Source organism: Streptomyces sp. JLSY215 (assembly GCF_059682825.1).
Genome location: NZ_CM185022.1, coordinates 6069877 through 6127196, shown reverse-complemented (window position 1 = coordinate 6127196; position 57320 = coordinate 6069877). Strand labels below are relative to the sequence as shown.

At 72.2% G+C, this 57320-nt stretch carries 49 protein-coding genes and 2 riboswitches (1 of these 51 running past the window's edge); of the genes, 14 read left to right on the top strand and 35 right to left on the bottom strand.

The genetic code is table 11. From position 1 onward, the window contains the following. Positions 1–326: 326 nt before the first annotated feature. The 13 genes from AC5677_RS27405 to gdhA form a co-directional block, all read right to left on the bottom strand. Positions 327–1226, bottom strand: a complete 900-nt coding sequence (locus AC5677_RS27405; protein ID WP_497190589.1) for an LLM class F420-dependent oxidoreductase — start codon at positions 1224–1226, stop codon at positions 327–329. A 201-nt stretch (positions 1227–1427) separates the two neighbouring features. Further along, complete coding sequence (gatB, locus tag AC5677_RS27400; RefSeq protein WP_497190588.1) at positions 1428–2936, bottom strand: Asp-tRNA(Asn)/Glu-tRNA(Gln) amidotransferase subunit GatB; 1509 nt, start codon at positions 2934–2936, stop codon at positions 1428–1430. Between the two features lie 31 nt (positions 2937–2967). Beyond that, positions 2968–3210, bottom strand: coding sequence for a hypothetical protein (locus AC5677_RS27395; protein WP_497190587.1), 243 nt, complete (start codon positions 3208–3210; stop codon positions 2968–2970). An 88-nt stretch (positions 3211–3298) separates the two neighbouring features. After that, positions 3299–4792 (bottom strand): Asp-tRNA(Asn)/Glu-tRNA(Gln) amidotransferase subunit GatA, encoded by a 1494-nt coding sequence (gene gatA, locus AC5677_RS27390; RefSeq protein ID WP_497190586.1) that lies wholly within the window; start codon positions 4790–4792, stop codon positions 3299–3301. A gap of 5 nt (positions 4793–4797) precedes the next feature. Next, on the bottom strand, positions 4798–5094 hold the full coding sequence (gene gatC / locus AC5677_RS27385; protein WP_403501950.1) for an Asp-tRNA(Asn)/Glu-tRNA(Gln) amidotransferase subunit GatC: 297 nt from the start codon (positions 5092–5094) through the stop codon (positions 4798–4800). Positions 5095–5620: 526 nt separating this feature from the next. After that, entirely contained in the window at positions 5621–7729 is a 2109-nt protein-coding gene (locus AC5677_RS27380) for a putative bifunctional diguanylate cyclase/phosphodiesterase (RefSeq protein ID WP_497190585.1), read from the bottom strand. A 156-nt stretch (positions 7730–7885) separates the two neighbouring features. After that, a complete protein-coding gene (gene ligA, locus AC5677_RS27375) occupies positions 7886–10102 on the bottom strand; it encodes an NAD-dependent DNA ligase LigA (RefSeq protein ID WP_497190584.1) in 2217 nt (738 codons plus the stop codon). Positions 10103–10133: 31 nt separating this feature from the next. Continuing rightward, on the bottom strand, positions 10134–11147 hold the full coding sequence (locus AC5677_RS27370; RefSeq protein ID WP_497190583.1) for a methionine synthase: 1014 nt from the start codon (positions 11145–11147) through the stop codon (positions 10134–10136). Positions 11148–11218: 71 nt separating this feature from the next. Then, positions 11219–12631, bottom strand: a complete 1413-nt coding sequence (locus AC5677_RS27365; protein ID WP_497190582.1) for an MFS transporter — start codon at positions 12629–12631, stop codon at positions 11219–11221. 118 nt (positions 12632–12749) lie between these two features. Further along, positions 12750–13217 carry a MarR family winged helix-turn-helix transcriptional regulator gene (locus AC5677_RS27360; RefSeq protein ID WP_497190581.1) on the bottom strand — a complete coding sequence of 156 codons (468 nt, stop codon included), beginning with the start codon at positions 13215–13217 and terminating at the stop codon, positions 12750–12752. A 61-nt stretch (positions 13218–13278) separates the two neighbouring features. Then, the gene (locus tag AC5677_RS27355; protein ID WP_497190580.1) at positions 13279–13968 is read right to left on the bottom strand and encodes an SDR family oxidoreductase; all 690 of its coding nucleotides are present in this window, start codon (positions 13966–13968) and stop codon (positions 13279–13281) included. Between the two features lie 45 nt (positions 13969–14013). Beyond that, positions 14014–14556: an LOG family protein gene (locus AC5677_RS27350; RefSeq protein WP_497190579.1), complete on the bottom strand. Its 543-nt coding sequence runs from the start codon at positions 14554–14556 to the stop codon at positions 14014–14016. Between the two features lie 196 nt (positions 14557–14752). Then, complete coding sequence (gene gdhA / locus AC5677_RS27345) at positions 14753–16129, bottom strand: NADP-specific glutamate dehydrogenase (RefSeq protein ID WP_497190578.1); 1377 nt, start codon at positions 16127–16129, stop codon at positions 14753–14755. An 834-nt stretch (positions 16130–16963) separates the two neighbouring features. On the opposite strand from gdhA, the gene AC5677_RS27340 reads away from it, so the two are divergent. Beyond that, positions 16964–18136, top strand: coding sequence for a Cmx/CmrA family chloramphenicol efflux MFS transporter (locus AC5677_RS27340; protein ID WP_497196776.1), 1173 nt, complete (start codon positions 16964–16966; stop codon positions 18134–18136). 140 nt (positions 18137–18276) lie between these two features. Here AC5677_RS27340 and AC5677_RS27335 read toward each other — a convergent pair whose 3' ends face one another. Then, positions 18277–19050: a VC0807 family protein gene (locus tag AC5677_RS27335; protein ID WP_497190577.1), complete on the bottom strand. Its 774-nt coding sequence runs from the start codon at positions 19048–19050 to the stop codon at positions 18277–18279. 280 nt (positions 19051–19330) lie between these two features. Next, positions 19331–20461 (bottom strand): tRNA 2-thiouridine(34) synthase MnmA, encoded by a 1131-nt coding sequence (mnmA, locus tag AC5677_RS27330; RefSeq protein ID WP_497190576.1) that lies wholly within the window; start codon positions 20459–20461, stop codon positions 19331–19333. A gap of 45 nt (positions 20462–20506) precedes the next feature. Here mnmA and AC5677_RS27325 point away from each other — a divergent pair, with 45 nt between their 5' ends. After that, complete coding sequence (locus AC5677_RS27325; RefSeq protein WP_497190575.1) at positions 20507–21208, top strand: N-acetylmuramoyl-L-alanine amidase; 702 nt, start codon at positions 20507–20509, stop codon at positions 21206–21208. A gap of 43 nt (positions 21209–21251) precedes the next feature. On the opposite strand, the gene AC5677_RS27320 is transcribed toward AC5677_RS27325, so the two are convergent. Beyond that, the gene (locus tag AC5677_RS27320; protein ID WP_497190574.1) at positions 21252–22421 is read right to left on the bottom strand and encodes a cysteine desulfurase family protein; all 1170 of its coding nucleotides are present in this window, start codon (positions 22419–22421) and stop codon (positions 21252–21254) included. 164 nt (positions 22422–22585) lie between these two features. Between AC5677_RS27320 and AC5677_RS27315 the strand changes: the two genes are divergently transcribed. Beyond that, positions 22586–23428 carry an alpha/beta fold hydrolase gene (locus tag AC5677_RS27315; protein WP_497190573.1) on the top strand — a complete coding sequence of 281 codons (843 nt, stop codon included), beginning with the start codon at positions 22586–22588 and terminating at the stop codon, positions 23426–23428. 19 nt (positions 23429–23447) lie between these two features. Here the strand turns inward: AC5677_RS27315 and AC5677_RS27310 are convergent, their stop codons facing one another. The 5 genes from AC5677_RS27310 to AC5677_RS27290 form a co-directional block, all read right to left on the bottom strand. Next, entirely contained in the window at positions 23448–27428 is a 3981-nt protein-coding gene (locus tag AC5677_RS27310) for an SAV_2336 N-terminal domain-related protein (protein ID WP_497190572.1), read from the bottom strand. After that, a complete protein-coding gene (locus AC5677_RS27305) occupies positions 27425–28447 on the bottom strand; it encodes an AAA family ATPase (RefSeq protein ID WP_497190571.1) in 1023 nt (340 codons plus the stop codon). The genes AC5677_RS27310 and AC5677_RS27305 overlap by 4 nt, the downstream gene beginning before the upstream one ends. Positions 28448–28514: 67 nt before the next feature. Then, entirely contained in the window at positions 28515–30710 is a 2196-nt protein-coding gene (locus AC5677_RS27300) for a VMAP-C domain-containing protein (RefSeq protein ID WP_497190570.1), read from the bottom strand. Beyond that, positions 30707–31135: a CU044_2847 family protein gene (locus tag AC5677_RS27295; RefSeq protein WP_497190569.1), complete on the bottom strand. Its 429-nt coding sequence runs from the start codon at positions 31133–31135 to the stop codon at positions 30707–30709. The genes AC5677_RS27300 and AC5677_RS27295 overlap by 4 nt, the downstream gene beginning before the upstream one ends. A gap of 109 nt (positions 31136–31244) precedes the next feature. Further along, positions 31245–32093, bottom strand: coding sequence for a thioesterase family protein (locus AC5677_RS27290; RefSeq protein WP_497190568.1), 849 nt, complete (start codon positions 32091–32093; stop codon positions 31245–31247). Positions 32094–32221: 128 nt separating this feature from the next. On the opposite strand from AC5677_RS27290, the gene AC5677_RS27285 reads away from it, so the two are divergent. Then, the gene (locus tag AC5677_RS27285; protein ID WP_497190567.1) at positions 32222–32863 is read left to right on the top strand and encodes a trimeric intracellular cation channel family protein; all 642 of its coding nucleotides are present in this window, start codon (positions 32222–32224) and stop codon (positions 32861–32863) included. An 80-nt stretch (positions 32864–32943) separates the two neighbouring features. On the opposite strand, the gene AC5677_RS27280 is transcribed toward AC5677_RS27285, so the two are convergent. The 10 genes from AC5677_RS27280 to AC5677_RS27235 all read right to left on the bottom strand — a co-directional run bounded on the left by AC5677_RS27280 (position 32944) and on the right by AC5677_RS27235 (position 45112). Beyond that, positions 32944–33927 carry an IS481 family transposase gene (locus AC5677_RS27280; protein ID WP_497190566.1) on the bottom strand — a complete coding sequence of 328 codons (984 nt, stop codon included), beginning with the start codon at positions 33925–33927 and terminating at the stop codon, positions 32944–32946. Between the two features lie 166 nt (positions 33928–34093). Then, positions 34094–35548: a M1 family metallopeptidase gene (locus AC5677_RS27275; protein ID WP_497190565.1), complete on the bottom strand. Its 1455-nt coding sequence runs from the start codon at positions 35546–35548 to the stop codon at positions 34094–34096. Between the two features lie 138 nt (positions 35549–35686). Further along, positions 35687–36805, bottom strand: a complete 1119-nt coding sequence (locus AC5677_RS27270) for an ABC transporter ATP-binding protein (protein ID WP_497190564.1) — start codon at positions 36803–36805, stop codon at positions 35687–35689. After that, complete coding sequence (locus AC5677_RS27265) at positions 36802–37878, bottom strand: ABC transporter ATP-binding protein (protein ID WP_497196775.1); 1077 nt, start codon at positions 37876–37878, stop codon at positions 36802–36804. The genes AC5677_RS27270 and AC5677_RS27265 overlap by 4 nt, the downstream gene beginning before the upstream one ends. 299 nt (positions 37879–38177) lie before the next feature. Continuing rightward, entirely contained in the window at positions 38178–39188 is a 1011-nt protein-coding gene (locus AC5677_RS27260) for an ABC transporter permease (protein ID WP_497190563.1), read from the bottom strand. A 78-nt stretch (positions 39189–39266) separates the two neighbouring features. After that, entirely contained in the window at positions 39267–41018 is a 1752-nt protein-coding gene (locus AC5677_RS27255) for an ABC transporter substrate-binding protein (protein WP_497190562.1), read from the bottom strand. A gap of 81 nt (positions 41019–41099) precedes the next feature. After that, positions 41100–42098 (bottom strand): ABC transporter permease, encoded by a 999-nt coding sequence (locus AC5677_RS27250; RefSeq protein ID WP_497190561.1) that lies wholly within the window; start codon positions 42096–42098, stop codon positions 41100–41102. Between the two features lie 418 nt (positions 42099–42516). Next, positions 42517–43320: an enhanced serine sensitivity protein SseB C-terminal domain-containing protein gene (locus AC5677_RS27245; protein WP_497190560.1), complete on the bottom strand. Its 804-nt coding sequence runs from the start codon at positions 43318–43320 to the stop codon at positions 42517–42519. Between the two features lie 62 nt (positions 43321–43382). Further along, positions 43383–44273 (bottom strand): enhanced serine sensitivity protein SseB, encoded by an 891-nt coding sequence (locus tag AC5677_RS27240; RefSeq protein WP_497196774.1) that lies wholly within the window; start codon positions 44271–44273, stop codon positions 43383–43385. A 113-nt stretch (positions 44274–44386) separates the two neighbouring features. Then, the gene (locus AC5677_RS27235) at positions 44387–45112 is read right to left on the bottom strand and encodes an AAA family ATPase (protein WP_497190559.1); all 726 of its coding nucleotides are present in this window, start codon (positions 45110–45112) and stop codon (positions 44387–44389) included. Between the two features lie 233 nt (positions 45113–45345). Continuing rightward, a riboswitch (glycine riboswitch) is annotated at positions 45346–45441 on the top strand. Continuing rightward, positions 45442–45559, top strand: a riboswitch (glycine riboswitch). It begins immediately after the preceding riboswitch. Positions 45560–45592: 33 nt separating this feature from the next. Between AC5677_RS27235 and gcvT the strand changes: the two genes are divergently transcribed. The 6 genes from gcvT to AC5677_RS27205 all read left to right on the top strand — a co-directional run bounded on the left by gcvT (position 45593) and on the right by AC5677_RS27205 (position 52992). Continuing rightward, a complete protein-coding gene (gene gcvT, locus AC5677_RS27230) occupies positions 45593–46720 on the top strand; it encodes a glycine cleavage system aminomethyltransferase GcvT (protein WP_497190558.1) in 1128 nt (375 codons plus the stop codon). A 111-nt stretch (positions 46721–46831) separates the two neighbouring features. Beyond that, complete coding sequence (gene gcvH / locus AC5677_RS27225) at positions 46832–47209, top strand: glycine cleavage system protein GcvH (RefSeq protein WP_497190557.1); 378 nt, start codon at positions 46832–46834, stop codon at positions 47207–47209. Between the two features lie 104 nt (positions 47210–47313). Next, positions 47314–48573, top strand: a complete 1260-nt coding sequence (glyA, locus tag AC5677_RS27220; RefSeq protein ID WP_497190556.1) for a serine hydroxymethyltransferase — start codon at positions 47314–47316, stop codon at positions 48571–48573. Between the two features lie 323 nt (positions 48574–48896). Then, complete coding sequence (locus AC5677_RS27215) at positions 48897–50279, top strand: L-serine ammonia-lyase (RefSeq protein WP_497190555.1); 1383 nt, start codon at positions 48897–48899, stop codon at positions 50277–50279. Positions 50280–50599: 320 nt separating this feature from the next. Next, positions 50600–51310 (top strand): response regulator transcription factor, encoded by a 711-nt coding sequence (locus tag AC5677_RS27210; RefSeq protein WP_497190554.1) that lies wholly within the window; start codon positions 50600–50602, stop codon positions 51308–51310. After that, a complete protein-coding gene (locus AC5677_RS27205) occupies positions 51307–52992 on the top strand; it encodes a sensor histidine kinase (protein ID WP_497190553.1) in 1686 nt (561 codons plus the stop codon). The genes AC5677_RS27210 and AC5677_RS27205 overlap by 4 nt, the downstream gene beginning before the upstream one ends. Before the next feature lie 5 nt (positions 52993–52997). Here AC5677_RS27205 and AC5677_RS27200 read toward each other — a convergent pair whose 3' ends face one another. After that, entirely contained in the window at positions 52998–53441 is a 444-nt protein-coding gene (locus AC5677_RS27200) for a hypothetical protein (RefSeq protein ID WP_497190552.1), read from the bottom strand. Positions 53442–53755: 314 nt separating this feature from the next. Here AC5677_RS27200 and AC5677_RS27195 point away from each other — a divergent pair, with 314 nt between their 5' ends. Together AC5677_RS27195 and AC5677_RS27190 are read left to right on the top strand one after the other, a co-directional pair. After that, entirely contained in the window at positions 53756–54196 is a 441-nt protein-coding gene (locus tag AC5677_RS27195; RefSeq protein WP_497190551.1) for a hypothetical protein, read from the top strand. Continuing rightward, positions 54193–54489, top strand: coding sequence for a hypothetical protein (locus AC5677_RS27190; RefSeq protein WP_497190550.1), 297 nt, complete (start codon positions 54193–54195; stop codon positions 54487–54489). Before AC5677_RS27195 ends, AC5677_RS27190 begins: the two co-directional genes overlap by 4 nt. 235 nt (positions 54490–54724) lie before the next feature. Here AC5677_RS27190 and AC5677_RS27185 read toward each other — a convergent pair whose 3' ends face one another. The 3 genes from AC5677_RS27185 to AC5677_RS27175 form a co-directional block, all read right to left on the bottom strand. Further along, complete coding sequence (locus AC5677_RS27185) at positions 54725–55024, bottom strand: hypothetical protein (RefSeq protein ID WP_497190549.1); 300 nt, start codon at positions 55022–55024, stop codon at positions 54725–54727. 118 nt (positions 55025–55142) lie between these two features. Next, entirely contained in the window at positions 55143–55838 is a 696-nt protein-coding gene (locus AC5677_RS27180; RefSeq protein WP_497190548.1) for a phosphatase PAP2 family protein, read from the bottom strand. Further along, positions 55835–56440, bottom strand: coding sequence for a phosphatase PAP2 family protein (locus AC5677_RS27175; protein WP_497190547.1), 606 nt, complete (start codon positions 56438–56440; stop codon positions 55835–55837). The genes AC5677_RS27180 and AC5677_RS27175 overlap by 4 nt, the downstream gene beginning before the upstream one ends. A gap of 174 nt (positions 56441–56614) precedes the next feature. On the opposite strand from AC5677_RS27175, the gene AC5677_RS27170 reads away from it, so the two are divergent. Continuing rightward, the gene (locus AC5677_RS27170; protein ID WP_497190546.1) at positions 56615–57043 is read left to right on the top strand and encodes a BlaI/MecI/CopY family transcriptional regulator; all 429 of its coding nucleotides are present in this window, start codon (positions 56615–56617) and stop codon (positions 57041–57043) included. Next, positions 57040–57320 carry the start of a M56 family metallopeptidase gene (locus AC5677_RS27165; RefSeq protein WP_497190545.1) on the top strand. 676 nt of this gene lie beyond the right edge of the window, so the window shows 281 of its 957 coding nt (coding positions 1–281); its start codon is at positions 57040–57042; its stop codon lies off the right edge, out of view. The genes AC5677_RS27170 and AC5677_RS27165 overlap by 4 nt, the downstream gene beginning before the upstream one ends.

Sequence of the window (57320 nt, the reverse complement as noted above, 5' to 3'; positions counted from 1 at the left end):
CGATAACTCCCGGGTGACGGGTGGTGCCGAGCGCGGATGTACGGGGACGGGCGCCCACCACGTTCCGGTCGGCGCTCCTCTGCGAGCAGGGTGACAGCCCGAAAAGATCCATAGGCCCGTTTGTGGACTTCCCCACACACGGTCCCAGACAAGCGGCCGGGGGAAATGTGATCAAGGACCGGCGGGCGGGTGTGTCCTTGGGGGACATCCGGATGACACCGCCGGAAGCGGATGAACTTCCGGCCGGCATCACGCCCGACGGAGGCCCCACCGTCCCACCGCCGCCCGCCCGGACGGGACGGACCGGCCGCCCCGCCCTGCCGGGCTCAGGCGTCCGTCAGCGCCGGTGACAGTTCCCGGAGCTGATCGAGCCCCAGACCCCGGTCCGCCGCCAGCGGCTGGATGGCCACATGGTCGGCGCCCGCCTCGTGGTGCTCGCGCACCCGCCGCCGGATGGCGTCCGCGTCGCCCCAGGCGACGATCGCGTCGACCAGCCGGTCGCTGCCGCCACCCGCGAAGTCCTCGTCACCGAAGCCGAGCCGGCGCAGACTGCCGATGTAGTTCGGCAGCTCCAGATAGAAGCGCGTGTGGTGTTCGCGGGCCAGGGAGCGGGCCTTCGCCGGGTCGGTCTCCAGCAGTACGGCCTGCTCGGGGGCGAGCAGCAGGCCGGTGCCCAGGACCGCACGGGCGCGGGCGGTGTGCTCGGGCGTCACGAAGTACGGGTGGGCGCCCGCCGCCCGGTCCTTCGCCAGCTCCAGCATCTTCGGACCGAGGGCCGCGAGCACCCGTGCGGGCGCGGGACCGTCCGGACCGTCGTAGGGGGCCGCGTCCATCGCGTCGAGGTACGCGCGCACCGCCGCGAGCGGCCTGGCGTAGGTGTGCCCCCGCCGGTCGACGAGCGGGGCGTGGCTCGCGCCCAGGCCGAGCAGGAAGCGGCCGTCGTACGCCTCGGCGAGGGTGTGCGCGGCGGCCTTGGCGGCGGCTGCGTCCCGGACCCAGATGTTGGCGATGCCGGTGGCGATGGTGATCCGCTCGGTGGCGGCCAGCAGCAGTGCGGCCCGGCTGACCGCCTCCGTGCCCGGCCCCTCCCCGAACCACAGGGCGCCGTAGCCCAGTTGCTCGATCTCGGCGGCCGCCCGCCGGGCGGTCGCGGCCGGCACCCGGCCGAGGCCGCCGTGCCAGACACCGATCGGGCCGATCACCGAAGCGAGAGCGTGCTGTTGCACCGTTCCTCCACTGGCTGAGGGGTGGCCCGGTCCGCGTCCGTACACAGGGCCTCTCCCGATCACAGCACCGCGGCGCCCCCGGGCATTCCGGTCCGGGCCGATCGGGTGACGCCACGCGCAGCGGCCGCCCTCCCGGAGGAGAGCGGCCGCTGTGCGGTACCTGGCCGAGGGGGCGTCAGCCCGCCCCCGGCCGAGGGGACGTCAGCCTTCGACGCCCAGCTTTTCCAGGATCAGCTCGCGCACCCGGGCCGCGTCCGCCTGCCCGCGCGTCGCCTTCATGACCGCGCCGACCAGGGCACCGGCCGCGGCCACCTTGCCGCCGCGGATCTTGTCGGCGATGGCGGCGTTGGCGGCGATGGCCTCGTCGACGGCGGTGCCGAGGGCACCCTCGTCCGAGACGACCTTCAGGCCGCGCTTCTCGACGACGGCGTCCGGGTCGCCCTCGCCGGCCAGTACGCCCTCGATGACCTGACGGGCCAGCTTGTCGTTCAGCGCCCCCTCGGCCACCAGGGCGGTGACCCGGGCGACCTGCGCGGGGGTGATGGGCAGCGCGGCCAGTTCCACGCCGTCCTCGTTGGCGCGGCGGGCCAGTTCGCCCATCCACCACTTGCGCGCCGAGGCGGAGTCCGCGCCGGCGTCGACGGTGGCGGTGATCAGGTCGACCGCGCCCGCGTTGAGGATCGACTGCATGTCGTGCTCGGAGATGCCCCACTCCTCGCGCAGCCGGTTGCGGCGCACCCGCGGCAGCTCCGGGAGAGCGGCGCGCAGTTCCTCGACCCACTCGCGGGAGGGGGCCACCGGCACCAGGTCCGGCTCGGGGAAGTAGCGGTAGTCCTCGGCGTTGTCCTTGATGCGGCCGGCCGTCGTGGAGCCGTCCTCCTCGTGGAAGTGCCGGGTCTCCTGGATGATCGTGCCGCCGGAGGAGAGCACCGCGGCGTGCCGCTGGATCTCGAAGCGGGCGGCACGCTCCACGGAGCGCAGGGAGTTGACGTTCTTGGTCTCCGAGCGCGTGCCGAACTTCTCGGTGCCGTTGGGGCGCAGCGAGAGGTTGACGTCGCAGCGCATCTGGCCCTGCTCCATCCGGGCCTCGGAGACGCCCAGCGCCTTGATGAGCTCGCGCAGCTCGGCGACGTACGCCTTGGCGACCTCGGGGGCCCGCTCGCCCGCACCCTGGATGGGCTTGGTGACGATCTCGATGAGCGGGATGCCGGCGCGGTTGTAGTCCAGGAGGGAGTGCAGGGCGCCGTGGATACGGCCGGTGGCACCGCCGACGTGCGTCGACTTGCCGGTGTCCTCCTCCATGTGGGCGCGCTCGATCTCCACGCGGAAGACCTCGCCGTCCTCCAGCTGTACGTCGAGGTAGCCGTCGAAGGCGATCGGCTCGTCGTACTGGGAGGTCTGGAAGTTCTTCGGCATGTCCGGATAGAAGTAGTTCTTCCGGGCGAAGCGGCACCACTCGGCGATGGAGCAGTTCAGGGCCAGGCCGATCTTGACGGCGGACTCGACGCCGGTCGCGTTGACGACCGGCAGCGAGCCGGGCAGGCCCAGGCAGGTGGGGCAGGTCTGCGAGTTGGGCTCGGCGCCCAGGGTGGTGGAACACCCGCAGAACATCTTGGTCTTGGTGCCGAGCTCGACGTGCACCTCGAGCCCCATGACGGGGTCGTAGGCGGCCAGCGCGTCCTCGTACGACACCAGGTCGGTGACAGTCACGGTGAAACTAACCTCTCAGGTCCGGCGCCGGTCAGCCCGCGAGGACGTCGTCGTCGCTCAGACGGCGCAGTTCGCGGATGAGCAGCGCGACGCCGGTGACGATGGCGGCGGCGGAGACGACGGCGTCGACCAGCTGGAGCGTGTCCTGCTCCGTCCGGGCCTTCTTCGCCTGCTTGACGACGCTCACCGCGCCGAACAGCGTGGTGCCGATGGACAGATACGTACCGGGCTTGGACTTCTTGAAGCCCTTGGCCTTGGCAAGCTTTCCACTCACTGTGCCTCCTCGTTCGCTTCTCCGCCCCCGCGGCGCAGAGGTACGGCTGTCGTAGCTGTCTGCGGCCCGGCGGCCGCGAGTGCGACGCTCACAGTGCGGGTGCCTCCTCGAGCAGCGGATGACCCCACTTGGCGGTGAACGCGGCCTCGACCGCGGCACCGACCTTGTAGAGCCGGTCGTCGGCCATGGCAGGAGCGATGATCTGCAGACCCACCGGCAGCCCGTCCTCGGGGGCCAGTCCGCAGGGCAGCGACATGGCCGCGTTGCCTGCCAGGTTGGCGGGGATCGTGCACACGTCGGCGAGGTACATCGCCATCGGGTCGTCGGAGCGCTCGCCGATCGGGAAGGCGGTGGTCGGCGTGGTCGGCGAGATGATCACGTCCGCCTGCTCGAAGGCCTTCTCGAAGTCGCGGGTGATCAGCGTGCGGACCTTCTGGGCGCTGCCGTAGTACGCGTCGTAGTAGCCGGAGCTGAGCGCGTACGTGCCGAGCATGATGCGGCGCTTGACCTCGGGGCCGAAGCCGGCCTCGCGGGTGAGGGCGGTGACCTCCTCGGCGGACTTCGTGCCGTCGTCGCCGACCCGCAGGCCGTAGCGCATGGCGTCGAAGCGGGCGAGGTTCGAGGAGCACTCGGACGGCGCGATCAGGTAGTACGCGGCCAGCGCCAGGTCGAAGGACGGGCAGTCCAGCTCGACGATCTCGGCGCCCAGCTCCTTGAGCAGCGCGACGGACTCGTCGAACCGCTGCACCACGCCGGCCTGGTAGCCCTCGCCGCGGAACTGCTTGACGACGCCGACGCGCATGCCCGCGACGCTGCCGTTGCGGGCCGCCTCGACGACGGGCGGCACGGGGGCGTCGATGGAGGTGGAGTCGAGCGGGTCGTGCCCGGCGATCACCTCGTGGAGCAGCGCCGCGTCCAGGACCGTACGGGCGCAGGGCCCGCCCTGGTCCAGGGAGGACGAGAAGGCGACCATGCCGTAGCGGGAGACGCCGCCGTAGGTGGGCTTGACGCCGACCGTGCCGGTGACGGCGGCCGGCTGGCGGATGGAGCCGCCGGTGTCCGTGCCGATGGCGAGCGGGGCCTGGAAGGAGGCCAGGGCGGCGCTGGAACCGCCACCCGAACCGCCGGGGATCTTGGTCAGGTCCCAGGGGTTGCCGGTGGGCCCGTAGGCGCTGTTCTCGGTGGAGGACCCCATGGCGAACTCGTCCATGTTGGTCTTGCCGAGGATGACGACGTCGGCGGCCTTGAGCTTCTTGGTCAGGGTCGCGTCGTACGGCGGCAGCCAGCCCTCGAGGATCTTGGAGCCGACGGTGGTGGGGACGCCTTCGGTGGTGAAGATGTCCTTCAGGGCGAGCGGGACGCCGGCCAGCGGGCCGAGCTTCTCCCCGCGGGCCTTCTTCTCGTCCACGGCGCGGGCCTGGGCGAGCGCGCCCTCGCGGTCGATGTGCAGGAAGGCGTGCACCTTCTCGTCGACGGCCTCGATGCGGGCCAGGTGGGCCTCGGTCACCTCGACGGCGGTGAGCTCGCCGGAGGCGATCTTCGCCGCGATCTCGGCGGCGGTGAGCTTGATCAGGTCTGCCATGTCGGTCACTCCTCCCCCAGGATCTGCGGCACCTTGAAACGCTGCTGCTCCTGAGCCGGGGCGCCGGAGAGCGCCTGCTCGGGATTGAGCGACGGTCGGACCTCGTCCGGCCGCATGACGTTGGTCAGGGGCAGCGGGTGGGAGGTCGGCGGTACGTCTTGGTCGGCGACCTCGGAGACGCGGGCGACCGCGCCGATGATGTCGTCGAGCTGTCCGGCGAAGTGGTCGAGCTCTTCGTCCTTCAGCTCCAGACGTGCCAGCCGGGCGAGGTGAGCGACCTCCTCGCGCGTGATGCCAGGCATGCAGCGATCCTCTGGTGTTCTGGGCGGAGTCTTCTGGGCGGAGTGTTCCAGGTGGAGCGGCCGGGCGATTGCTCCCGTGCTCCCGTACTCCTGTGAACGTTTATCCGGCCCAATCCTATGGCGTACGGGAGAGCGGTCCGAAATGCATTCCGCGGAACGGTGCGGAAAGTGCGGGCCACGGCCGGGACCGGGTCCGCGCGGGCGCCCTAGGGACCGTCGGGCGCCGGGGGGCCGGGGTGGGCCCCGGGCCGCGGCTCCTCGGGCCGCGGGGGCGTGGCGGCGGGCCCGGCGGGTCCGGCAGCCGCTTCGCCCTCGTCGGACTGTTCCGGCTCGTCGGGCTCGGCGGGCTCGTCGGATCCGCCGGGCGGGTCCTGCGGTGGCGCGACCTGCGCAGGCCGGTCGTGCGGATGCTGGTCCCGTGGATGCTGTTCCTGTGGAGGCTGGTCCTGGGAGGTTTCTTCGGATGGAGGCTGGTCCTGCGAGGTTTCTTCGGAGCGGGGACATGGGACGGCCGGTGGCCGGGTCGTTAGTTCAGGACCTGTCCCGAAGGGCTCTTGGCTGCCTTCTCCGCCGCCAGGGCGGCCGTCTCCGATTCGCGGTGCCAGCCGTGCTCGCCGCGGGCCCTCAGCCAGGCCGTGGTCTCGTCCGGCGGCATCGCGGCGGCCACCAGCCAGCCCTGTACGGCGTCGCAGCCCAGATCCCGCAGCCGCTCCCAGGTCTCGTCGTCCTCGACGCCCTCGGCGACGACCAGCAGGCCGAGGGAGTGGGCGAGGTCGAGGGTGCAGCGGACGATCTCGGCGTCTTCGTTGTCGACGGCCAGCCGGGCCACGAAGGACCGGTCGATCTTCAGCTCGCTGACCGGGAGGCGCCGCAGATGGACCAGGGAGGAATAGCCGGTGCCGAAGTCGTCGAGGGACATCTTCACGCCGTGGGCGGTGAGCCCGGCGAGGGTGTCCGCGGCGCGCTGCGGGTCCTCCAGGAGGACATGTTCGGTTATCTCCAGCTGGAGGGCGCCCGGTGGGACCCGATGTCGGGCCAGCCGGGCGGCGACGGCTCCCGCGAAGCCCGGGGAGTGCACATCGCGCGGCGAGACATTGACCGCCACCGGCACCTCGAGGCCCATCGCCCGCCAGCGCGCCACCTGGGCGAGTGCGGTCTCCAGGACGTACTCCGTCAGCCGGGGCATCAGTCCGGAGGACTCGGCGATGGCGATGAATTCGTCCGGTGGCACTCTGCCGCGGTCCGGATGCACCCAGCGGACCAGTGCCTCCAGCCCGGCGACATGCCCGTCGAAGCCGACCTTGGGCTGGTAGTGCAGCTCGACATCGCCGGCGTCCAGGGCACGGCGCAGATCGCCCAGCAGGCCGAGCCGGTCGGGGGTGTTGCCGTCCCGCTTGGCCTCGTAGAGCTCCACGCCGCTGCGGTCCCGTTTGGCCTGGTACATCGCCACATCGGCGCGGCGCAGCAGCCCTTCGGCGTCGAGGGCGTGGTCGGGGAAGACGGCGACCCCCGCACTGGCTTCCAGTACGAGGGTCAGGCCGTCGAGGTCCAAAGGGGATCCCAGTGCGGCGACGAGGTTGCGCGCCACCCGCTGGGAGCTGGTGAGGGAGTCGGTGGTGGGCAGCAGGACGGCGAACTCGTCGCCGCCGAGCCGGGCCGCCTCGGCGCCGCGGGGCAGGGCGTGCCGCAGCCGGTCGGCGATCTGGAGGAGCAGGCGGTCGCCGGCGAGGTGGCCGAGGGTGTCGTTGACGGAGCGGAAGCGGTCGAGGTCGATCAGGACGAGGGCGGAGCGGGCACCGACCCGCTCCGCGTCGTCCAGCGCGGTCCAGGTGCGCTCCAGCAGCCACTGGCGGTTGGGCAGTCCGGTGAGCGGGTCGCGCAGCTGCTCCTCGGCGCGGGCGCGGGCGATCCACAGGGTGGAGTCCAGGGCGATGAGCGGTACCGCGAACATCGGCAGCAGCAGCGGCGCGTGGACGGCGCAGACGGCGATCAGCGGGGAGATGCCGAGCAGCGCGATGCCGACGAGGATCTGCCGTACCACGGCCGTTCGGGCGATGGTGGGCAGTCCGCCGGTGCGCGGCGCCAGCGTGAACCAGAGCAGGGCGCGGCTGACGAGGAGATAGCCGCCGGCCGCGGTGAGGACTTCGGGGAGGACGGTCAGGTTCCAGGCCTCGGGGCTCCAGGGGCGGCGGACGGTGGCATCGACGCCGAACGCGGTCAGGCCGAGCGCGGCGGCGCCGATGCCGAGGATGTCCACCGCGCCGTGCAGCGCGGCCTGTCGCCAGCGGTGTCTGCGGGCGGCGCCGACCAGGACGACGACCGCGAGGCTGACGAGGGTGGCGGGCACCCAGCCGTACAGGAGCAGTACGGCGAGGGCGAGGGCGGCGCCGGAACCCGTGCCGCCCCACCAGCGGTCCCGGCCGAGGGCGACCAGGTGGCCGACGATGATGCCGGTGAGGATCGCCAGCGACCAGCCGACGGGTCCTCCCGGGAACAGTGCATCGCCGTTGCCGAGGGTGTAGATGACGCCCGTGCCGAGCGAGAGGCCCGCCACGATGAGGATGGTCGCGGGCAGCGCGGGCACGACGAGGCGCTGGAGCCGCGACGCCGGAGCGACGCTGTCGGTCGGTTTCATTCCGATCCCTCTCACAGCCGGCTGTGCCCGCGCCACGGCAGGCGCACACCTCAACAGTAGGACGCCCAGGGCCACTACGGGCAGCGATCCGCAACGGTTGCCCGAATGCGACCTGGCATCCCTGGCCGATCTGGTATGCGCCAGTGGGGTGATTTCTCACTCCTCCTCAGGCGGAGTGACCGCTACCGCTCGTGCCGCCTCGGCACCCTGTTCGAGCAGCACGGCAAAGCCTTCCTCGTCCAGCACAGGCACCTTCAGCTGCATGGCCTTGTCGTACTTCGAACCTGGGTTATCGCCCACCACCACGAAACCGGTCTTCTTCGAAACGGAACCGGTCACCTTCGCTCCGAGCGCCTGGAGGGCCTCTTTCGCGCCATCTCTGGTGTGTGTCTGGAGTGTGCCCGTCACCACAACGGTGACGGTTTCCAGCGGACGCGGGCCCTCCTCGCCCGTGTGCTCGTCCTCCATTCGGACGCCGGCCGCCCGCCATCTCTCGATGATCTGCTGGTGCCAGTCCTCCGCGAACCACTGCTTGACCGAGGCGGCGATCGTCCCGCCGACGCCGTCGACGGCGGCCAGCTCCTCCTCGCCGGCGTCCCGGATGCGGTCGATCGAGCGGAACTCCCGCGCCAGCGCCTCGGCCGCCACCGGGCCGACGTGCCGGATCGACAGTCCGGTCAGGATCCGGGCCAGCGGACGCTGCTTGGCGGCCTGGATGTTCTCCAGCATGGCCAGGGCGTTCTTCTTCGGCTCGCCCTTCTGGTTGGCGAAGAAGGTGACGATCTTCTCCTCGCCGGTCTTCGGGTCGCGCTTGGGCAGACCGGAGTCCGGGTCGAGGACATAGGACCGGATGGGCAGCAGCTGCTCGATGGAGAGGTCGAAGAGGCCGCCCTCGTCCCTCAGCGGCGGCTCGGCGGGCTCCAGCGGCTGGCTGAGCGCGGTGGACGCGACATAGCCGAAGTTCTCGATGTCCAGGCATTTGCGGCCGGCCAGGTAGAACAGCCGCTCGCGGATCTGGCCGGGGCAGGCGCGGGCGTTGGGACACCGCAGGTCGATATCGCCTTCCTTGGCGGGCTGCAGCGCCGTCCCGCACTCGGGGCATTCGGCCGGCATCACGAACTCCCGCTCGCTGCCGTCCCGCAGGTCGACGACCGGTCCCAGGATCTCGGGGATGACATCGCCCGCCTTGCGCAGCACGACGGTGTCCCCGATCAGGACGCCCTTGGCCTTGACCACGTCCTGGTTGTGCAGGGTGGCGAACTCCACCTCGGAGCCGGCGACCGTGACCGGCTCGACGACGGCGAACGGCGTGACCCGTCCCGTACGGCCGACGCTGACGCGGATGTCCACCAGCTTGCTGTTGACCTCCTCCGGCGGGTACTTCCAGGCGATCGCCCAGCGCGGCGCCCGCGAGGTGGAGCCCAGCCGCCCCTGGAGCGGGATCTCGTCCAGCTTGACGACCACGCCGTCGATCTCGTGCTCGACGGCCGTACGGCGGGTGACGGGGTTGCCGTAGTGGGCGATGAACGCGCGCACCGCCTCCAGGGAGTCGACGACGGTGTTGTGCGCGGCCGTCGGCAGGCCCCATTCGCGCAGCAGGTCGTAGGCCTGCGACTGGCGGTCGATGGCGAAGCCCGCACGGGCGCCGACGCCGTGGACGACCATGTGCAGCGGGCGGCTCGCGGTGACCTTGGGGTCCTTCTGGCGCAGCGAACCGGCCGCGGCGTTACGGGGGTTGGCGAACGGCGGCTTGCCGTCGGCGACCAGGCGCTCGTTGAGCTCCAGGAACTTCTCCATCGGGAAGTAGACCTCCCCGCGGACCTCGACCAGCTCCGGGATCCGCTCGCCCTTGAGACGGTGCGGGATCTCGGCGATCGTGCGGACGTTGGGGGTGATGTCCTCGCCGGTACGGCCGTCGCCGCGGGTCGCGGCGCGGGTGAGCCGGCCGTGCTCGTAGGTGAGGTTGACGGCGAGGCCGTCCACCTTCAGCTCGCACAGGAAGTGGTACCCGGCGCTCTTGGGGTCGCCGCCCAGCTCGCCCGCGATCCGCTCGGCCCAGGCGGCCAACTCCTCGTCGTCGAAAGCGTTGTCGAGGGAGAGCATCCGCTCGCGGTGCGCGACCTCGGTGAAGTCCGTGGCGTACGCCCCGGCCACCTTCTGCGTCGGCGAATCCGGGGTGCGCAGTGACGGGTGCTCGTCCTCCAGCGCCTCCAGGGAGCGCAGCAGCTTGTCGAACTCCGCGTCGCTGACGACCGGGGCGTCCTTCACGTAGTACCGGAAGCGGTGCTCCTCGATCTGCTCAGCGAGCTGCGCGTGCTTCTCCCGCGCCGCTGCGGGCACATCGGATACCGCTGCGTGCTGTTCGCCAGCCACCGTCTTGTCCTCCCGTGGTCCTTGAGTGCCGTCACTCAGGGTTGTCTGCGAGCGATCTCGCCGCCCGGACGCAGTGGGCGAGCGCCGAGCGGGCATATGCGGGCGAAGCGCCCGCCAGCCCGCACGAGGGAGTGACGACCACGGACTCGGCGAGAATCCCTGGTGTCAGCCCCAGCCTGCGCCACAGCGTCCTGACACCCATGACGCTACCGGCAGGGTCTGACAATCGGCCGTCCACGCCCGGCACCACGCCCGCGAACAGGGCCGTACCGCCCTCGACGGCCTCCCCGATCGCCTCGTCCTCACGCTCGGTGAGCAGCGAGAAATCGAACGAGATGCCCGCCACCCCGGCCCGCCGCAGCAGTCCGAACGGCACCGCGGGCGCACACGAGTGGACGACGACGGGCCCGCCCTCCGCCACCGCGACAAGATCACGCAGCGCGCCCTCGACCACCGCCCGGTCCACGGCCCGGTGGGTGCGATAGCCGCTGGCGGACTTCACCCGCCCCTGGAGCACCGCCGTCAGCGACGGCTCGTCCAGCTGCAGCACGACCTCGGCGCCGGGCACCCGCCGCCGTACGTCCGCGAGATGCCCGCGCAGCCCCTCCGCCAGCGACGCCGTGAGATCCCGGCAGGCCCCGGCATCGCTCAGGGCGGCCTCGCCACCCCGCAGCTCCAGGGCGGTGGCGAGCGTCCACGGGCCGACCGCCGAGACCTTCAGCGGCCCCTCGTACCCCTGCGTGAACTCCTCCAGCGCGTCGAGGTCCTCGCCGAGCCAGGCGCGGGCGCGGCGGGTGTCGCGCCCCGGCCGGTCGCTGATCCGCCAGCCGCTGGGCTCCACATGGGCCCAGACCTCGACGAGCATCCCGATGGTCCGGCCGATCATGTCGGCGCCGGGGCCCCGGGCCGGCAGCTCCGGCAGATACGGGAAGGCCTCCAGGGACCCGGTGACGGTCTTCGCCGCTTCCCGCGCATCACCGCCCGGCATCGACCCGATGCCGGTCGCCGCGCCCGCGGCCCACTTGTGCGTGCTGTTCGTGCTCACCCAGAGAGGGTATGCGGCGGGCCGAGGTGGGCGAGGCGGGGTGTTGCCGCCCGGCCTCGGCCGCCGGTTGCTCAGACCCGCGCCCGCACGCCCCGCCACCCCATGACCGCCGCGGCCGCCAGCGCGCCCGCCGCCAGGGCGAAGGCGAGGGCCGCGCCCGGGTGGCCGCCGTCCGCCCCGGTGAACACCGCGCCCATGCCCGCGATACCGACCAGCGAGCCGATCTGGCGGTTGGCGTTCAGGGTCGCGCCGGCGATGTCGGCGTGCTCGCTGCCCGCGACCGCCATCAGGACGCCGGTCATCGCCGGGGAGGCGATCCCGCTGCCGACGTTGGTGACGGCGAGCACCACCGCGATCACCCAGTACGGCAGGCCGGGCGCGAGGACCAGGAAGAGGACGGCATAGCCCGCCGCGGAGACCGCCAGGGAGGCGGTCAGGGCCGCCCGGTTGCCGATGCGCAGCCCGAACCGCGCGTAGAGCATGTTGCCCAGCGGGATGATCAGGACGGCGGGCAGCATCTGCAGCCCGGCCGTGACGGGGCCGGCGCCGCGCGCGGTCTGGAGGAACAGGCCGAGGACGAACAGCGCCCCGTAGAAGGCGAAGTTGAAGAGGAAGCCGATGGCGTTGGCCGCGGCGAAGCGGCCGTCAGCGAAGAGCGCGACCGGCAGGATCGGGGTGCGCGCGGCGCGTTCGCGTACGGCGAATCCGGCCGCGGCGAGCAGCGTCACCGCGAACGCCCCCAGCACCCAGGGCGACGACCAGCCCTTGTCGGGCCCCTCGATGAGCCCGTAGCTGAGCGAGCCGAGCGCGAGCAGCCCCAGGACGTGCCCGCCGCCGCCCAGCGCGGAGCCGCGCGCCGGTACGGCCGCGATGACCCGAGGGGTGAGCAGCAGCGCGACGATGCCGATGGGGAGATTGACGAGAAAGATGCTGCGCCAGCCCAGGGTGCCGACCAGGAGGCCGCCGATGGACGGGGCGAGCCCGATGGACGTCGAGACGATCGCCGACCAGATACCGAGGATCTTCGCCCGGCGGGCCGGCTCGGGGAAGGCGTTCATCAGCAGGGAGAGCGAGCTGGGCATGAAGAGCGCCGCGCCCACTCCTTGGGCGAAGCGGGCCGCCACCAGGGCGGCGCCGTTGGGGGCCGCGGCGCCCACCAGGGACGCGGCGGTGAACGCGGCGAGGCCGATGAGATAGATCCGGCGGGCCCCGAACCGCTTGGCCAGCGACCCGGCGAGCAGCAGCAGCGACGCAAAGGCCAGGACATAGCCGTCGACGACCCAGGTCAGGCCGGACATGGTCAGACCGAGGTGGTCCCGCAGGACGTCGGCGGCCACATTCATGATGCCGGTGTCCAGGCTCGCCATCACGAACCCGAGGGCCAGTACGAGGAGTTGGAGTCCGCCACGGGGTGCGTTACGGGGCGAAGCGGCGGGGCCGGCCTCGCCCGCCGCCCGGCGCGGCGCCGCTGTCTGAGTGATCATGGATTTAGTTAAAGTTATATCCATTCAGCGGGGCAATGATTACAGCTATAACTTTACTGAACGCATACGAAAGAGGCCCTGGGGCACACCCCAGGGCCTCGGCCGGCTCGACGAACGGCTAGGACTTGTCCGCGGGGCCGGCGCCCCGGCCACCGCGCCCCAGCGCCTTCAGCAGGTCATCGCGCAACGCGGCCCGCTCCTCGTGCGAGAGGTGGTCGAGCGGCGACTCCGTGCCCATCCGCCGCAGCAGATCCAGCCGCAACTCCCGCCCCGCATCGGTCAGTACGAGCTGCTTGGCCCGCCCGTCCAGAGGGTGCGGCCGCCGCTCCACCATGCCCTGTTTCTCCAGCTTGGAGATGACATAGGTGACATTCGGCGGCTCGCAGCACAACACCCCGGCCAACTCCCGCGCGGTCTTCGGCTCGCCGAGCTCCTCCAGCGCCTTCGCCTGGGTCGGCGTCAGTTCGAGTTCGGCGACCCGGCTGCGCTGATGGGCGTCCAGAGCGCGGCTCAATTCGGCGACGAGCCCCCGGATCTCCCGGAACCCGCACCCCGCAGCCGCGGTCGCCTTCGCTTCTTTGGTCACCCATGCAGCGTACGTCGCCCGCGGCGGAAGCGGCGGGGCCGCGGGCGCTCACCTCCGGCGCTCAGCGCCCCGGCCGCACCGTCACATCGTTGATCTCCGCGTCCCGCGGCAGATCGATGGCCGCGAGGACGGTCGTCGCCACCGACTCCGGGTCGATCCACCGGGAAGGGTCGTACTCCTTGCCCTCCTGCTGGTGGACGCTCCCCTGCATCGGTGTCGCCGTACGCCCCGGATAGACCGAGGTCACGCGTACGCCGTTGCCGTGCTCCTCCGCCCGCAGAGCATCGGCCAGCGCCTTGAGGCCGTGCTTGCTCGCGGCGTACCCGCCCCACTGGGCGTGCGCGTTGAGCCCCGCACCGGAGTTGACGAAGACGACATGGCCCTCGGCGACCCGCACCAGCGGCAGCAGCAGCCGGGTGATCTCGGCGGGCGCGACGAGGTTGACGGCGAGCTGGCGCTGCCAGGCCTTGGCCGGCAGATCGCCGACCGCTCCCAGTTCCACGACGCCCGCGATGTGCTGGAGGGAGTCGATACGGGTCGGCAGCGGCTGCTGGCCGAAGGCCCAGGAGAGCTTCTCGGGGCGGGCGAGGTCACCCACGAGCGTGCGGGCGCCGGGGAACTGCGCGGCCAGCTCCTTGGCCCGTACGGCGTCCCGCGCCAGCAGCCACAGGTCCTCCCCGCGCTCCGCGAGGCGCCGTGCGACCGCCGCTCCGATGCCCGACCCTGCGCCCGTGATCAAGTGCGTACCCATGGTGCGATCGTAACGGGGGCCGGGCGACGGGTCCGCCCGGCGGGCTCAGCCCTCGATGCCCGCCTTCTCCTCCAGGTAGGCCAGCGCACCCACGCCGTCCTCCGCGAAGAACACCAGGTCGGTGAGCGGCAGCGGCAGGAAGCCCTCCGACTCCATCCGCAGGAACTGCTCCTTCAACCCGTCGTAGAAACCGGCGGTGTTCAGCAGCACGACCGGCTTGGTGTGCAGACCGTGCTTACGCAGCTCCAGGATCTCGGTGGCCTCGTCCAGCGTGCCCGTGCCGCCGACCATGACGACGATCGCGTCGGCGCGCTCCAGCAGCAGCGCCTTGCGCTCGGCGAGGTCCTTGGTGACGATCATCTCGTCCGCGCCCTCGTACGCCTTGTGCGCCAGGAACTCCACCGAGATCCCGACGAGCTTCCCGCCCGCGCCGCGCACGCCGTCGGCCATCACCTTCATCAGCCCGGTGTCCGAGCCGCCCCAGACCAGCGCATGGCCACCCTTGCCGATCAGCTCGGCGAACTGGCGGGCGGGGGTGACATAACGGTCATCGAGGTCGGCGGCGGAGCAGAAGACGCAGATGTTCATACGGTCACGATACGGACCGGGCGGCGGCTCCGGGCCCTGGGCCCCGGGCAGGGGTACGTCATCGGCCACCGGGCGGGGCGGGCAGCCGGGGCGGGGTGTGCGCACCCCGCCCCGGCCCTGGCGCCGGTCCTGACACCGGCCCGGTGGCCCGCCCGTCTCTCGCCTCGGCCGGGCCCGGGACCAGGCCCTTCGGGCCTTAGATCAGGCCCTGGTCCAGCATCGCGTCCGCGACCCGCTCGAACCCGGCGATGTTCGCGCCGGCGACGTAGTCGCCCGGCAGCCCGAACCGCTCGGCCGTCTCGTAGCACGTGTCGTGGATCCCGCGCATGATGGCCGCGAGCTCCCCCTCCGCGCGCTCGAACGTCCACGCCTCACGTGCGGAGTTCTGCTGCATCTCCAGCGCGCTGGTCGCCACGCCGCCCGCATTGGCGGCCTTCCCCGGGCCGAAGGCCACACCGGCCTCCTTCAGGAGCGCCACCGCCTCCGGGGTGGTCGGCATGTTCGCGCCCTCGGAGACCGCCTTGACGCCGTTGCGGATCAGGATCCGGGCGGCGTCCGCGTCCAGTTCGTTCTGGGTGGCCGACGGCAGCGCCACATCGCAGGCGACATCCCACACCCGTCCGCCGGGAACGTATGTGGCCGACACCCCGCGCCGCTCGGCGTACTCGCTGATCCGCCCGCGCTCGACCTCCTTGATCTGCTGGAGCAGCGCCAGGTCGATGCCCTTCTCGTCGACGACGTAGCCGCCCGAGTCCGAGCAGGTCAGTACGTTCGCGCCGAGCGCCTGCGCCTTCTCGATCGTGTAGATCGCGACATTGCCGGACCCGGAGACCACGACCTGCTGCCCGTCGAGCTCCTCGCCGCGCCGCTTGAGCATCTCCTCGGTGAACAGCACATTGCCGTAACCGGTGGCCTCCGTACGGGCCTTGGAACCGCCCCACTCCAGGCCCTTGCCGGTCAGCACACCGGCCTCCCAGCGGTTGGTGATCCGCCGGTACTGGCCGAAGAGGTAGCCGATCTCGCGGCCGCCGACGCCGATGTCACCCGCCGGTACGTCCGTGTGCTCACCGAGATGGCGGTGCAGCTCGGTCATGAACGACTGACAGAACCGCATCACTTCGGCATCCGACTTGCCGTGCGGGTCGAAGTCGCTGCCGCCCTTGCCACCGCCGATGTTCAGGCCGGTGAGGGAGTTCTTGAAGATCTGCTCGAAGCCGAGGAACTTCACGATCCCCAGATTCACGGACGAATGGAACCGCAGACCGCCCTTGTACGGGCCGAGCGCGCTGTTGAATTCCACCCGGAAGCCGCGGTTGACGTGGATCGCCCCGGAATCGTCCTGCCAGGGCACCCGGAACATGATCTGCCGCTCCGGCTCGCAGAGCCGCTCCAGCACCCTGGCCTCGACGAACTCCGGACGGGCCGCCAGCACGGGGGCCAGCGTCTCCAGCACCTCCAGAGCGGCCTGGTGGAATTCCGGCTCCCCGGGATTCCGCCGCACCAGCCCCGCGTGCAGAGAGGCCGGCCCGGCCGTATGTGCGCCGGTCTTGACCTCATTTTGAACACTCGACATGACTTGCGTTCCCTTCGTGGCCGAACGAAAAGCCGCTTGCGGTCCGGATCACGGCAGATCCTCGACGCAGCGACCACAGACGTCCCGTCGCTCCGCCGACCTTACTTGCCGACCTCTTGCCGTTCGACAACACCACCCGAGGTGGCGCCGTCCCTCTGCGTCCGGCGGATGCCTGCCACCGTCACCACGTCCCGTGCCGATTCGCTGATGTCCGTCCTTGCCGTCTCGCCAGCAACTCTGTGTTACGTGGAACCCCGCACGAGGACGTTCGGTTGCATGGCGAACAGGGACGCCCACCCGGCCGCACCGCCGTTCCCCGTCCTGACTATGTCTCCCCGACGCTCTCCTCGACATGTCTCTCTTTTTGTCAACGGCACCGGCAAGTTGTTGCCCGGCCGCGCCCCCCGCGCGCAGCACGTCGGCGGCGCACTCCGTCGCGCATAAATGCCTGGACGCTGCGCCCCGGGTCCCGTTACCGTGCGCCCATGTCCAGCCCCGAGGCATCAAGACGCTAGCCACCGGCCGTCCGGTGGCCTGCTCTTCACGCGGCGTCATGCCGAAGCCCACGCTCCGGGCCCTTTCCCCATAAGGCCCTGAGCGCTGCCGGCCGCGCCCGCTGCCACCGGATCACCGATCGCGTCATCGACCGCGTCACCGATCACCCGGCCGTCCGGCCGCGGGGTCCGCCGGTCGCTCGATCTCTCCCGTGGTTGCCTTGCGGAGTCCTGGAGTCTCGCTGTGCCGTTCGCTCGTCATGTTCCGTCTGCCCGTAGCGTTCCCCTGACCGTCCATCTGCTCGCCCTGGCGGTATTCGCCCAGGGCACCTCCGAATTCATGCTGTCCGGCCTCGTCTCGGACATCGCCCACGATCTCCACATCTCCCTCCCGGCTGCGGGCGCGCTGACCTCGGCGTTCGCGGTCGGAATGATCGTGGGCGCGCCGCTGATGGCCGTCCTGAGCCTGCGCTGGTCACGCCGTCGCGCGCTGCTGACGTTCCTGATCGCGTTTCTGCTCGTCCATGTACTCGGCGCGGTCACCACCGGCTTCGCCGTGCTGCTGGTCACGCGTGTCGTCGCGGCGCTGGCCAACGCGGGTTTCCTGGCGGTGGCCGTCGCGACCGCGAGCGGCCTGGCCGCGCCGGACGCCAAGGGGCGGGCCACCTCCGTGCTGCTCGGCGGCATCACCCTCGCCTGTGTCGCGGGCGTCCCGGCGGGCGCCTGGCTCGGCCAACTGTGGGGCTGGCGCTCGGCGTTCTGGGCGGTGGCCCTCCTGTCCGTACCGGCCGTCGTCGCCATCCTCCGGTCCGTACCGGCGGACAAAGGCTCCCGCGGCTCCTCCGCCGCCACCGGCGCCCGCGCCGAACTGCGCGCCCTGCGCAACCCGCGCCTGATCGTCACCCTGCTCCTCGGCGCCCTGGTCAACGGCGCCACCTTCTGCGCCTACACCTACCTCGCCCCTCTCCTCACCCATGTGACCGGACTCTCCGCGGCCTGGGTGCCCGGCGTGCTGGCGCTTTTCGGCCTGGGGTCGTTCCTCGGTGTCACCGTCGGCGGCCGGCTCGCCGACGCGCGGCCCCTCCGCCTCCTCGTCACAGGCGGGCCCGCCCTGCTCATCGGCTGGGCCGCCTTCGCGCTGACGGCCTCGATCCCGGCGGCGACCGCCGTGCTCGTTCTCGCCCAGGGCACCCTCTCCTTCGCCGTCGGCTCCACGCTGATCTCCCAGGTCCTGTACGTGGCCGCCGAGGCGCCGACCCTGGCCGGCGGATTCGCCACCGCCGCCTTCAACGTGGGCGGTGCGCTCGGCCCCTGGCTGGGTGGCCTCCCCCTCACCGCCGGGCACGGCTACCGCTCCCCCCTCTGGGTCAGCGCACTCCTGGTGGCGGCCGCGCTCACCACCGCAGGCGTGGCCCAGGCACTACGGCGACGCTCCACGCCCCCCACCGCGCCCGACTCCCAAGCCGCCGAACGCCCCGTCGTCCACCCCACCGACCGACCCGCTGACCGCTGACCCGTGACCGGCGACCGGCGACCGGCGACCGGCGACCGGCGACCGGCGACCGGCGACCGGCGACCGGCGACCAACAGTCCGGTCTCCTCGCCGCCGATGAGGACCTGGTCCTCGTCGGCGGCGCGGGGGCCCGCCCCGATTCAGACTTCGGACCCGACCGCCTCGGCAGCAGGCACCGCCGCCCCCTCATCGGTGTGACGCGTCTCAGCGCTGCGCTCGATCTCGGCCTGGACCATCTTCTCCATCGGATCGGCGGAGCTTCCGCCCGCGGCGACCATCGCCACCAAGATGGCCACCACCGTCAGCACCGTCCCCAGCCAGACCATCGTGTGCACCGGCAGCGTGTACGCACCGATGACCTTGAGCACGCACTCGGTCAGCAGGACGCTCCCCCATATCGCGGAGAACCTGCGCTCGGCACGCCGGAACCGTTCGGAGCCCGTCATCAGCCGCTCCCACGCGGCGTCCCCGGCGGCGCTCCCCTTCGTCACCCAGGGCTTGAGGCCCGCGGTCATCAGCGGCCGCTTCAGCCGGACGGAGAGCAGGATCGTTATCCCGATGACGCTGCTCACCGCACTGTCCTTGGCCAGCATCAACCGCGGATCCCCGGCCACCGCACTCATCGCCAGGCCCACGACGTTCACGATCAGTATCAGCAGTGCCAGGCCGTTGACGCTCCGGCTGCTGACCAGGCCCCACACCGTACGCAGCGCCGGCACCACGCTGCTCCAGCCCAGTGCGGCCACCGTGCTGAGGCCGAAGCCGTCGCTGAGGAGGTAGTACGAGGCCACCGGAATTCCGGCGTCCACGATCAGCGGCACAAAGGCCTTCAGGGCCGAATTGCCCTCTCCCTGCCCCTCGCCCCGGGTCTGACTACCGCTCTGACCGCTGCTCTGACCTCTGCTCTGACTCATGGCGGACTCCCCCGAGTTGGGCGGCGAACTGCCGCTGGTGGTGCGTCTTCTCTCTGGCACCTTCAGCTTCGTCCACGGCCTCGCCCGGCAACAGTCGCTCCCGTCCCGACTTATCCATGACATTTGTCAGATCCGGCGTCGCGCCTCCGCGCCCCCGCAGGTCACACGGGATGCCGCCGGAACGGATGCAGGTGGTGGGAACTGAGCGACGAGGGCTGCGCGGTGAGAGCTGAGCGGTCAGGGCTGCGCGGTAAGGACCCGAGCAGTGACCGCCCCCGCCCTACGCCTCCGCCCGAGCCCGCCGCTCCGTGGTCGCGATCGTCGCCGAGCCGACCACGCGGGTCCCGTCGTAGAGGACGATCGCCTGACCGGGGGCGACGCCCCGTACCGGCTCCGTGAACTTGACGCGGAGCTCGGTGCCGTCGACCAGATCCGCGGTGACCTCGGTTTCGCCGCCGTGGGCGCGGAGCTGGGCGGTGTACGTGGCGGGGCCGGCCGTGGGGGGACGGCCGCACCAGCGGGGGCGGATGGCGGTCAGGGCCGTGACGTCGAGGGAGGCGGCGGGGCCGACCGTCACGGTGTTGGTGACCGGGGAGATGTCCAGGACGTAGCGCGGCTTGCCGTCGGGGGCCGGGTGGCCGATGCGCAGGCCCTTGCGCTGGCCGATGGTGTAGCCGTAGGCGCCCTCGTGGGTGCCGAGGACCGTGCCGGACTCGTCGACGATGTCGCCCGGGGCCGCGCCCAGGCGCTTGGCGAGGAAGCCCTGGGTGTCGCCGTCGGCGATGAAGCAGATGTCGTGGCTGTCCGGCTTCTTGGCGACGAACAGGCCACGGCGGGCGGCCTCTTCGCGGATCTCGGCCTTGGTGGTGAGGGTGTCGCCGAGCGGGAACATGGCGTGCGCCAGCTGGCGGTCGTCGAGGACGCCGAGGACGTAGGACTGGTCCTTGGCTATGTCGGAGGCGCGGTGCAGCTCGCGGCTGCCGTCCTCGCGGCGGACCACCGTGGCGTAGTGGCCGGTGCAGACGGCATCGAAGCCGAGCGCGAGGGCCTTGTCCAGCAGGGCCGCGAACTTGATCTTTTCGTTGCAGCGCAGGCAGGGGTTGGGCGTGCGCCCGGCCTCGTACTCGGCGATGAAGTCGTCGACGACGTCCTCGCGGAAGCGCTCGGCGAGGTCCCAGACGTAGAAGGGGATGCCGATGACGTCGGCGGCGCGGCGCGCATCGTGGGAGTCCTCGATGGTGCAGCAGCCGCGCGCGCCCGTGCGGAACGACTTCGGGTTCTCGGAAAGCGCGAGATGCACGCCGGTCACGTCGTGGCCGGCCTCGGCGGCGCGGGCCGCGGCGACGGCGGAGTCGACGCCGCCGGACATGGCGGCGAGTACGCGGAGGCGGCGGGGGGCGTCATCAGTCATAGCCAGTCCAGGGTAAGCGGAACTGTCGGCGGCGGGGAAAGCGTTATGCGGGGCATGGCCAAGAGCGGGGAGCGCGGGGACGGGAAGCTGCCGGGCGTGACGCGGCGGCGGGCGTTGTGGATCGGGGGTGCGGGGGTGGTGGCTGCGGGGACGGCGGCGCTGGCGGCCACGGGTGAGCTGTCTCACTGGTGGTGGCGGCTGCCGGGGAACGTCCGGCCGCGGAAGGCGGGCGCCGTCGACTATCGGGGCGCGCAGTGGGTCGAGGCGTCCCCGGAGAATTACCGGACGGCGGACCGGCCGGCGGATTACGGGATCGACCGGGTGGTGGTGCATGTCGTCCAGGGGAGCTTCGCGACCGCGCTGAAGGTGTTCCAGGACCCGGGGCACGAGGCCGCGGCGCACTACGTCGTACGCAAGGACGGCCATATCGCGCAGACGGTGCGCGAGCTGGACGTGGCGTTCCACGCGGGAAACCGGGGCTACAACGAGCGGAGCGTCGGGATCGAGCACGAGGGGTTCGTGGACCGGCCGGAGTCGTTCACGGATGCCATGTACACGTCGTCGGCGCGGCTGACGGCCCGGATATGCCATCGCTACGGGTTCCCGGCCGACCGGGAGCACATCGTCGGCCATGTGGAGGTGCCGGGGACGGATCACACCGATCCCGGGCCGCACTGGGACTGGGACCGGTACATCGGGCTCGTGGTGACCGAGGTGCGCAAGCGGGAGGCGGCGGCGCAGACCTGAGCGGGCCGGCGCCGGGCCGCCCGGGGCCCGGCGCGGAACCGCCTCAGCTCAGGCCGGCGCTGCGGGCCCGTTCCACCACCGGGCCGATGGCCTCCGCCAGCGCCGCCACGTCCTCCGCGGTGGAGGTGTGGCCGAGCGAGAAGCGCAGCGTGCCGCGGGCGAGGTCCGGGGACATGCCGGCGGCCAGCAGGACGTGGCTGGGCTGGGCGACGCCGGCGGTGCAGGCGGAGCCCGTGGAGCATTCGATGCCCCGGGCGTCCAGGAGCAGGAGGAGCGAGTCGCCTTCGCAGCCGGGGAAGGAGAAGTGGGCGTTGGCGGGGAGCCGGCCCGCGGGGTCGGGGTCGCCGCCGAGGACGGCGTCGGGGGCGGCCGCGCGCACGGCCTTGATCAGGTCGTCACGGAGGGCGCCGATGTCGCGGGCGAACTCCTCGCGGTGTGCGACGGCATGGCGGCCCGCCGCGGCGAAGGCGGCGATCGCGGGGGTGTCGAGGGTGCCGGAGCGCACCTGACGCTCCTGGCCGCCGCCGTGCAGTACGGGCACGGGCGCGTAGGCGCGGCCCAGGAGCAGCGCGCCGATGCCGTACGGGCCGCCGATCTTGTGACCGGAGACGGTCATCGCGGCGAGCCCGGAGGCGGCGAAGTCGATGTCCAGCTGGCCGAACGCCTGCACCGCGTCCGCATGCAGCGGGATGTCGAACTCCCTTGCCACAGCGGCGAGTTCACGGACGGGCTGAATGGTGCCGATCTCGTTGTTGGCCCACATGACGGTGGCGAGCGCGACATCGGCGGGGTTGCGGGCGATGGCCTCGCGCAGCGCGTCGGCGTGCACCCGGCCGTAGCTGTCGACCGGCAGCCAGTCGATGGTGGCGCCCTCGTGCTCGGCGAGCCAGTCCACCGCGTCCAGGACGGCGTGGTGCTCGACGGGGCTGGCCAGGACGCGGGTACGCGCCGGATCGGCGGCCCGGCGGGACCAGTACAGGCCCTTGACCGCGAGGTTGTCGGCCTCGGTGCCGCCCCCCGTGAAGACGACTTCGCTCGGGCGCGCGCCGAGCGAGGCGGCGAGGGATTCCCGCGCCTCCTCAACGGTGCGCCGGGCCCGGCGGCCGGCGGCGTGCAGGGACGACGCGTTGCCGGTGACGGTCAGCTGGGCGGTCATCGCCTGCACCGCCTCCGGGAGCATCGGAGTGGTGGCGGCGTGGTCGAGGTAAACCATGGTGCGCACGATTCTACGAGGAGGCGCGCGGGGACCCGGGGGCGCATGTCGGGCGCGCGGATGCGCCGTGCGCCGTCGGCCGGGGAGGCGACCGGGGCGCCCGCTCCCGTTCGGGCCCGTCGCCCCCATGGACGCGTCCGTAAGGAGTGTCTAGCCTGACACTCATGACACAGTGGCTTCTGGACCGTACGTTCCGCACCGCGTCGGGCGACGAGGTGCGCTGGGCCGTCCTCGGGGAGGAACGGCCGGCGGCACCGGCGGTGGTGCTGCTGCACGGGACGCCGTTCTCCTCGTACGTCTGGCGGGGGCCCGCGCGCGCCCTCGCGGCGCGGCACCGGGTGTTCGTCTGGGACATGCCGGGCTACGGCGCCTCGGAGATGCGGGACGGGCAGGACGTGTCGCTCGGTGCGCAGGCGCGGGTGTTCGGGGAGCTGCTGGCCCACTGGGGGCTGGACCGGCCGGCCGTGGTGGCGCACGACTTCGGCGGCTGCGTCGCGCTGCGGGCGCATCTGCTGCACGGGGCGCGCTACGCGCCGCTGGCGCTGGTCGACCCGGTGGCGCTGGCGCCCTGGGGTTCGCCCACGTACCGGCTGCTGGGCGCGCACTCCGAGGTCTTCGCGCAGCTGCCGGCGGACCTGCACCGGGCGCTGGTGCGCGAGTACATCGCCTCGGCGAGCCATCGCGGGCTCCACCCCGACGTCCTCGACCGGCTGGTCGCGCCCTGGTGCACGGACGAGGGGCGGCCCGCCTTCTACCGCCAGATCGAGCAGAACGACCAGCGCTTCACCGACGGGATACAGGGCCAGTACGGGCAGCTCGCGCTGCCGGTGGCGGTGTACTGGGGCGCGCAGGACACCTGGATCCCGGCCGCCAAGGGGCGGGAGCTGGCCGCCCTGGTCCCGGGGGCCCGGCTGCGCCTCATCGAGGGCGCGGGGCATCTGGTGCAGGAGGACGCGCCCGCCGAACTCACCGCGGAGCTGGCGGAGTTCGTGGCGTCGGGCGGGTAGCGGCGGGCGGGGCGGGCGGTTACGGGGCGAGGGCGCGGGCGAGGGCACGGACGGTGCGCGCCGCGGCGTGCATCTCGTCCGCCGGCCCTCCGGACACCGGGGCCGGGACCGCGTCCTCCAGCGCGGCGCGCAGGCGCGCGAGGGCGTCCCGTGTGGGGCGGCCCGCCCGTCCGAAAGCGCCCAGCTCGGCGGCGAGTTCGGCCTCCAGGGCGGCCAGGGTCCGCAGGGTGCCCGGATCCTGGGGGCGCCCCGCAAAGGCCATCCGCAGCCGGTCGCGGAGGATGCCGACGGCCGCCGCCGTATCGCGCAGCAGCGTGCCGGTGGCCGCCCTGGCCGCGCTGCGCGAGACACCCGGCCCGCGCGGACCGAACGCCGCCGGTTCGGCCCCCTTCCGCAGCAGGGCCCGGACGTGGTCGGCCTCGGGGGCGCCGAACTCCTCAAGGACGGCGAGCGCGTCCCGCCAGTGCACACCGGCGCCCTGCCGGCGGCCCAGGGCGTTCTCGGCGTGCCCCCAGACGGCCAGCGCATCGGCCCGCCACCGCTCGCCGCCCGGCACCATCAGCCGCTTCGCCGCGTCCTGGGCGGCGGACGCGGCCTCGGCGGGCCGGACCAGCCCGGCCATCGCCTCGGCCGTCCGGGTACGGACCCGGGCCGCCCAGAGCCGCTGGCGGTCCTCCTCGAAGAGGGGCAGCGCCTCGTACGCCGCGCGCAGCGCCTCGGTGTGCCGGCCGGCCGACGACAGCGCCGTGGCGAGGGCGTACAGGCTGTGCGCCAGGCGCGACCGGCCGTCGCCCGTCCGGCGGACGAGGTCCACGCTCCGCTCGGCGAAGAGCACCGCCTCGCCGCCGTTGCCGGTCGCCGCCCACAGCCGCGCCAGCGCGGCCAGCGCGCCGGCCTCCCCCGGCTCGTCCCGCTGGTCGCGCCAGCCCTCCCAGGCCGTGGTCAGATGCCGTTCGGCCGCGTCGTACCGCCGCTGGTGGAGGGCGGTGATGCCGCGCGCGTACCCGGCGCGGAGGCGGGCGACGGAATCGCCGGAACGCCGCGCGAGGTCCTCGGCCCGCCGGGCCTGCGGCTCGGCCTCGGCGAACTTGCCCAGGGCGGTGTACGTCTCGGCCAGCGCGACGCGCGCCCGGCCCTCCGCCAGGCCGTCGCCCTCCCGGGCCGCCCGCGCCGCCACCGCGTGCGCGGCCGCTTCGTACGCCGCGGAGAGCGCCCCCGTGTCCGCCGTCACCCGGGCGAGCAGCAACAGATCGGCGGCGGGCCGGACGAGCCGCGGGGCCCGCGCCGCCACCTGACGCACCAGCGCCAGGAGAAGGGGGGTCTCCTCCGCCCAGGCGGCGAGCGCCGGGGTCGCGTCCGTCGCCCTGGGCAGGGACGGGGCGGACGCCCGGGTGAGCCGCGCGGGCCAGCGCTCCGTCGGGTAACGGGTCGCGTGCAGCCGGTGGCCCATGGCCAGGTACAGGTCCAGCAGCCGGGACAGCGCCCGCTCGCGCTGCTCCCGGGGCAGCTCGCGCTCGGCGATCCCCTCGGCGAAGGAACGGAGGGTGCCGGCGTGGCGGTAGTGGCCGCGGGCCGTCTTCTCCACCGCCCCGGCCGTCCGCAGCTCGTAGAGGTGGGTGCGCGCCTGCTTCGGTGTCGTGGCCAGCAGCGCGGCGACGGCCGGGAGCGGCAGCCCGCCGCCCTCCGGTACGGCCAGCAGCACGAAGGCGCGCCGCGCCGCGGGGCCGAGCTGCGCGTCGAGCCACTGGAGCAGCAGATGCTCGGGCAGCGCGGCGTACGCCTCGGTCGCCGGCAGCCGCTGCAGCGCGAGGGCGCCGGTCAGGCCGTCGGGCGCCGGGCGGCGCCGGGCGGTGAGCAGCACCGCGCCGGACCAGGGGCCCGGGTGCCGCAGCAGTGCGGTGAGCTCCTCCTCGTCGTCGCCCACGTCGTCCAGGACGAGCAGGACCCGCCGCCGGGCGGCCAACGCGGCGCAGTGCGCCCACCGTTCGGGACCGGCCTCCCGCATTTCGACGAACAGCGCCCCGTCGGGGAAGTCACCGGCCACCTCGTGGGCGACCCGCAGCGCCAGCGCCGTCTTGCCCGCCCCGGAGGGCCCGTGGACGGCCCAGCACGGCCGCTCCGCGTCCCCGCTGCGCAGGGCCGCCGTCAGTTCCGCGATCTCCTGCTCGCGGCCGAAGAAGTGCTCGGGGGCGGGCGGCAGGGCCGCGGCGCCGTCGCCCGTGCCCTCCTCGGTCCCGTCCTCGGCCGGCGGGCGGTGGCTCCCGGCCTCCGCACGGCGCGGCGGCGGCACGGTGCGCTCCGGCGCGGCCGGCGGCTCCTCCGGCACCGCGCCCCCCATCCGCTCCAGCACCGGACTGGCCAGCACCGCGAACGCCCGCGCCGACGCATGCAGCCGCAGCTCCCCCTCCGCGTCCCCCATCAGGACCGGGAAGTCCGGCAGCCGCCCCATGTACGGCTCCAGGGAGCGGCCGACCGCCTCGACGACTTCCACGGCCGCTTCGGCGCCGAGGCCGCTGAACAGCAGCTCGCGCACGCCGGGGCGGAAGTCGTAGACGGGCTCGGCCGGTTGGCCCGGTGGCGGCGGGCCCAGGGCGCGGTCCAGGGTGCGTGCGGCGGCCGCGTCCGGGGCCCGGTCGGTGCGTTCCAGGAGGCCGCCGAGCAGGATCTCCGCGACATGGGTGGGACCCGCGTCGCGCATCGTGGCGGCGCGCACCAGCTGCATCAGGGGGGTGGTCAGGGGACGGATCGCGGAGAGCCGGACGGCGAGGCGGTACGCCTCGGGCGAGAAGGCGCCCCGGAAGTGCGTGAGCAACTCCTCGGCGGTGCCGTGCGGCCGGGGCGGCGGGACGGGCAGCGGCGCCCCGTCCAGCAGCGCCGTTTCGATCAGATGCGGAACGCCGGGGCGGGTGACCAGCCCTGCCCACTGCTCCAGGGCGGAGGCGGTGGGGTGGAGGACGGGCAGCGCGAGGAGGCCGTCCGCGTCCGGGTCGCGCTCACCGCTGAGCGCGTCGCAGACGATGAGGCGCCCCACGGGGTCGAACTCGCCCGGTGCGGCCAGGAGCCGGGGCCGGGCATCGAGGGCGGTGCCGCGCCACAGCCGCCGGGGCAGCGGATTCAGTACGGCCACCGGGCCGCCGCGGCCCCAGGCGGTCAGCGCCCGTACGGCCTCCGGGCCGCGCCAGCCGGGGCTCGTACCGTCGGTGAGGAGGAAGGTCATCGACGCCCGCGCGGTGGCCCGCCGGGCGGACAGCGAGGCGGCCGGGTCCTGGGGGTCGATGGCATGGACCTCGACGGAGCGGAAGACCGTACTGCGGGTGAGGAGTGCGCGCAGTTCGGCGGCGAGCGGGCCCCACACCTGCAGCGACGGCGAGGAGTCCACCAGCAGCACGGCCGACCAGCGGCGTTCCTGGTCCGGGCGGGAGACGACATCGAGGAAGCCGGTCTCGGCGGCGAGCCGGACGGTGGCCTCGACGTCGGTGACGGTGCGGTGCGGATGGTCACGGGAGCGGCGCAGCGGGCGCAGCGCGCGGCCCAGCTGCTGGGCGTCGGGCAGTGCGCGCCCGCCGGGGACGCGGGCGGGGCGGGCCCGCTCCGCGCCCGGCCGGCCGCCCTGGCTGCCCATGGCGTACAGGGCGCGGCGGGACGGGCCGTCGGGGGTGACCGGCTCGGCGGCGTCATCGGCTCCGTCGGGGTCGGGCGCTGCGGATGACGGCTCCGCGGACTCACCGGGTCCGGCGGGCCCGGGTCCGTCCGCGGGCGCATCCGACGGCTCGGTGAGGGGCTCCGGGGACTCCCCCGCCACCGCGGCCGGGTCCGCCGCCGCCTCGCCGTCGCGGCCCGTCCCCGCGTGGTCCGCCTCGGTGGCGTCCGCGCCGGGCCCGGCTTCCTGCGGCGCGGCGTGCCCCTCGATCACCCGCGCCAGCCACAGGACATCGAGGAGTTCGGTGGCCCCGAGGTCGTAACCGGCGGCCGACATCGCCTGCCGTAGTCGGTCGATCATGGCGACAGCGGCTCGTCGAGGCGGTGCAGCACGGCGGCGAGCAGCTCTTCCTTGGTGAGGTCGGCGCCGCTGATGCGCAGATGGACGGCGGCCAGGAGCTGGTCGGTGGCCAGGGTCTGGGTCTTGGAGCGCTGGTGGAAGACCTCGATGAGGTCCTCGGCGGCGGCGACCGCCCGCTCCCCCAGGTTGTGTTCGATGATCTTGCGCAGCCGGTCGCCGGTCGGTTCGGGCAGGTCCAGCCGTACGCAGCGGCGCATGAAGGCGGGCGGGAAGTCCCGTTCGCCGTTGCTGGTCATGATGACGATCGGGAAGTGGCCGCAGCGGACCACCCCGCGGTGGACCGTCACCCGCTCGCGGCTGCCGCTCAGCAGGACCGGTACCTCCTGCTGGTGTTCGGGCAGCCGGGCCAGCTCCGGGATCTCGAACTCGCCCTCCTCCAGAACGACCAGGAGGTCGTTGGGCAGGTCGATATCGGCCTTGTCGAGCTCGTCGACGAGCAGCACACGGGGACGGTCGGCCGCCAGGGCCGTGCCCAGCGGGCCGAGGCGCAGATACTGGCCGATGTCGCCGGACGCGGCGGCGCGCCGGGCGCGGGGGCGGCGGCCGGAGCCGCGCGGCGCCTCCCGCTCGCGGCGCAGCGAGGCCTCGCGGAGCCGGCCCACGGCGTCGTAGCGGTAGAGGGCGTCCTGCAGCGTGGAGCGGCTGTTGACCGACCAGCGCAGGACGTCACCCAGGCCCAGCTCCTCGGCCACGGCGCGGGCCAGCGAGCTCTTGCCGGCGCCGGGGCGGCCGGTGACCAGCAGCGGGCGGTGCAGATGCAGGGCGGCGTTGACGACGGAGATCTCGTTGCGCTCCAGGAGGTACGGGGCGCGGGGTGCCGGGGTACGGGTGGCCGGGGACCCCGGAAAACACCGCCAGGGCGGCGGGGCGGGCAGGTCCGACGGGCCGCGGAAGACCCACCAGTCCTCGGGCTCCGCCGCCGGGTCGTCGTATGCGCCGGCTGCGCTCTGTCCGGTCACCGCACGTTCTCCTCGTCGATTGCTGCACACACAGGCGTTGTTGGCAGGGGGCCCGCCGGGCCGACGGTCAGGGCTGGGTCAGCACCCAGGCGTCGGGGGCGAGTTGCGGGGGACGGTGGTCGGGTGCGTCGTAGAGCAGGGACAGCCTACGGCCGTGGTGGCCGGCGCTCTCGGGCTCGGCCATCGCCTTGGCCCGCTCCAGGCGCACGACCTCGGGGACCTCGGTGTGGTCCGTGCCGTCGACCAGGGCCAGCAGGTCCTGAGCGATGTGCTCGCCGTGCTCGGCGCGGTGCCACAGCACGGTGTGCACGCCCGCCTGGACGCACTGCCGCAGCAGCGTGCCGTGGTGGTGCGGTGCGCAGCAGACGATCACCGTCCCGGCGTCGCGGTGGACCTCCAGCTGGGCGCGGGCGACCTTGCGGTCGGTGTGCCGGTCGTCGAGGACGAGGCGTTTGGCGTGCGGGAGGGCGGCGGTGCGCTGTTTCCAGCCGGCGTAGCTCTCCCGTGAGCGTTCGGCCGTCCGGACCACCACGCGGCGGGTGATGCCGGGCGCGAACGGGCCGTCCTCGTCGCTGTCGGGCGATTCCCAGGAGTCGACGTCCAGGCCGAGCCAGGCGGACGGCAGGAAGTACTCGACGAGGGCGGTCTCCGGGTCCTCCCGGACCTCGGTGCGCAGCACTCGGCGGATGTCGTCGACCACCTGCTCGCTGTCCGTCTCGGTGTCCCTCACCAGCGCGAGCCGGTGCGACTGGCCGTCGGCGAAGGTCCAGATCTGGTACGTGAAGCGACGGCCGGTGGGGGTGGGCAGCAGCTCCACCTGGACGCGCGGGGCGAGGGCGGCGGGCGCGGGGACGACGACCGCGGGGAGGCCGGGGAAGGCCGTGCGGACGGGAGCGGCGGCGGCCTCGACATCGGCGCGGAACTGGCTGACCGCCGCCTCGTCCACCCCCGACCGGGCGGCCACCCGCTCGACCCAGGCGTCCAGGTCCTCGGCGGGATAGGGACCGGCCGCCCGCTCCTCGACGCCGATCCGGACCACCCCTTGCAGCAGCGGCGGTACGGGCGCGCCGGTGGCGGCGCCGAAGCCTTCGAGTGCGTCCATGGCATCGGCGAGGCCCGTGACGGCGGGCAGCTCCGGGGCGTGCGGCAGGACGCGTTCCAGGAGGGTGCGGGGGTCCGTGCGGGTGCAGTGGGCGAGCAGCCCGGCGAGGTCGCGGCGCTGACGGGTGGTCAGATACTCGCCGGGGCGGACCGTACGGGCGGCGCGGCGCAGCCGTTCCCAGTCCTGGCGGGTGTCGTAGCGGGACGGCCGAAGATGGGGTGCGTGGGGGTCATAGGGGGTGGCGGCCACCGGCGGCTCGTAGTCCCTTACGAGATCGAGGAGTTCGGGCAGGCCGCGGCGGACGCTCGTCGCCAGGCCGACGAGGCGGTCCAGGTCGGCCGCCGGGCCCGCCGAGGGTCTGCCGAGCCGGGCGGCAAGGCGTTCCTCGCAGGCCAGGACCGCCTCGCGGCCGTTGAGGACCCGTTCCAGCGCGGTGAGCAGCTGCTGCACCCCGCGCCGGGCGGTGGGCACCGCCGAGGGCGGCAGCGCGGGGAGTTCGGCCTCGATGGCCGGGACGCTGATGGCGTACATCGTCGGTGGCTGCGCCCCGGGGGCGGCGGCCTCGGGCGCGCGGTGCACGGCCGCGACCAGCCCGACCACGGCCTGGCGTTCGCGGTCCCACAGCGGCCCGCCGCTGAAGCCCTCGGTGACCTGGGCGCCGCCGAGCACGTCCAGCGCGATCCAGGGCGGTGCGGACACCCGGGGCACGGCGCGGACCGTGGGCAGCGGATTGCCGCTGGCCCATAAGGCGATGACCTCGCCCGCGTAGTTGTGCTGGAGGAACGGTGCGGGCTCGGCGCCCTCGGGCGGGGCGTCCGTCAGCTCCAGTACGGCGAGATCACCGTGGTAGGGCACCCGCCCCGGCTCGACCGGATCGCGCCCGGCCGCCCTGGCCCGCGGCGGCACCCACATCTCCCGTACGACCCGGGCGGACAGGTCCCGGTCGGCGGCGACATGGGGCAGCCGGAGCGTGACCGTGTCGCCGTGACCGGGCGTGTCCTGGGTGAACCGCCCCCTGCCCAGGGCGCTGTTGACCACATGGGCGCAGGTCAGGACGAGTCGCTCGGCGACCAGCACGCCCGCCCCGACGGCCCTGGCGCCGTCCCGTACGGAGGCGAAGGACAGCTGGAGCGGGGTGTCCGGACCGGCGCCGGGGATCACGGCGTGGTCCCCCCGGGGTCACCCGCGCCGGCGCCGAGGTTCCATTTGGCGGAGACCTTGAAGCTCGCGTCGCCCTTGCCGGAGAAGACGCCCAGGCGCAGATCGGAGCCGAGCGTGACGCCGAACTCCACGGTGACCTCGTCGGGGCGGTGGCTGCCGCCGGAGATTGAGCGGTGGATCTGGGCGAGGACGCCGCCGAGCGGGCGCAGGGCCTCTTCCAGGGTCTCGCCGCCGCGGGTCAGCGCGCGGCTCATCCGGCTGTCCACGCTGACCGGCGCGGCGGACCCGAAGGCCTCGGGCAGTTCCAATTCACCGTCGGGGGCGGGCGCTTGGTCCGGCACCGCGGCGGACTGCCCGGCCGGCGGCTCCTCGGCCCGCAGCCATACGACGGTCCCGTCATCCATCTTGAGCGCCACGTCCCCCATATCGGCCAGTCTGACATGAGCCGCACGCTCACCGCGCGCACTTTCACGTCACACTTTCCGCATCCGCACCCGGAGCCACCTGGGAAAAGGACGCCGCCGCGGCACCGCCTCAGGTGTGCAGCACGGTGCGCGCCAACTGCCGTGACTGGGCCACCAGTCGGTCCGCGGAGTCCCAGACCTCGGCGTCCTCCTCCAGGAAGCCGCCCGCGAGGTTACGGGTGGTGATGGAGACGCGCAGCGGGCCCGGGGCCGGGCGCCGGCGGATGTGGGCGGTGAGTTCGACGGTGGGGACCCAGCCGGACAGACCGATCTCGAAGGCGGTGGGCGGGAGGGCGTCGACGGTCAGCAGAAGGGAGAGCGGGTCGGGGTCGCGGCCGTCGGCGAGGCCGAACCAGGCGCGCATCTCCCCCTTGCCGGAGGGCGCGCCGACGGCCCAGCCGGCGGTGGTCGGGTCGAGGCGGAGGGCCAGGCGGTCGGTGATGGCCGTACTGCCGGCGATGGCCGGGCGGCCGCCGGGGGCGCTGTCGGCGCCCAGGCAGTGTTCGTACGGGGGGATGGCCGGCGGCTTGGCGGTCGTGCGGACGTCGTCGGGGAGGGCGTCCAGGTCTCCGTACGCGGCGAGCACGCGCAGCCGCTCGACCTCGGTGCCGTCCTCGGTGAACTGCACGAGGCTGGCGGTGCCGGTCGACATCGTGCGGCCGGTGCGGACCACCTCGGTACGGATGACGGCGGGGCCGGGGACGGAGGCCGTCAGGTAGTGGGCGGTGACCGAGAAGGGGTCGGGGTGCGGGAGGGCGTCGCCCAGGGCGCGGCCCATCAGGGCGAGCAGATAGCCGCCGTTGACCGCCTGGATGATCGTCCAGCCGGCGGAGAGGTGCGCGTCGTAGACGCCGGGCGCGCGGCGCGTGACCGCCGTATCGCGGTCGAACTCGCTGTTACCAATGGTCACCGTTGCCATGCCCGGAACGCTACACCGAAAAGTTACCGACCGGTAGTGTCAATTTCAAGCGTCGGAACGAGCACGGTGGGGGCACAAAGGGAACACCTAAGCGGAGGCCGTCGGTCCGCGCCTGCGATGATGCCGCCATGCTGCATGCGCTCTACCTGGTCGGCGTGGCCGCCTTCGCCGCGAGCGGGGTGCTGGCCGCCTACCGGGCCAACATGGACCCCTTCGGCGGCCTGGTCCTCGCCTTCGCCGCGTCGATCTCCGGCGGCACGCTGCGGGACACGATCCTCAATCGGAATCCGGTGTGGACGCACGACTGGGTACTGCTCACGCTGATCATCTGCGTCGGCGTCGGGACCATGATCTATCTGCGGTTCTGGCAGCTGCCGCATAAATCGCTGCTGGTCGTGGACGCGGTCGGGCTGTCCGTGGTCACCGTGATCGGCGCCCGTGCGGCCATCGAGTCGGGCGTCACACCGCTTGCCGTGGTCATCCTGGCCGTGCTGACCGGGGTCGCCGGCGAGGTCATCCGCGATGTGCTGTGCGGGGAGTTCCCGCCGCTGCTGCTGCGCGAGGACGTGTACGCGATCGCCGCCCTGGCGGGCGCCTGCTGCTATCTGGCGCTGGACCGCCTCGGGGTGGGGGCCACCCCCGCCGCCGCGGTCTCGGCGGGGGTGGTCTTCGCGCTGCGGATGGGCGCGGTGTACTTCGGCGTCCATCTGCCACGGCCCCAGCAGCTCGCCGGACGCGGCGGCAAGGACGAGGGGCGGGACGCCGACTAGTCGGGCGGGGCGCCCACTCGACGGGCGGCGTGCCCACCGGACCGGCCGGGCGTCCACTAGGGGGCGGCCGAACGGATTCCCTAGGTGTATTGACCCGCAGCGTTGTTCACGCGGCTGATGGGTGGTTTCCCGTCCAGTGCGGTGTGGCATCGGTGGTGGTTGTAGGTGTGGAGGAAGTCTGTCAGGGCTTCGGTGCGTTGGGTGTTGCTGGTGTAGGGCTGTAGGTATGCCCATTCGTCGAGCAGGGTGCGGTTGAAGCGTTCGACCTTGCCGTTGGTCTGTGGGCGGTAGGGGCGGATGCGTTTGTGGGCGATGCCCGCGGCGGTGAGGGTGCGGGTGAAGTGCCTGGACTTGTAGCAGGGGCCGTTGTCGGTCAGGACCCGTTCGACGGTGATGTCGTGGGCGGTGAAGAAGGCATGGGCCCGCTGCCAGAAGCCTGCGGCGGTCTCTTTGCGTTCGTCGGTGAGGACTTCGCTGTAGGCCAGGCGGGAGTGGTCGTCGACGGCGGAGTGGATGTAGCTGTAGCCGATCACCGGTTTACAGCTTCTGCGCTGGTCGGTGGTGGCCTGGCGGTTGCGGTCGCCGGTTTCTCTGCCGACCGTGCGCCATCCGCCTCCGTCGGGGATGTTGCCCAGCTTCTTGATGTCGACGTGGACCAGCTCGCCCGGCCGGGCCCGCTCGTAACGCCTTACCGGCCGGCCGGTGGGCCGGTCCAGCCAGGCCAGGCGGTGCAGTCCGTGGCGCGTGAGGATGCGGTGCACGGTGGAAGCCGGCAGGCCCAGGACCGGTCCGATGCGGGCAGGTCCCAGCTTGCGGCTCTGCCGCAGTTCGCAGACGCGGGCTTCGGTCTCGGACCCTGTGCGGTGCGGGGTGGTGCGAGGTCTGCTGGAGCGGTCGTGCAGGCCCGCCTCGCCTTCGGCTCGCCAGCGTCGGACCCACTTGTGCGCGGTGGGCCGGGATACGCCCATTTCAGCCGCCACATGAGCCACAGGGCGGCCGGAGCGGACACGTTCGACCAGCAGCCGCCTGCCGAAGACGGTCAGCCGGGCGTTACGGTGGGACACGAAGACCTCCGTACGGTGTAGTCCTAGACACCTCCACCACACCGGAGGTCTTCGCCATGATCAAGCCCAGCGACCGTTAACAACGCTCGTGATCAATACACCTAGGGGATGCCGGCGCCCCCTTCGGGGCCACAACGTGACGGGGGCGGAGGCTATTCCCGGGGGCTCACTTGGCGCCGGACTTGGCGTCAGCCTTGGCGCCGGGCAGGGCCGGACGGCTGTCTGTGTAGAGCCAGGTGTGGAACAGATCGTCCAGCTGCTGGCCGGAGATCTTCTCGGCGAGCGCGATGAACTGGGACGTCTCCGCGTTGCCGTAGCGGTGCGCGGAGGTCCAGGCCGGCAGCAGCTTGAAGAACGCCTTGTCGCCGATCCGTTCGCGCAGCGCCTGCAGCGTCATCGCGCCCCGCTTGTAGACCGCGTTCGCGAACATGGTGTCCCGCTGCGGATCGCCGACCTTGATCTTCCAGAAGGCGTCGTCCGCGGGGACGGAGGCGTACTGCTTGCGGAAGGCGTCATGGGCGCTCCTGGTGCCCCGGTGCTCGTCCCACAGCCACTGCGCGTAGCTGGCGAAGCCCTCGTTGAGCCAGATGTTCTTCCACTGCTTGACGGACACCGAGTCGCCGAACCACTGGTGCGCCAGCTCGTGGACGATGGTGGTCTCGTTGCGTACGGCCGAGTACACCGGCTTGGACTGCACCTCCAGCGAGAAGCCCGCCTGCGGCATGTCGTCGACGACCGCGCCGGTCTCCTCGAAGGGGTACGGGCCGAAGACCTTGGACCAGTAGTCGGTGGCCTCGGCGGTGATGCCGTAGACATCGACATTGCCGGTGGGCAGGGTCGGGTCGGTGGCGACGTAGATCGGGGTGCCGCCGGGGGTGGTGCCCGTCCGGACATCGAACTTTCCGATGGTGGCGGTGGCCAGGTACGTCGCCATCGGGCGGCTCTCGCGCCAGTGGGCGTAGGAGCGGCCGTGCGCCTCGCCGGAGCTGATCAGCCGGCCGTTGGAGACGCCGGTCAGGCCCTTGGGGGCGTCGATGCGGATGTCGTAGGTGGCCTTGTCGCCGGGGTGGTCGCTGGAGGGGAACCACGTCGAGGCGGCGTTGGGCTCGCAGGCGACGAAGACGCCGTCCTTGGTCTTCATCCAGCCGTAGTCGGAGCCGAAGACGATGGGGCCGCTGAGTGCCTCGGGTATGCCGGCATAGGTGACGGAGACGCTGAACCGCTGGCCCTTGCGCAGGTGGGAGGCGGGGGTGACGGTGAGTTCGTCGCCGGATCTGGTGAAGGCCGCCTTCTTGCCGTTCACCTTGACCGACTCCACCCTCAGCTTCTGGAGGTCGAGGTCGAAGGCGCTCAGGTTCCCGGTGGCCTTGGCCTTGATGGTCGTACGGCCTTCCAGGAGGCCGCTGTCGGGGTCGTAGCTGACACCGAGGTCGTAATGCAGGGCGTCGAAGCCGCCGTTGCCCAGATCGGGGAAGTACGGGTCGCCGACTCCGGGGGCGCCGGGCGAGGCGGGGGGTGCGGACGCGGTGGCCGGTGCGGCGGCGATGGTGGCGGCGGAGGCCACCGCCGTGGCGAGGGCGAGCCAGCGGGAAGCGTGACGGGCGGAGCGGGAGAGAGCCATGAGCCGTCCCTTCGGACCTTCGAATCGGGCCTTTGAACAGGACCGTTCGAACACACGGATGATTGAACAACCGTGCCGACTCTGCACCCTCCCGCCCCGCTTTGCCCAGGACTTTGCCAATTCCTCAGCAGTTACAGCTCAGTTGGTGCCCTTTTCGGCGCTCGCCCGCTCCGCCGGCGCGTTCTCCGGGTGGTGGCAGGCCACCTGATGCCCCGTCCGCAGCGCGACCAGCGGCGGCTCGGTGGTGGTGCACTCCTCGGTCGCCTTCCAGCAGCGGGTACGGAACCGGCAGCCGGAGGGCGGGTTGATCGGCGAGGGCACGTCGCCCTTGAGCAGGATCCGGTCGCGCTGGGTGCGCCGCTTGGGGTCGGGCACCGGCACGGCGGACATCAGGGCCTTGGTGTACGGGTGCATCGGCGCGTCGTAGAGCGACTTGCGGTCGCCGAGCTCCACGATCTTGCCGAGGTACATGACCGCGATCCGGTCCGAGACATGGCGGATGACCGAGAGGTCGTGGGCGATGATGACGTACGTCAGGCCCAGCTCCTCCTGGAGATCGTCCATGAGGTTGACGACCTGCGCCTGGATGGAGACGTCGAGGGCCGAGACCGGCTCGTCGGCCACCACCAGCTTCGGCTTGAGCGCCAGCGCGCGGGCGATGCCGATGCGCTGGCGCTGGCCGCCGGAGAACTCGTGCGGATAGCGGTTGTAGTGCTCCGGGCTCAGGCCCACCAGCTCCAGCAGCCGCTGCACCTCCTTCTTCACGCCGCCCTCGGGCTCGATGCCCTGGAGGCGGAAGGGGGTGGAGACGATGCCGCCGATGGTGTGCCGCGGGTTCAGCGAACCGTACGGGTCCTGGAAGATCATCTGGACGTCGCGGCGCATCGGACGCAGCCTGCCCGGGGACAGATGCGTGATGTCCGTGCCCTGGAACTCGATGGAGCCCCCGGTCGGCTCGTCGAGCCGGGTGATCAGCCGGCCCATCGTCGACTTTCCGCAGCCGGACTCGCCGACGACGCCGAGCGTCTCCCCGGGCCGCACGTCGAAGTCGATGCCGTCGACCGCCTGTACGGCCCCGACCTGGCGCTTGAGGAGGCCCTTGGTGATCGGGAAGTGACGGACCAGGCCGCGGACCCGCAGCAGGGGCTCGGCCTCCGGGGACTTCTGCGCCGGGGGCTCCGTCTCCTTCGGGGTCTCCTTCCGGAGATCCTTCTGGCGCGGGATCTTCTTGTTCTGCTCGTCAGTCGTCTCGGTCACAGCTTCGGCGCAATCTCTTCGGTCCAGATACGCTCCCGCTCCTCCGGCGCCATGTGGCAGGCGGAGAAGTGCCCGCCGTCGACCTGGCGCAGTTCGGGGCGCACCGTGCGGGTGAGGTTGTCCTTGGGGACATCCGCGTACGGGCAACGGGGGTTGAAGGCACAGCCGGACGGCACGTTGATCAGGCTGGGCGGCGAGCCCTTGACCGGGATCAGCCGGTCGGTCTGGTCACGGTCGATGCGCGGCATGGAGCCCAGCAGGCCCCAGGTGTACGGGTGCTGCGGCGCGGAGAACACCTTTTCCGCGGGACCCCGCTCCACACACCGGCCGCCGTACATCACCAGCAGGTCGTCGGCCAGCTCGGCCACCACGCCCAGGTCGTGGGTGATGATGATGACCGCCGAGCCGAACTCCTTCTGCAGATCGCGGATCAGGTCCAGGATCTGCGCCTGGACGGTGACGTCCAGGGCGGTGGTCGGCTCGTCGGCGATCAGCAGCTCCGGGTTGTTGACCAGCGCCATCGCGATCATGGCGCGCTGGCGCATCCCGCCGGAGAACTGGTGCGGATGGTCGTCCACCCGCTTGTCCGGCTGCGGGATGCCGACCCGGTCGAGCATCTCGATGGCCCGCTTGCGCGCGGTCTTCTTGTCGACGTCGTTGTGGACGCGGTAGGCCTCCACGATCTGCTTGCCGACCGAGTAGAAGGGGTGCAGCGCGGACAGCGGATCCTGGAAGATCATCGCCATCTGGCGGCCGCGCAGCCGGCGCACCTCGTCGGGGTCGGCGCCGACCAGCTCCTTGCCGTCCAGCCAGATCTCGCCGGACATCGTCACCTTGCTGCGCTGCCGTCGCGAGGCGCGGTGCAGCCCCATGACGGCGAGCGAGGTCACGGACTTGCCGGAGCCGGACTCGCCGACGATGCCGAGCGTCTTGCCCTTCTCCAGGCTGAAGGTCAGCCCGTCGACGGATTTCACCAGGCCGTCGTCGGTGGGGAAGTGCACCTTGAGGTCGCGCACTTCGAGGAAGGCGGAGGCCTTTTGGGGCGTGGCGGGGGCGGCGGGCTCGGCCTTCACGACGGGCTCGGCCTTCGCGGCAGGCTCGGTGAGGCTCTCGGCGTCGGCCTTCTCGGCGCCGTCGGCGTCCTCGGCCTTCTCGGCGTCCCCGGTCTTCTCAGCCTTCACGGCGTCCGCAGCGTCCTCGGCCTTCTCGGCGTCCTCGGCCTTCTGCGGCTCGGCCGCGGCCTTCTCGGCCTGGGCGTCCGGCTGCTTCTCCGGCTTGGCCTCCGGCTGGTTCTCCGGCTTGGCGGCCTCCGGCTGCTTCTCAGCCGTCCCGGCGGCTTCCGCCGTCGCGTTCTTGTCCTCGGAGGAGTCGGTCACGAGAGCCTCACCCGCGGGTCGACGGCGGCGTACAGAATGTCCACCACCAGGTTGCAAATGACGATGAAGAACGCGGCGAGCAGGGTGACGCCGAGAATGTTCGGGAGGTCGTTGGCGTTGATCGCCTCTACCGCGAAGGCGCCGACTCCCTTGAGCGAGAAGACCTGTTCGGTGATCAGCGCGCCGCCGAGCAGCAGGCCCAGGTCCATGCCGAAGACCGTGATGATCGGGGTGAGCGCGGCCCGCAGGCCGTGCCGTACGACGACCTTGCGCTCGTGCAGGCCCTTGGCGCGGGCCGTGCGGATGTAGTCCTCGCTCAGCGTTTCGAGCATGCCCGCTCTGGTGAGCCGGGCGTAGAGCGCGGAGTAGAGGAATGCCAGGGTCACCCACGGGAGCACCAGGGTGCGCGCCCACAGGAAGGGATCCTCCATCAGCGGCACGTAGTCGCTGCGTTCGAAGATCGGCCACTGGTAGGTGAACAGGGCCAGCGCCAGGGCGCCGGTGAAGAACATGGGGAGCGAGACGCCGGCCAGCGCGACGGTCATGGCCAGCCGGTCGAAGAGCGAACCGGGACGCAGCGCGGAGAGCACACCGGTGGCGACACCGGAGACGACCCACAGCACGGCCGCGCCGGCGGCCAGCGACAGCGTCACCGGGAGGCGGGACTGGATCTCCGGCCACACCTCGATATGCGTTTTGAAGGAGTAACCGAAGCACGGCACATGGCACTTGGCCGCTTCCGGACCGAATTTGTAGTCGACGCCGACGAAGATGCCCTTGATGAACTCCCAGTACTGCTCGTACACGGGCTTGTCCAGGCCGAGATTCTTCTTCACCGCGGCGATGTCCGCGGCCGTGGGGGCCTTTCCGATGTACTGCTGGGCAAGCTGGTCGGTGGTCTGCCCGGCCAATTTCGGCAGCAGGAAGAAGATGCCGAAGGTGACCGCGCTGACGATCAGCAGCAGGATCGCTGCGCTGATCAACCTGCGGATGATGTACGAGAACACGGGGATGCGGCGTCGGCGCCGCGGGCCGGCCGGAACCGGCCCGCGGACACCAATGCCTTCACCTGCCTTCCAGGGCTGCTACTTCTTGACGCCGATGTTGAGGTAGTCGTACTCGCCGCTGAAGGCCGAGGTGGACACAAGGTTGGTGGCCTTGGGCGAGCGGTACATCAGGACCTTGAAGTAGGTGATCGGGACGATCACTGCCTGCTCCATCGTCTTCTTGTCGATCTCGCCGTACGCCTTCTCGCGAGCCGCCTTGTCCGGGTTGGCAATGGCGCTGTCGAGCATCTTGTTGATCGCCGGGTCGTCCAGCTCGGAGAGGTTGGCGTTACCGGACTGGCTGATCGCCTTGCCGTTGAGGATCTGCTGCAGGTAGCCGTAGCCGGTCGGGAAGTCCGAGCCCCACTGCATCATGATCAGGCCGACGTTGTTCTTCTTGTTGAACTTCGGCACACCCGCGTAGTCCGAGAAGTACTTGCTCGTCGGGTAGCTCTGGATCTTGGCGTTGATGCCGATCTTCTTGAGCGACTCGATGACCGAGGTCGCCCCGTCCACCTCGTCCTGGCGGTCGTTGCGCGCCAGGATGGTGGTGTCGATCTTGCCGGCGCCGCACTTGTCCCAGTGCTTCTTGGCCTCGGTCAGGTCGAGCTTGTCGCCGCTGTACTTCTGCGGGTACAGGTCGAACTTCTGGTAGCCGTCGAGGTCGGTCGGCAGGACCGTGGAGGCGATCTCGCCGCGTATCGGGCCGCCGAGCGAGGTCTGTACGGCCTTCTTGTCGATCGCGTACTCGACGGCCTTACGGCACTCGATGTTGTCGAACGGCTTCACCTGGGTGTTGATCGCCGTGTAGACGAGACGCTGACCGAGCGCGTTGTCGGTGTTGGCCTTCTCCTTGGGGTCGGTCAGGAGCTGGGCCTGCGTCTGACCGTCGACGCCGCGGCCGGCCAGGTCGACGTGGGTGTTGCCGGACTGAAGGTCCTTGTCGATGGTCGACTGGGCGACCTTCATGTTCAGGACGATCTTGTCCGGCAGCTGCTTGCGCAGCGGGTCGGTCTTGGCGGACCAGTTCGGGTTGCGTACGAGGGTGACCTGCTTGCCCTCCTCGTAGCTCTGGAACTTGTACGAGCCGGAGGAGACCACGGACTTGGTGTAGTCCGCGCCCTTGTCCTTGGCCTGCGGGACCGGCGCGGTCTGCGGGGCGCTGACCAGGTAGTCGAACTCCGCGAACGGCTTCTTGAGGTGGAAGACGATGGTGTGGTCGTCGGGGGTCTCGATGGACTTCAGACCGGCCTTGCTCTTGTCCTTGTACGGACCCTTGTAGCCGCCGTCGTTGTCCTTGAGGAACTGCTGGAAGTAGTTCGGGCCCAGCGAGAGGGTGTCGCGCGCGAAGTTGCTGCGCTCGACCGCGTACTTGACGTCCTGCGAGGTGATCGGCTGGCCGTCGTCGTACTTCAGACCCTTGCGGATCTTGTACGTCCAGGTCTTGGCGCCGTCGGAGGACTTGCCCATCGACTCGGCGAGGTCCGGGGCCAGCTCATTGCCCTTGGCGCCGGGGCCCGGCTTGAAGGTGGTGAGCGGGCGCGCGTAGAGCCGGCTGAAGTTGTAGATGAAGGCGTAGTACGTGTTGCCCGGGTCGAACGACTCGAGGGCGTCGCTGATCGCGTAGTTGACCGTGCCGCCCTTCTCGTCCGAGGCGTTGACGACGCCCGTGGTCGCGGCGTTCGCCTTGCTGTCGCCGCTGTCGGAGCCCTTGCCCCCGCTGCAGCCGGCCAGCAGCAGGCCGGCACTGGTGATGGCCGCGATAGCCGCGACCGGAACTGACCTTCGCATCGTGGTCGGTATCCCCTTCGTTCGTCGAAAACTCAGCACTTCGAAATGCGGTTGAGGCGTCTGGGCGAATGCCGGAAGAAATCAGCGGCTGCGCGGGTCCAGTGCGTCCCTCAGGCCGTCACCGAGCAGGTTGAACGCCAGCACGGTGACGAAGATCGCGAGGCCGGGGACGAGCATGTACTGGGGGTCGACCTCGTAGTACTTGACCGCCTGGTTGAGCATGCCGCCCCAGGACGCCTGGGGCGGCTGGATGCCGACGCCAAGGAAGCTCAGCGCCGCCTCGAAGAGGATGTTGGAGGGGATCAGCAGCGTCGAGTAGACGGTGATCGGGCCCACCAGGTTGGGCAGCAGTTCCCGGAAGAGGATGAACGGCCCGCGGGCACCCATACCGCGGGCGGCGTCCACGAATTCCCGCTCCCGCAGCGACAGCGTCTGCGCCCGCACGATCCGTCCCATGTACGGCCAGTTGAAGAAGCCGATCACGAAGATCAGGACGGAGATGTGCAGCGGCAGGCCCTCCAGGCCGAACGCGCCGCCCTGGAGGGAGGCGGAGATGGCGATGGCGAACAGCAGCAGCGGGAAGGCGAGGAAGACGTCCATCATGCGGCTGATGAAGGCGTCCACCCGGCCGCGGTAGAAGCCGGCGACCACGCCGAGGACGGTGCCGATGGCGACGGACAGCAGCGTCGCGCCGAAGGCCACGATCAGCGAGACCCAGGAGCCCTCGATGATGCGGGCGAGCAGGTCCCGGCCGAACTTGGGGTCCACGCCCAGAGGGTGATCCCCGCTCATTCCGCCGAAGTCGCCCTTGGGCAGCGTGGTGTTCGGGTCGATGAGGTTCTGGTGGGGGCTGTCCGGGTCGAGGCCGAGCAGGGCCTGGAGCGGGCGGGAGAGCGCGGCGAGGACGACGAGCAGGATGACAACGATGGCGCCCGCCACCGCGACCTTGTCGCGCTTGAAGCGCAGCAGCGCGATCTGGCCGAGCGAGCGCCCTTCGATGCGCTTGCTCTCCACGCCTTGCAGCACCGCTTCCGGCTGCGCCTCAGCAGCCGCCCCGGTGGTCTCGATCGGTGCGGTCACGGTGCCTTTGACCCCTCTCGGCCGACGGTGGTCGGCCCACGCCCGCCGCGGTAGCGGCCTGGTTCACATCAGTGGTGCAACGGCCGCGATGGGGCGGCCGAGCAGGTCCATCGGGCATCGCGAAAGTACGTCCGTGGGAAGTGCGGAGGATTCGCGCGACGCCGACTGGGATGGTCGGTCGTACAAAGAGCCGAAGCTCTCTGTTGCCGGAGTCTTCATCCGATTCGCGATCACTCACCAGTCCTCGCGGTGAATGGATGCGCAACTGTGATGTGGCTCGCGGTGTTCCGTTATACGGACGGAAGTAGTGGCTGAGCGGAGCGAATGCCCACGTGAGAGGGGCTCAGCAGGAGGGCACATGGGGCGAATTCACGCCAAGATCGACGCCGGACGGCGGCGTCTGGTGTTGACATGGACGTCAGTACGGGCGCGGGTATCCGTAGCCGTAGGTGGGCGCGGGAGCGGGCGGCTGCCCCGGCGCCTGGCCGTAGCCGTCGCGGTCGAAAAAGGGCCGGGTGGAGGCGCGCATCCACATCGCGACGGGGTCGTACTCGTCGTTCATGGCGACCGTCGAGACGGGCAAACCATCCGGAACGGCACCGATCGACTGCTGAATCATCAGCCGCACGGAGTCCACCGCCGGCTGCCCGGCGTCGTACAGATCCAGCCCGATCGCCAGATACGGGGCACCCAGGGCCGGTTGCACCCAGGCCCGGCGCAACGACCGTACAGCGGGCGTCCGGTGGGCATTCTGGGCAAGCAGGGCATAGAACTGCGGGATGTCGATGACCGGTTCGGAGATCCGCAGCGGCCCGGCCGGCAGCCGGTCGAGGCCGCCGGCGATACGGCGCAGATCCAGCCAGGGGATGCCGACGCCGCCGCCGGGAGCGTGCGGATTCAGCCACAGGCCCCAGCGGTCGGGGAAGAGCGAGGCGGCGATCTCCACGCCGGTGACGAGTTCGTGGTCGCGGTTCCAGCCGGAGGCGGCGAGTTCGGCGGCGGAGGTCACACAGGGCGCATAGCCCAGGCCCTCGACCTCCATGTTTCCGTACTGCGCATCGGGCATTCCGGCGCGGCCCTGCCACAGGAGCATCCAGACCTGGCCGGCGGCGAGCGCGTGCAGCAGCGCCTCATAGGCGTCGTAGCGACCGGGCGAGACCTGCTGCAGCATCTGCTCGACCTGGCCGGCCGCCGCCGCTCCCTGATGCGCACCCGCGCTCACGTGGTCCGTCCCTTCGCATTGGCGGGGCACGTGGGGGTGCGCCCGCCCGTCATCCAACCAGCTTACGAGTGGTCCCGGGCGAAGAAGGGCCGCACGCGCTCCAGCAGCCAGTCGGCGACGGGGTCGCCCTGGGCGATGTCGAGCATCACCAGCTGCACGGGCCAGGGCACCGGCACGGCCCCGAGCGCACGTCCGAGGGCATTGAGCACCGCGTCGCGGGCGGTGCCGTCGTGCAGCGCGGAGGCGGCGGCCTCGACCTGCACTCCGACGAACAGCGCGGGCGTGTCGCCCTCGACACTGGCCAGGGCGCGCCGGGCAGTCAGGACAGTTCCGACACCGGAGAACTCCAGTCCGGCCGCGGCCAGGAAGTCCACCGGCTCTTCCTGCCAGTCCGGTTCGAAGAGCCGCACCCGGCCGCCGCCCGGCAGACCGGCGTCCGCTTCGCCGCGGCCCGGCCGGCACAGTTCGGCCACCGCGGGCGGCGGCAGCGGGACGCCGATGGTGCCGTCCGGATTGACCGCGATCCCCAGCTTCGGCGGCAGCCCGCGGGCGAACTCCCGGGCCGGGGCGACGGTGAAGGACATATGCGACCCGACGACCTTCATGAACTCCTGCTCGGAGCTGAAGACCGGGACATAGGCCGCGCCCTCGATCTCGACCGTCGGCAGGTCCAGTCCACGGGCACCGGGGCCTGCGCTCTCCGGGCCGCCGCCGTTGGGCAGCGGCACCCACACCCGGCTGCGGCCCAGGACCTCCACGATCCGGCCGCCCGCGCCGGGGTGTCCGGCCGCGGCACCGAGGACCTCTTCGAGCTCGTTCGCGGGCCAGGACAGCTGGGGTATCCCCTGGTCCGGGAAGTCCCCGTACCCGGGGCTGCCGCCCTGGTCAGGAAAGCCCCCCTGGTCCGGAAAGCCGCCCTGCGCCGGAAAGTTCCCCTGCTCCGGAAATGTCATCTTCATCCACCCGTTCCGCACCGCGCCTTCAGGCCAACGACCCTAGACGAGGAGGTGGGAGGCGGCGCGTGCGGGGCGGATGCCCGGCCGGACGGCCGGAGGTCACCGGACGCTCAGCCGAAGCCGACCGTCTCCAGCGCGCTGGCCGCCCGCCGGTCCAGCAGCACCACCGAGCCGAACCCCTTGGGCGGCCGCCCCGTTTCGGCCGCACCGACCAGCCCGCCCACCGCGCCCTGGTGCCGCGCGAAGGCGTACCCCGACACCCCGCGCCCGCGCGACTCCTGCCCGGACAGCGCCACCTGGGGCGGCACGTCCAGCAGCACCAGATGCACCCCGCCGCCGCGCCGCCGGGCCGACCGGGCGATCCAGCGGCGCACCCAGGCGAGCGTGCCGCAGTCGTGCACGACCGCGCTGTCGCCGGAGCGGAGCGCGCGGCGCAGCCCGAGATAGTGCGCGGCCCGGACCAGCGGGCGGTAGGCCCCGTACGGCAGCCGGCGCAGCCGGCCGCGCTCCCAGCGTTCGCGGACGTCCTGCGAATCGATGCGGTGCACGGCGGCGCCGCGCGCGTCCAGCGACGGCACGATGCGGTGCATCAGGGTGCTCTTGCCGCTGCCCGGCAGCCCGGAGACCACCACGAGGTCACCCGCCGGAAAGCGCAGCTCGGCGGGACGGCCGCCCGGACCCCGCAGGTCCAGGACGTCGGCGCTGCGGCCGGGCCGTACGACGTCCCGGGGCGCGCGCCGGGGGCGGCGGACGGCCGCCGGCGGTCCTTGGGGGTCGCCCCCCGTCTTCTGGGGAGCGACCCCTGACGTTGTCGCGAATGCGGCTTCACTGTGCACCGTGATCGCCCCTCCCGGTCCGGTTCGGTGCCGGTTCGGCACCGTTCCCACCCCGCAGAGTGTCAAGAAACGGTAATGCCCATCAAGGCGAATGCCGGATCTGTCCTGCTCGTGAGCCGGGTGACGGCCGCCCCTCCTCGATCCGGCGTTCCCATGCAATGATGTCGGCGCCACGTGCGCATCTCTGCTCACCAGGGCACAGCCATCGCACGACCAACTGCATACCGGCCGCTTGAATCCGCGCGGGAGAGTCCCCGGCCGCCATGGCGGGGCGCCGAAGGAGCAAGTCCTCCCTTGAATCTCTCAGGCCCCTATACCGCGCGGGCGAGGCAGATCTGAAAAGCGAGCCACTGCCCGGCTGAGGGGGCGGCTCCACCCAAGGTGCAAACCGGGTCCGTTCGCGGGATCCCGGTGAACCTCTCAGGTTCCGATGACAGATGGGGAGACCGTCTTGTCACCCATGCCTGGGAGCCCAGAACCATGACTGATGCCCCCCGCCGCACCGCGCTGGATGCCACGCACCGCGCGCTCGGCGCGACCATGACCGACTTCGCCGGCTGGGACATGCCGCTGCGCTACGGCAGCGAGCGCGACGAACACGTCGCCGTCCGCACCCGCGCCGGCCTCTTCGACCTCTCCCACATGGGCGAGATCACCGTCACCGGGCCGCAGGCCGCCGACCTCCTCGACTACGCGCTGGTGGGCAACATCGGCGGCGTCAAGACCGGCCGCGCCCGCTACACCATGATCTGCGAGGCCGAGGGCGGCATCCTCGACGACCTGATCGTCTACCGCCTGGCCGACCAGGAGTACATGGTCGTCGCCAATGCCTCGAACGCCCAGGTGGTGCTGGACACGCTGACCGAGCGGCAGGCGGGATTCGACGCCGCGGTGCGCGACGACCGGGACGCCTACGCGCTGCTCGCAGTGCAGGGACCGGAGTCCCCCGGCATCCTCAAGCGGCTGACGGACGCCGATCTGGACGGCCTCAAGTACTACGCGGGCCTGCCCGGCACGGTCGCCGGTGTGCAGGCGCTGATCGCCCGTACCGGCTACACCGGCGAGGACGGCTTCGAGCTGTTCGTCCGGCCGGCGGACGCGGTCGCCCTCTGGGAGGCGCTGACCGAGGCCGGTAAGGACGCCGGGCTGGTCCCGTGCGGGCTGTCCTGCCGCGACACGCTGCGCCTGGAGGCGGGCATGCCGCTGTACGGGCACGAGCTGACCACCGCCACCACGCCGTTCGACGCGGGCCTGGGCCGGGTCGTGAAGTTCGAGAAGACCACCAACAACGGCGACTTCGTGGGCCGGGCCGCGCTGGCCGAGGCCGCCGAGCGCGCCGAGACCACTCCCCCGCGCAAGCTCGTCGGGCTGATCGCCGCGGGCCGCCGGGTGCCGCGCGCCGGTTTCCAGGTCGTCGCGGCCGACGGCACGGTCATCGGTGAGGTCACCTCCGGGGCCCCCTCCCCCACCCTGGGCAAGCCGCTCGCCATCGCCTATGTGGACGCGGCCTACGCCACGCCCGGCACCGAGGGTGTCTCCGTGGACATCCGTGGAACCCATGAGCCGTACGAGGTCGTCGCGCTGCCCTTCTACAAGCGCCAGAAGTAGCCGGGCACCGGCGTCAGAAGCAACGGTTCACCGCGGTAACGGCACCCACTGCCGTCTCACTGTGCAAGACCCCATTCACGATCACCCCTTCGCGTACAGGAGAATCGAGCCATGAGCAACCCCCAGCAGCTGCGCTACAGCAAGGAGCACGAGTGGCTGTCGGCCGCCGAGGACGGCGTGTCGACGGTCGGCATCACGGAGCACGCCGCCAACGCGCTCGGTGACGTCGTGTACGTGGAGCTTCCCGCGGTCGGCACGCAGGTCACGGCGGGCGAGTCCTGCGGCGAGCTGGAGTCGACCAAGTCGGTCAGCGACCTCTACTCGCCGGTCGACGGTGAGATCACGGAGATCAACGAGGACGTCGCCGCCGACCCCGCACTGGTGAACTCCGCCCCGTTCGAGGGCGGTTGGCTGTTCAAGGTGAAGATCAGCGGCGAGCCGGACGACCTGCTCTCGGCCGACGAGTACGCCGCCTTCGTCCAGGGCTGAGGCTCCCCGGCCCGACCGCCCCGTCCCGCGACCGCCTGCGCGCAAGCTCCCCCGGACCCCGTCCGGGGGCCCCTCGCGCCCCCTGACCCCTCCAGGAAAGACTCATGTCGCTTCTCAACAGCTCCCTCCATGAGCTCGACCCCGACGTCGCCGCCGCCGTCGACGCCGAGCTCCACCGCCAGCAGTCCACCCTCGAGATGATCGCGTCGGAGAACTTCGCCCCCGTCGCCGTCATGGAGGCCCAGGGCTCCGTCCTCACCAACAAGTACGCCGAGGGCTACCCCGGCCGCCGCTACTACGGCGGCTGCGAGCACGTCGACGTCGTCGAGCAGATCGCCATCGACCGCATCAAGGCCCTCTTCGGCGCCGAGGCCGCCAACGTCCAGCCGCACTCCGGTGCGCAGGCCAACGCCGCCGCGATGTTCGCGCTGATCAAGCCGGGCGACACCATCCTGGGTCTGAACCTCGCGCACGGCGGGCACCTCACCCACGGCATGAAGATCAACTTCTCCGGCAAGCTCTACAACGTGGTGCCCTACCACGTCGACGAGAAGACCAACCTGGTCGACATGGAAGAGGTCGAGCGCCTCGCCAAGGAGCACCGCCCGAAGCTGATCGTGGCCGGCTGGTCCGCCTACCCGCGTCAGCTGGACTTCGCCGCCTTCCGCCGGATCGCCGACGAGGTCGGCGCGTACCTGATGGTGGACATGGCGCACTTCGCCGGCCTGGTGGCCGCGGGGCTGCACCCCTCCCCGGTGCCGCACGCCCACGTCGTGACGACCACCACGCACAAGACCCTCGGCGGTCCCCGCGGCGGCGTCATCCTCTCCACCCAGGAGCTGGCCAAGAAGATCAACTCCGCGGTCTTCCCGGGTCAGCAGGGCGGCCCGCTGGAGCACGTCATCGCGGCGAAGGCGGTCTCCTTCAAGGTCGCGGCGTCGGAGGAGTTCAAGGAGCGCCAGCAGCGCACCCTCGAGGGCGCCCGCATCCTCGCCGAGCGGCTGATCCAGCCGGACGTCACCGAGGTCGGCGTCTCCGTCCTGTCCGGCGGCACCGACGTCCACCTGGTCCTGGTCGACCTGCGCAACAGCGAGCTGGACGGCCAGCAGGCCGAGGACCGCCTCCACGAGGTCGGCATCACGGTCAACCGCAACGCCATCCCGAACGACCCCCGCCCCCCGATGGTCACCTCCGGCCTGCGCATCGGCACGCCGGCGCTGGCCACCCGCGGCTTCACCGCCGAGGACTTCCGCGAGGTCGCCGACATCATCGCCGAGGCGCTCAAGCCGTCGTACGACACCGAGGCGCTCAAGGCCCGCGTCACCGCACTGGCGGACAAGCACCCGCTGTACCCGTCGCTGTGACATACCGCACCGCGCCGGACCGCGCCGCATCGGCGATGTGACGCGCGTCACGACGTAAGGAACCAGCCGTGAGCCCGGGGCCGCACACCCGCCCCGGGCTCACGGCCGGTCCGCGCGCCCGCGCGGCCGAGCATCCGTCCCTTTCCTCCGGTCATCTGCCGTTGTCCGTGACGACGGTCACTCGACGATGCCCGTACACGGTCCGGTGCCGCCGTCCGGGTTACGCTCGAAAATCGGCGCAGAAACGTACCTGCTGCCGTCTGGGCTCCACCCCCGCCCCGCCGCTCCACGTCCACCACGAGCAGACAAGGGAGTCCGCCACCGTGGCCATCTCCGTCTTCGACCTCTTCTCCATCGGCATCGGCCCCTCCAGCTCCCACACCGTCGGCCCGATGCGCGCCGCCCGGATGTTCGTCGGCCGGCTCAAGAAGGACGGTCTGCTCGCCCAGACGGCCTCGGTACGCGCCGAGCTCTTCGGCTCCCTCGGCGCCACCGGCCACGGCCACGGCACCCCCAAGGCGGTCCTGCTGGGCCTGGAGGGCCACTCCCCCCGCACCGTCGACGTCGAGACCGCCGACGACGAGGTGGCGCGCATCCGCACCACCGGGCGGCTGCGTCTGCTCGGCGCCGAGATCGGCGCCGCCCACGAGATCGACTTCGACGAGAGCCGCGAGCTGATCCTGCACCGCCGCCGCTCCCTGCCGTACCACGCCAACGGCATGACCCTCTTCGCGTACGACGCGAGCGGCGCCCCGCTGCTGGAGAAGACCTACTACTCGGTCGGCGGCGGCTTCGTCGTCGACGAGGACGCGGTGGGCGAGGACCGCATCAAGCTCGACGACACGGTGCTCAAGCACCCCTTCCGCACCGGCGACGAGCTGCTGCGGCTCTCCCGCGAGACGGGCCTGTCCATCGCCTCCCTCATGCTGGAGAACGAGAAGGCCTGGCGCACCGAGGACGAGATCCACGAGGGCCTGCTGGAGATCTGGCGCGTCATGCAGGGCTGCGTGAGCCGCGGCATGTCCCGCGAGGGGATCCTGCCCGGCGGCCTCAAGGTCCGCCGCCGCGCCGCCAACGCCGCCCGCGCCCTGCGCTCCGAGGGCAACGCCGAAGCGCACGCCATGGAGTGGACCACCCTCTACGCGATGGCCGTCAACGAGGAGAACGCGGACGGCGGCCGGGTGGTGACCGCTCCCACCAACGGCGCGGCCGGCATCATCCCCGCCGTGCTGCACTACTACGTCAACTTCGTTCCCGGCGCCAACGAGGAGGGCGTGGTCCGCTTCCTGCTCGCGGCGGGCGCCATCGGCATGCTCTTCAAGGAGAACGCCTCCATCTCCGGCGCCGAGGTCGGCTGCCAGGGCGAGGTCGGCTCCGCCTGCTCCATGGCCGCCGGCGGCCTCGCCGAGGTCCTGGGCGGCTCCGCCGAGCAGGTCGAGAACGCCGCCGAGATCGGTATGGAACACAACCTCGGCCTGACCTGCGACCCGGTCGGCGGCCTCGTCCAGATCCCCTGCATCGAGCGCAACGGCATGGCCGCCGTCAAGGCCGTCACCGCCGCCCGGATGGCGCTGCGCGGCGACGGCCGCCACCACGTCTCCCTCGACAAGGTCATCAAGACCATGAAGGAGACCGGCGCCGATATGAGCGTCAAGTACAAGGAGACGGCGCGCGGCGGGCTGGCCGTCAACATCATCGAGTGCTGAGGGCCTGACCCGGCGCCGACGGTGAGGGGCATTCCTGCGTGCGCGGGGTGCCCCTCACGCGCATGTGGGGCGGGCCGTCACGGCGGCGACCACAGAGAACCCACAAGATTGCCGTCTACGGTCGCGGGGCGGCCGCCTCGCGAGGGGATGCCGCCAAGGGGTGGGTCGGTGAACCGGAACGGCGTCGACAGTGAACTGCACACGGTGCGGCGGCTCTGTGGTCCAGGGGCCCGACGGCCGATGGTCCTGCAACAACTGCGGGGCGAGCGGATGAGCCGGGTGCGGCACGGAAAACCGGCGCGACCAGAGCGGAGCTTGGAATGTGCGCGGCGAAGCGCCTCGACCGGGTCCTGGTCGTCGACGACGACGCGGTGATCCTGCGGTCCCTCGGACGCGGTCTGCGGCTCAACGGATTCGCCGTCGCGCTCGCCGAGGACGGCCCGTCCGCCCTCGCCGAACTGACGGCCCGGCCCCCCGACGTCGTCGTCCTCGATGTCTCGCTGCCGGGGATCAGCGGCATCGAGATCTGCCGCACGCTGCGCGCCGGCGGCGACGAGGTGCCGGTGCTGATGCTGTCCGCGCTGGACGAGCTGGCGGACCGGGTCGCGGGGCTGCAGGCCGGGGCGGACGACTATCTGGTCAAGCCCTTCGCGCTCAAGGAACTGGTGCTGCGGTTGCAGGCCCTGCTGCGCCGCCGCCCGCCCGCGGCCACGGACGCGGTGCGGATCGGTGACCTGGTCCTGGACACGGCCGCGCGGGAGGTGACGTACGGGGGCGCGGAGGTCGGGCTCACCCGGCGGGAGTTCGAGCTGCTGGAGGTGCTCGTGCGCAACGCGGGCGTCGTCCTCACCCGCGACCAGCTCCTCGACCGCGTCTGGGGCTACGACTTCGAGGTGCGCACCGACGCCGTCGACACATTCGTCAGCTACCTTCGCCGCAAGCTGGAGGCCGGAGGGCGGCCACGCATCGTGCACACGGTCCGCGGCGTCGGCTTCGTGCTGCGGGCGCCGGCACCGGAGGCCGCACGGTGAGGATCCACCCGAAGGGTCCCCGCACGACGGGTCTGCGGATGACGGGTCTGCGGACGACGGGACTGCGGACGACGGGACTCCGCATGCCGCGGCTGCGCACGATGCGGCTCACGACCCGGATCGCCCTCTCCATGGGGATCGCCGTGCCGCTGCTGGTCCTGGGCTCGGGGGCGCTGCTGCTGCGTCTGGTCACCCATGACGTGCACGCCGAACAGGACGCCCGTCTGCGGGAACGGGCCGCGGTGCTGCTGCCGATGGCCAGGGGTCTGCTGCGGGCCGAGGGCGGCGGCCGGCCCCAGCGGACGGCGAACCACGAGCGGCGGCTGCTCGACGCGGGGCTCGATGTCGGGGTCCGCCTCAGCACGTCCGGCAGCGGGCAGGACCCGACGGCCGGCGGCGGGCAGGCGCCGGCCCGGGTGGTGGCCCGGGCCGGACCGCAGCCGCCGGACACCGTGCCGCTGCCGCCCGCGGCCCTCGCCCCGGTGACGGTACGGTCCGAGGGACACACCTGGCGGATGCTGTCGGTGCAGGTCAGGGGCGCGAGCGCGAAGGCCGGCCCGCACGGCACGCTGAGGGTGTTCTCCCGGGGATCGGCCGGGAGCGCCGAGATCGGCACCGTACAGCGGCGCATCCTTCTGGTGGCGCTGGTCGCCGCGCCGCTGGCCGGGCTGGTCTCCCTGGCCATCGCCGAGCGCGCCACGCGGCCGCTGCGCCGGCTCCAGCGTCGGGCCGGCGGCCTGGACCCCGGCACCAGCGCGGCCCGCCTGGACCACACGCCGTCGCGGATCACCGAGGTGGACGACCTGGCCGGCACCCTGCAGACCGTCCTGGCCCGTTATGACGAGCAGGCGGCGCGGACCCAGGAGGCGCTGGCCACCGCGCGGGCCTTCTCCGCGACCGCCTCGCACGAACTGCGCACCCCGCTGATGGGCATGCAGACCAATCTGGACATCCTCACCGACCACCCTGACCTCGGTCCGGCCGACCGCGCGGAAGTCCTGGCCGACCTGCACGCCGGACACGAACGGCTGATGGACATGCTGATCGCGCTCCGGGCGCTCGCCCAGGGCGACCTGGTGGAGGCCGACGCCTTCGGTGTGGTGGACCTCTCCGAGGTCGTCGCGGCGGCGGTGGGCGACCTGGGGCGGCAGCACCCCGAAGCGCGGCTCACCACCCGTCTCGCCCCCGGACTGTGGCTGAACGCCTGGGAGCCGGGCCTGCGGATGGCCGTCGACAACCTGCTGCGCAACGCGGTGGTCCACGGGGCCCGGCCGGGCGCGCCCGCGAGGGTCGAGGTGGTGCTGCGGCCGAGCGGCCGGACGGCGGACCCGGCGGCGGTGCTCACCGTGGACGACGACGGGCCGGGCATCGCGCCCGAGGACCGCGAGCAGGTCTTCCAGCGGTTCCACCGGCGCCCGGACAGCCCCGGTTCGGGACTGGGGCTGACCCTGGTGGCCCAGCAGATCGCGCTGCACCGCGGCGCGGTGCGGATCGTGGAACGGCCGGCGGGGCGGCCCGGCACCCGTTTCGAGGTGCGGCTGCCCCGTCTCCAGGACGCGGGGACCGACACCCGCACCCTGGAACTGCCGCTGCGCCGCGACTGGTTGAGCGAGTTCCCGGGGCGGGAGGATGCCGTCCGGGGGCTGCCCGAGAAGCCTGCCAGGGGTCCCGGCGAGGGCTGAGCCCGTCACCTCCCCCGGGGCCGCGGCTCCTTGACCACCCGCCGCGTGCTGCGGGTGGCGCCCGCGGTGCACGTCACCGAGCGGAACCGGCCGCCGACCTCGGCGACCCAGAACGCATCGGCCACCGTGTGCGCCTGGACCCGCAGGCTGCGCCGCCACCCCCGGAAGGCGGCCTCGACGACATCGGCGCCGGGCGGCAGCTGCCCCCACGCCAGCGACCAGTGCGTCGCCGAACGGCCGCTGCGCCGGCCGCCCCTGAGCGGGGAGACGGTGAGCGTGCCCACGACGGACACATCGATCAGCCCGGCCCTGCTGTGCACCTCCAGGGCGGGACGGTCCCGGGAGCCCCGCGCGATGCGCAGCCTCCAGCCGCTGAGGGGCAGCCGCAGCTCACCGGGCTGCACGGCGGTGAGGGTGCCCGGGCCCGTACGGGAACGCTCTTCCGGCATCACGAAACCACCGCAATCCACTGTGCCTCCTGGGTTTTGACGCCTCGGTACAGGACGTCTCCGAAGCCCGACGGCCAACGGCCAACGGCCAACGGCCAACGGCCAACGGTCAACGGCCAGGAGCGTAGGAGCGCTCTTTGTGGATTCCCTGTGCCGGCGAGGCGGCCCCCCGGACGGAGAGGGCGCCGGCTCACAAGATCCCCACAAAGAACGCTCCTACGGTCTGCGGCACACGGCCCGTCCGACTCCCCCTGGACGGACGCGGCCGTGCCCATCCATCCGCAGAACGTCCCTCCCTGGAAGGGAGCACCACCATGCAGCGTCCGAAGACCGCAGTGGCAGGAGTCCTCACCGGACTCGCGCTCGCCGCGTCCCTGCTGGGCACGGCGGTACCGGCGAACGCGGCGGAGTCCGGCGACCCGGCCGCCTCGCCCGCGGCGTCGAGCGCGGGCCACCACCGCCACGGTGGGCACAAGGGCCTCTGCGCCCGGGTGCCCAAGGTGGAGAAGCGCATCGACCGGGCGCTCGCCCGGATCAACGGCGATGTGCACACCCGTGGCTCCCTCGCCCGCCTGGAGCACCGGGTGAAGACGGCCCGCGACAAGAACCACGACGCGGTCGCCACGTTCCTCCAGGACCGGCTCACCCGGCGCAAGGAACTGAAGCCCACCCTCACCCGCGAGCGCACCGACATCAAGGCCGTCGCGGCCTGGTGCGCCAAGAAGGACGACGCCAAGGGCGGCAGCGGTTCATGAGGCGACGGCGCGTGGGGCGGGCCCGGCGCGTCGCGCTGCTGCTGACGGCGGCGGTCGCGGTACCGGTCCTGACGGCCACCGGCTGTTCGGGGGACACCGGCCGGTCGTCCTCCGCCCCCGGGACGTCGTCCGGGTCGTCGGCCGGGTCGTCGGACAGCCGCGGCTCATCGGCGTCATCCGGCTCGTCCGGCTCATCCGGCTCGTCCGAGGCGGACCGGATGCAGAAGAAGCTGGACGACGCCGAGAAGGCGGCGGACGCGGCCGACTCCGACGCTGCCACCGACCCCCGGTGAGGAGCTGACCCTCGGCGGAGCCCGCACCGGGCCGGGGAGCGACGGCGGCCGGGAAGCGACGGGGGTTCCCGACCGCCTCGGCGCACCCCCGGCCCAGGCGCGCGCCGCCGCCGAGCGGGCCGGGCTCCGGAGCCGGGGACCGGCGTCGCCCGGGGGTCCGGGATCAGGGTGACGATGCGGACGCGCCGCCGCTGACCTTTCCGGCCGGTGTCCCGGTGAGGATTGGCGGGGCCGGCTATCTGCCGATCTCCCAGGCGAACGGCGGGAGTTCGCGGGCCCGGGAGTAGATGTCCAGGGCGGAGGCCGCGGGGACGAAGGGGTGGACGCGGGCGCCTTCGAGGCCGGCGAGGAGGCGGGCGCAGTGGTGGACGCAGCCGGCCACCTCCCGGCCGTGCCGGTCGACGATGGTGGCGGCGTCGTGCGGCCCCTCGCACGGGGTGGGGTCCTTGACGGCGGCCGCGGGACAGCGCCGCTGGAGGGGCCTTGCGGGTGGGGCTGCTGGGGGGTTTGTGGCGTGCTCGGACCGGTGTTCCATGGCGTCCCCCTGGCGGTGCGGTGATCGCTTCCGTGGGCCCCTGTCGGCGCCCAGGACAGTGCTGCTCCGCACGGTGCCGGTCCATGCACGCTTGGCGAAGACCTGGTCCTATCGTCAGCTATTCATGATGTGGGGCGGTGTCGTCGGCCGGGCCGGTGCGCGGGCCGGGGAGGGCGAAGGGTTCGGCGAGGAGGGCCAGGCTCAGGACGGTGGCCGCCAGGAGCCAGCCGGCGAGGACGTCGCCCGGCCAGTGGACGCCCAGCACGACGCGGGTGGCGCCGACGCCGAGGGCCCAGAGGGCGAGTACGGCGGCCCAGGTGCGGGCGGTGGCGGGGCGGGCGCGGTGGGCGATGCCCCAGGCGAGGAGGCCGGCCGCCAGGGCGGAAGTGGTGGCGTGGCCCGAGGGGAAGGCGTACTGGCTCGCGTGGGTGGTCCAGTCGGCGGCGGGTGGGCGGGGGCGGGCCAGGAGTTCCATCAGGCCGTAGCGGATCGCCTGGCCGAGGGCGAGTACGGCGAGGGTGCAGACCGCCGCGCGCAGCCGGCCGAGTGCGTCGCGCCCGGCCAGCAGGCCGCCGAGCACGGCCATGAGGTAGGGGAGGGCGCCGGTGCCGCTCGCGGTGAGGGCGCGGGCCAGGGAGCGCAGCGGCTCCCCGTTGTGCGCCCTCGCCCAGTGGTGCGCGGCCTGTTCGGGGGCGAGCGGGGCGCCGTGGCGTACGGCGTCGAGGACGGCCGCGGCGGCGAACAGGGCGGCGCAGAGGGCGGCCAGGGCGAGGAGCGGGCCGCGGCGGTGCGGGCGCGGCCCCGTCGCGGTCACCGCGCGGTCACCAGGGGCCGCAGCCGGGTGGCGCGGACCCGGTCGACGGCGGGCGCCGCGCGACGGGCCAGGGGCATCAGCGCCCCGGCGAGCAGCGCGCCGGTTATCAGCCCGGCGACGACGTCGTGGGGGTAGTGGGCGCCGACCCAGATGCGGGAGGCCGCCATCAGGACCGCGGCCGGGACCGCGATCCGGCCGAGGCCGCCGCCGCACAGCACCAGGGCGACCGCGGCGGCAGCGGCGATGGCGGAGTGGTTGCTGGGGAAGGACCAGTCGCCGGCACCGGGGCACGCCTCGACGGTGACCACATGGAGCGTGCGGCAGGGCCGCTGTTCGTCGAAGAGGCTCTTGATCACGTCGTTGGCCAGATAGGCGACGACCACCACCACCGGGGTGGCCAGCACCAGGGCCATCTGCCGGGAGCCGCCGCGCCGGGCCCGCCACCAGGCGATCAGCATCAGCACCGCGAAGAGGCCCAGGCCGTAGTCGGTCCAGTAGGAGACGAGGGTGTTGAGGGTGTGCGGGGCGCGCTGCGCGAGACCGGTGATCCAGGTGTACAGCCCGCCGTCCAAGGAGGCTCCGCCGAACGCGAGGGTGTGCATGGGGTTCTCCTTGGCGGCGGAGGGCGGATCCGGTGGGGGACGGGTGGGTTCGGATTCCGGGTGCGGGCGGGTTTACTGGAGCGGGCCTGCCGTGCGACCGGCCCTACCGACTACAGTCACGTAGACGGTATCGGTCTACGGAACTGTAGACGACGAAAGGGTGAAGGGCGTTCCATGTCGGAGACACCCCCCGTACCGCGGCGCCCGGCCGGTGAGCTGGAGGCGAGCGTGCTGGCGGCGCTCTGGGCGGCCGCGGGGCCGCTGAGCCCGGCCGAGGTGCAGAGCGCGCTGGGCGGCCGGCTCGCCCGTACGACCGTCACGACGATCCTCACCCGGCTGCACGGCAAGGGCGCGGTCTCCCGCTCCCGGGCCGGACGCGGCTACGCCTATGCGCCGATACACGACTCCGCCGGACTGACCGCCCGCCGGATGCGCAGCGAGCTCGACAAGCAGGGCGACCGGGGCACCGCGCTGGCCCGTTTCGTCTCGCAGCTGACGAGCGAGGACGAGCGGCTGCTGCGCTCCCTCCTGGACGAGACGGACGGCGGCGGAAAGGACGCGCCGGGTGCCCGTGGCGACGCCGGCTCCGGAGCCGCGCCGTGATCTTCGCCGTATGGCTTCCGCTGCTGATGCCGCTGCTCGCCGTGCCGGCCGCCCGGCGGTTCGCCGAGTCGCTGCCGCCGCGCGCCGCGGCCTGGCTGCTGACCGGCTGCGCCGCCGCTCTGGCGCTGTGCGCGAGTGCGGCGCTCGGGCTGCTGGTCGCCGCCGGGGCGCTGTGGCTGCCCGCGGTCGCCGCCCTCGACCATCTCTCGCTGCCGCTGCTCGGCGGCGATCCGGCCGTCACCGTCCCGGTGGCGTACGCGGCGGGCGCCCTGCTGAC

Bases quoted from the DNA above. Each gene is read 5' to 3' on its own strand.
- gcvT (WP_497190558.1), top strand. From the start codon at position 45,593: ATGACTGATGCCCCCCGCCGCACCGCGCTGGATGCCACGCACCGCGCG.
- AC5677_RS27310 (WP_497190572.1), bottom strand. From the start codon at position 27,428: ATGATCGACCGACTACGGCAGGCGATGTCGGCCGCCGGTTACGACCTC.
- AC5677_RS27290 (WP_497190568.1), bottom strand. From the start codon at position 32,093: ATGGCAACGGTGACCATTGGTAACAGCGAGTTCGACCGCGATACGGCG.
- AC5677_RS27340 (WP_497196776.1), top strand. From the start codon at position 16,964: ATGCTGTCCGGCCTCGTCTCGGACATCGCCCACGATCTCCACATCTCC.
- gatC (WP_403501950.1), bottom strand. From the start codon at position 5,094: ATGCCTGGCATCACGCGCGAGGAGGTCGCTCACCTCGCCCGGCTGGCA.
- AC5677_RS27380 (WP_497190585.1), bottom strand. From the start codon at position 7,729: ATGAAACCGACCGACAGCGTCGCTCCGGCGTCGCGGCTCCAGCGCCTC.
- AC5677_RS27365 (WP_497190582.1), bottom strand. From the start codon at position 12,631: ATGATCACTCAGACAGCGGCGCCGCGCCGGGCGGCGGGCGAGGCCGGC.
- AC5677_RS27320 (WP_497190574.1), bottom strand. From the start codon at position 22,421: ATGGTTTACCTCGACCACGCCGCCACCACTCCGATGCTCCCGGAGGCG.
- AC5677_RS27335 (WP_497190577.1), bottom strand. From the start codon at position 19,050: ATGAGTCAGAGCAGAGGTCAGAGCAGCGGTCAGAGCGGTAGTCAGACC.
- AC5677_RS27185 (WP_497190549.1), bottom strand. From the start codon at position 55,024: ATGGAACACCGGTCCGAGCACGCCACAAACCCCCCAGCAGCCCCACCC.
- AC5677_RS27210 (WP_497190554.1), top strand. From the start codon at position 50,600: ATGTGCGCGGCGAAGCGCCTCGACCGGGTCCTGGTCGTCGACGACGAC.
- AC5677_RS27285 (WP_497190567.1), top strand. From the start codon at position 32,222: ATGCTGCATGCGCTCTACCTGGTCGGCGTGGCCGCCTTCGCCGCGAGC.
- AC5677_RS27175 (WP_497190547.1), bottom strand. From the start codon at position 56,440: ATGCACACCCTCGCGTTCGGCGGAGCCTCCTTGGACGGCGGGCTGTAC.
- AC5677_RS27195 (WP_497190551.1), top strand. From the start codon at position 53,756: ATGCAGCGTCCGAAGACCGCAGTGGCAGGAGTCCTCACCGGACTCGCG.
- glyA (WP_497190556.1), top strand. From the start codon at position 47,314: ATGTCGCTTCTCAACAGCTCCCTCCATGAGCTCGACCCCGACGTCGCC.
- gatA (WP_497190586.1), bottom strand. From the start codon at position 4,792: ATGGCAGACCTGATCAAGCTCACCGCCGCCGAGATCGCGGCGAAGATC.
- AC5677_RS27255 (WP_497190562.1), bottom strand. From the start codon at position 41,018: ATGCGAAGGTCAGTTCCGGTCGCGGCTATCGCGGCCATCACCAGTGCC.
- mnmA (WP_497190576.1), bottom strand. From the start codon at position 20,461: ATGACTGATGACGCCCCCCGCCGCCTCCGCGTACTCGCCGCCATGTCC.
- AC5677_RS27170 (WP_497190546.1), top strand. From the start codon at position 56,615: ATGTCGGAGACACCCCCCGTACCGCGGCGCCCGGCCGGTGAGCTGGAG.
- AC5677_RS27315 (WP_497190573.1), top strand. From the start codon at position 22,586: ATGACACAGTGGCTTCTGGACCGTACGTTCCGCACCGCGTCGGGCGAC.
- AC5677_RS27355 (WP_497190580.1), bottom strand. From the start codon at position 13,968: ATGGGTACGCACTTGATCACGGGCGCAGGGTCGGGCATCGGAGCGGCG.
- AC5677_RS27190 (WP_497190550.1), top strand. From the start codon at position 54,193: ATGAGGCGACGGCGCGTGGGGCGGGCCCGGCGCGTCGCGCTGCTGCTG.
- AC5677_RS27200 (WP_497190552.1), bottom strand. From the start codon at position 53,441: ATGCCGGAAGAGCGTTCCCGTACGGGCCCGGGCACCCTCACCGCCGTG.
- AC5677_RS27240 (WP_497196774.1), bottom strand. From the start codon at position 44,273: ATGACATTTCCGGAGCAGGGGAACTTTCCGGCGCAGGGCGGCTTTCCG.
- AC5677_RS27325 (WP_497190575.1), top strand. From the start codon at position 20,507: ATGCGGGGCATGGCCAAGAGCGGGGAGCGCGGGGACGGGAAGCTGCCG.
- gcvH (WP_497190557.1), top strand. From the start codon at position 46,832: ATGAGCAACCCCCAGCAGCTGCGCTACAGCAAGGAGCACGAGTGGCTG.
- gdhA (WP_497190578.1), bottom strand. From the start codon at position 16,129: ATGTCGAGTGTTCAAAATGAGGTCAAGACCGGCGCACATACGGCCGGG.
- AC5677_RS27350 (WP_497190579.1), bottom strand. From the start codon at position 14,556: ATGAACATCTGCGTCTTCTGCTCCGCCGCCGACCTCGATGACCGTTAT.
- AC5677_RS27275 (WP_497190565.1), bottom strand. From the start codon at position 35,548: ATGGCTCTCTCCCGCTCCGCCCGTCACGCTTCCCGCTGGCTCGCCCTC.
- AC5677_RS27295 (WP_497190569.1), bottom strand. From the start codon at position 31,135: ATGGGGGACGTGGCGCTCAAGATGGATGACGGGACCGTCGTATGGCTG.